Source organism: Paraliobacillus salinarum, from assembly GCF_014083865.1.
Lineage (GTDB): Bacteria > Bacillota > Bacilli > Bacillales > Amphibacillaceae > Paraliobacillus > Paraliobacillus salinarum.
Window position 1 is genome coordinate 230,686 of record NZ_JACEFA010000002.1, and the last position, 41,510, is coordinate 272,195.

Below are 41,510 nucleotides of genomic sequence, written 5' to 3' on the forward strand. Positions count from 1 at the left end.
CATCATACTTTCCTTCCTCCACACGCCCATGGGAATCATTGGTATGTAGAATAGTAATTGAAGTGCCTTCTGCAGCAGCTACTGATAATGGGGCTCCAACCGGTAAAATACCTAAACATAAAACAGCGATCATAAGTGAAACCGAAATTCTTTTCAACTTACTCATTGACCAACCTCCTAGTAATATTGTATTTTCATACAATATTAGTATATTATAGATTCTCTAAAAATGAAAGCGTTTACTAGATTTTTTTGAAATTTTTTTGCATATTATTTACAAAAAAACTAATCTCAAATTGTTTTATTAGTTTACGTCTCAACTGTAATTTAACAATTTGAAAATTAGTTTTTAATAAGCTATATGATAGACAGGTTTTGGAAATACGTATACTCTAATATTGTTATTTTAGAAAGCATAGAATAGACTCTACTATTATTCTTCAACATACAAGTGTTTAATTAAATTGTTGCTACTGTTACCTTTCGAATATTGATTCCATTCTAGAGCAAACTGATTAATCTTAGAGTAGTCATACTGATCATTCTCTAGAACATGAATTAAATCATTTGTATTAGTAACAACCGGGCCAGGAACTAACGAGACATAATCATCCCATAAGCCAGTTTCTTCTTGATATTGTTCTAAATCATACGCAAAAAACACCATTGGTTTTTTCAGTAAAGCAAACTCAAATGGCAATGAAGAGTAATCTGTAATTAATACATCTGTAATCACTAATAATTCGTTGATATGGTAATTTTTTGATACATCTACAAAAAATTCATCCTCGTTATAGGTTGTATTTAACGTAATAGCTGGATGCAACTTCAAGAAAAAAACGAATTCATCACCTAGCTTTTTCTTCATTTCTGCTATATCCAACTCGATGTTTGAGAGATGTAATTTATCTTTTCTAAACGTAGGTGCATACAATATAACTTTTTTATCTTGTATTACTGGAAACTTACGAATCATTTCTTTCTTTATTTCTTCTTGTGACGAAGAATCAAAGAAAAAATCAGTCCTTGGAATACCAGTACGTAATATACGGGAGTCATTCAATCCAAAGCTTTCTTTGAAAATAGTAACCATTTTTTCTGATCCTACCACAACGTAATTAAATTTCTCATAAACTTTATTAAATCTTTGTTGGGCTATTTTGCTTCTGCTAGGAACGGTTGAGTCTAACAAGCCGAACTTTTTAATTGCACCCGCCGCATGCCACAACTGCACACATTGAACGTTCGGTTTAAACTTAATATCAGCTAAAAAACCAAAGTAAGTATCAATGAAAATATGTTGGCATGTGGCAATATGATAGATTGACTTAACAAAAGATACTGGTCTTGTAAGCTTAAAATCTATTACAATAGCACCTGGAATAGACTTAAAATAATGCTTAGAGTTCTTTGTATCCAAAATAACTATTTGTTGATTTGTTGATTTCGAAAGTTCTTCCGCAACATAGAAAACATTATCTGCAAAGGAAGAAACAAAAGTAGTTTTTTTCCTTTGAGGAAAGTTTTTTAACGCATTGAATATCATTCGAAAAACAAATAGATAAAAGGATATTAAGTATTCCCTAACCATTTTCTAACTCTAATAAATCAGTCTTAATTTTTGTAGTAGAAATTCCGATTGTTCGAGGTAAGTATTTAACTTCGCAATAATCTTGAAGATAATCAAACTTCCCTTTCCAATCGTCTCCCATTACAAATAAGTCAACGTCATGTTTTTTTATGTCATCAATCTTTTGTTCCCAAGTATTCTCTGGAATAACTTCATCAACATAACGTATGGCCTCTAGAATTAGTTTTCTATTTTCATAGTTATGATAAGCTTTTTTGCTCTTTAATAGATTAAACTCATCTGTGGAAATAGCAACAATTAGATAATCACCTAATTCTTTTGCTCCCTTTAGTATGTTTATATGGCCCCAATGCAACAAATCAAATGTTCCATAAGTAATTACTTTCTTCATTTTATAGCCTCCGTTATTGTTTAAAAAAAATATTAAAAAAGTTTGTGCTATCTTCATATTTATTATACATTATATTTATAAATTATATAATTATCAAGTTATTACATTACTTTAAAGTATGAGATGCTTTAGATATTATATAAGCCATTATATCAAGTAATACGAGAAGGGATCGAGCTTTATTGAACCTTTTCAGTGATGTTGTGAAAATGAAAAATAGTTATCCACTTACTTAAATTGGTAATTTTTTTGATAAAAGACAACATTCCTACTTTAAAAATAGTTTAACTTGATTCAGAAAAAAAGTTTAAGACTAAAATGCTATGAGATTAAAATAATTGATTTAGGAAATATCAATACTTTTAGCCTACCATCGTGATTGGTCCATTTTTGTGAAATTACCCTATGCAGTTACTTCAATTCAATCAATACTAGAAATAGTAAGCTGGCTAAATCGCCACTTTCAAAAAATTCGATTTCTTAAATAAGTTTATGACCTATAATATACAATGTTTTTTTAAGGTTAAAATAATTGTTGATTATCTTCATCTATTATCAAATAATATCCTTTACCACGAATTACATTTATTAAACAAAACACGCCTTCAGACATTAATTTCATCTGAAGGCGTATTTGTGTGTTATTATGTTTTCATTTAATAAAAAATTATTTTTCTTTCCAATTATAATATGAAATAATTCCTTCACTTATTGCTTTAGCCAAAACTTGCTTTTTTTCTTTTAATATTTTGGCATCAGATTTATTGGTTAAAAAACCTAATTCTACCAAAGTTGATGGCAATGGATTTGTTTTTATTACTCGAAAACCTGCCTGTTTAACTCCACGATCTCTCATACCAGTAGCTTCAACTAATTCGTCTTGAATAAAAGCTGATAATACTCTACTTGCCTCTGTTCTAGAATCCATTCTAGCTCTGGAATGATAATAATACGTTGCAACACCACTAGCACTAGGGGTAGCAGAATTTGCATGAATACTTACAAATGTGTCTGCTTTGTTATTTACTGCAAAATCAACTCTTTCATCTAATGATAGATATTTATCTGTTTCTCTAGTCATTAACACTTGAATATCCTTTTTTTCTAAGTATATCTTTAAGTATTTAGACACTTCTAAATTAACATCTTTTTCTCTCAAATTATTTGCACTAGCACCTGAATCTTTACCACCGTGCCCAGGATCTATCACGATAAGTCTATCTAGTTCATCCACTAAATAATCTTGGTGGACATACCCTGATAGTTTTCCTTTAGTGATTTTAACCCATTGTCCTTCTGTACTATGAGCAGTTACCTTATCACCATTTCTTAAGCTTCCTACTCTTTCATAATTTGTACCAGGGCCTTTTCTAACATTTAATGTCGTATTTACACGAACAAATTTCACACTAGGCTTTACCGGTTTTGCAGCTGTTGTATCATCATTAGTTTCTTCAATAAAACTCGGATCTAAAGCTCTAGCAACCATAACCGAAAATTCTGCACGTGTAATGAAACTTTTTGGTTTGTATGTACCGTTAGGATAACCTTTCGTAATACCTGCAGTAAAAATCTTATCAATAGATTCGTAATTCGGATGATTTTTATCTACATCCTTGAAGTTGACATGACTTTTGTTGGTTATATTAAAAGCTTTAGAGATAACAATGGCCATCTCGCCTCTGGTAATGGATTGATGAGGTTTAAACGTACCATCTGGATAACCTCCAATAATTCCTTTTTTATAAGCTGATTCTATATAACCAGATGCGAATGATTCAAACTCTACGTCAGGAAATGTGGACTTAACTTTATTCCCATCAAGGTTTAAAGCTGTACCAACCATTTTCATCGCTTCAGCTCTTGTTACAGAATTGTCAGGTTTAAATTTGCCATCTGGATAACCATTAATTATTTTTTTTTCTATTAAATAATTAATCTCTTCAGTTGAATAATTATTCGGAATATCCTTTAAACCAGCTGCTGATAACGATTGCATTGAAAAACACAAAAAAAACACTGCGAAAACAAAGGTGACTATTAACTTTTTCCCCAATAAAATGAACCTCCTTATTAAATTTTTTATTAAAAAAATTGGGACTTAAATATAAAAATCTATCAAAAAAGCTCGAAACCTAATTGTACTATTATATTGTAATTGATATAATAGATTTATAAAAGGAAAAAATAGCTTCTTATAAAAAAAATATACATTATTTTTTTACTATTTCAATAGACTTTTAAAATACATAGGAGGAATTACTAGATGAAAAGAAAGATAGCAGTTGTTTTTTTAGGTGTTATCATGATCTCCAATCTGATTTTGCCAACTATTACGTTTGCAAAAGATGATATCACAGGTCACCAGTTTGAATATGACCTTAGAATCATGATAGAAGAAGGAATTATGGGAGGTTATCCAGACGGGCTTTTTAAGCCAGATAACTCAGTGACGCGGGCAGAATTCACTAAACTTTTAGTTGAATCACTTCAATTAACTGGAGAGTCTACTAGCCACAGTTTTACAGATGTGAAAGATTCGGTTTGGTATACAAAGCCAATAGCTATTGCGATCAATCATAACTTAATTAGCGGTTATCCTGATGGAACTTTTAAGCCAAACAACAAAATTTCTCGAGAACAAATGACCGGTATCATTCAACGCGCTTTACATCAACAAGGAGTAACTTCTAAAGAAAAAGAACTTACTTTTTCCGATACCTCCAAAATTCATAAAGACTTTCGTTCTTCAGTTGCAAAGCTTTACTATCATGGAATTATGAATGGTAAAGGTAATAATCTATTCGCACCTAAAGATTACACAACGAGAGGCGAAACTGCAGCTGTTTTGAATAGAATGTTAAAGACGATTAACAATCCTAAAACGGTGATTACTAATACACATTACGATAGAGACTTTAACAAAATGATAGATATACAAATGACCAAAACACCAAAAGTTGATGGAGCAGGTCAGTATATAGCAAGTCGTGAAATGGTTTCATATTATGCTAACCCTAAAAATTTCAGTAGCAATTCAAGTGACTTTTTGCAATTTCTTGATTTAGCTGAAAACACTGGTTTGAACACGAGTGAAGTGAATAATAAGATATTAACTAATAAATATAAATTATCAGGACAAGCAAAAGCATTTGTTGAAGCTGGTAAAGTTCATAATGTGAATGAAGTATATTTAATTGCACATACGTTACATGAAACAGGTAATGGAAAATCTACTTTAGCACAGGGTGTACCGGTTGATGGTAACGGAAAAGTCGTATCCGCGAATAATGCAAAACATACAGTTTATAACTTCTATGGTTATGGTGCGGTTGACAGCAATCCTTTAAACGGAGGCGCTAAATACGCATTTGATAATAAATGGTTTACTCCAGAAGCTGCCATTATTGGTGGTGCTGCTGATATTGCAGATAATTATATTAATGATGGACAAAACACGCTATATAAAATGAGATGGAATCCTGATAGTCCAGGTTATCCACAATACGCAACACATGTCATGTGGGCAGTATTACAAACAAAGAATATGAGTAAAATATATAATTTACTAGATTCATATGTTCAGAAGTTTGATGTACCTACTTTCAATAATCAACCAAAAGCAACTGCTAAGCCTACAGGTGTTGCACAGTATCATGTTGATACAACATTAGCCGGACGTAATGGAACAACAAATGCTACTAGTTTAAACTTTAGAACTGGCCCAACAACAGGCTTTGATGCTATAAGCGCAATTCCACATGGTTCACAAGTTACACTTATTGGAGAAAATGGTGGATGGTACAAGATCAAGTATAATGGTTCTATAGGCTGGGTAGCTGGTCAATATGTCGATTTAGAAACAAAAGCTAAAACATTTAGTATTAGCGGTTTTACAAAAGAAAATGATAATCAAGCAGAAGAAATAAAAGATATAACAGATAACATATTTGGTGAAACAAATGTAGAAACAATACCATTACTATCTTCTCCAAGCACAAATGATGATTCCACATTTGTTAGAGATCTAGAGCTTAGTACTACCGTGAAGATACTTGACCAAAATAAAGACTGGTATAAGGTAATTCTTGACCAAGAAGAAGGTTGGGTACAAAAAGAGTTTATCACTATTAAGTAAAGTGAAATTGACAGTAGATATTTAAAGATTCTTAGGAAGGAAACAACTATTTGTTTCCTTCCTTTTGTGTTATATTATTTAACGTATTGATCTAAATTGTAAAAAGGAGTTATTACGTAATGAATGATGTAACTATAATGGATATTCCATTTATAAATACAGATCAAGAAACTTTTGTATCTGTATTAGATCAACATATTCAACAGAAGCGAAAAACTTTTGTGATTACAGCTAATCCTGAAATAGTAATGAAAGCTTATGAAAATAAATCATTTAAGGAATACTTAAATCAAGCAACCTATATCACTGCAGATGGGATTGGAATAGTCAAAGCAGCACAACTCCTGAATAATCCATTACCTGGGCGAGTAACAGGTTACGACACAATGATGCAATTATTAACTAAGGCAAACGAACAAGCTTATAAAATCTTTTTGCTTGGTGCGCACCCAGATACATTACAAAAGACAGTTGCCAATATTGAGCGCGACTATCCTAACGTACAAATCGTTGGTACTCAAGACGGTTATTTTGATTGGGACAACAATGATATTGCCGATAGGATAGCTGATGTAAAACCAGATATTACTTTTGTTGCACTAGGTGTACCGAAACAAGAAAAATGGATTGCTGAAAATATTAGTAAATTTGATAGTGGTATTTTTATGGGGATTGGTGGTTCGTTTGATGTTATCGCTGGAACTGTAAAAAGAGCACCTGCTTTTTGGCAGAAATTAAATTTAGAATGGCTATATCGTTTACTTAAACAGCCTTCGCGTTGGAGACGTATGTTAGCATTACCTCGTTTTGCTATACATATTTTTATATTGAAAGTTAAAGGTAAAGGATTAAAATCATGAGTCAATCAACATTTGTAAAAAGTACTTTTATCTTAACAATAGCTACATTGCTTTCAAAAATATTAGGTAGTATATTCCGGATACCATTGCAAAATATTGCGGGTGACGAGGTGCTCGGAATTTTCAGCCTCGTCTATCCTGTATATATGGTTGCATTAATCCTATCTGTTGCAGGACTTCCACTTGCCATATCTAAATTGATTGCAGAGGCGAATACTAAAAAAGACAACTCTTCTGTTAGAGAAGTATTTACCACAGCTAGCTTGCTTGCAATTATGTTTGGATTCTTAAGCTTTACTCTTATTTTCAGCTTTTCAAATGAGATAGCAAACATGTTGGGAGGACCGACAACTAGATTAGCTTTAATCGTAGTAGCTGGTACTTTGTTAGTCGCGCCATACATGGCAGTTTATCGAGGTTTCTTTCAAGGTTTTGCTGATATGAAACCTACAGCGATTTCTCAAGTGCTTGAGCAATTGATACGTGTCAGTTTAATCCTTTTGATTGCCTATTTTCTTGTGAGTAAAGGGTATTCTGATGAAGTTATAGCTGGCGGAGTAATGGTTGGTTCAATAGTAGGAGCGCTTGCGTCATTAATTTATTTAAGAATAAAATATGACAAATCACCACTTAAATTGGTTTCATCAAATAACTATTCGTTTGTTATATTCAAGAAATGGACGAAGACAATTCTAAGCGTTTCTATACCAATTGCAATCGGCACACTCACAATGGCACTGTTTAATTTCGTCGATTCATTTACAGTTTCTTATGGATTACGTGCCGCTGGATCTTCAACAAATGAAATTAACTATTTATATGGTATATATGGGCGTGGCTTATCACTTGTTCAAATTGCGACTGTATTTGCAACATCCATTGTGCTTCCTCTTGTACCTTTAATTACAACAAAGTTAGCTAACAAAGATACGAATGGAACAAGGTCAATTATAGAAAGAACACATCGAATGACACATTTCATTTCATGGCCAGCAGCAATGGGATTACTTGCTTTAACACTTCCTTTAAATCTTGCATTATTCACAAATTTAGAAGGAAGCTCCATGTTGGCAATTATTAATTTCAGTTCTGTTTTTACTTCCTTTGCATTATTAGGCACGGGAATCTTACAGGGCATGAATTACGCGAGAACTAGTGCTCTTGTGATTATAGGTAGTGTTATTCTAAAAACATTTTCGAATATCTACTTCATACAGTGGTTTGGTCTAGACGGTGCTGCAATTTCTACTCTGTGCATATATATTATATTAGTATTTACTAACTCCATAATCATAATGAGACGTATTAAATTTAAACTTTTCAACACAGAGGTGTTTAAAATCATTGTATCTGCTTCAATAATGGGCGGGTTGGTTGGTATACCTACATTGTTTTTTTCACTTACAGATTGGTCAAGAATGCAAGCTGTCATTTATTTAGGCTTTTCCATTCTTTTAGGTGCACTAATATACTTTGCGCTTTTATTCTTATTAAAAGTGATTACCAAAGATGATATAAAAAATAGTCCCTTATTAGCTCGAATCAATATCAAAAAATGACGTTAGTGCGTTGAACGCACTAACGTCATTTTTATAACACAAAACAATACTCCATCTCTAGTTTTCTTTCTCTTGAGACTCATTTAGAAACGATTTATACGCTTCATTAAGATTATTTTCAATCAATATACTTGAGCTTTTCAGGATCTTTTTGCCCTCTTCTCCAATAGATTGGCAAGTAGATTCATCAACTTCTTCACCTGAAACTAAATTGATGCATGCACCACTCTCTAGGGACGCCTTGAATAGTACATCTCCCTTTATTGATGAACCATCTCGAAACGGTACTAAATGATCTTCAAAATTAAGCATCGATGACCCTAGATGCATATAATTCCCTTCTATTCCTAAAAGTTCTAAAATTGTTGGTGCAACATTGATCATTCCTACACTATTTTTTTGTTCACCAACTTTTTCATTTCCAGGAATATGCAAATAAAATGGAACATTCTTTAATGTCTTATAGGATGATAGTGTATCTAAATCTCCCTCAATCGCATCAGCGTATTCCTGATTCCAAGCAACTCCGTTATCATGATCTCCATAAATGGCAACTACGGTTTCTTCCCAAAGCCCTTCTTTTTTCATGGAGTCAACTAACGTACCAACAGCACGATCAACATAATTAACACTTTGCAAGTAATCACCGAATATGTCTTGTTCAAAAGGTGCTACATTAAGTGTTGATGCACTGTCTGGTATCGGTGTAAACGGGTGATGACTTGTTAATGCAACAATAAAATGATAAAACGGTTTTGTTGTATTCATATCTTCAAATGATTCCATAAACATTTGTTCATCCCCAACCGTTTCAAAACTACTATAAAGTTCTGTTGGGTTAATTCTTTCAAATAGATCATCTTTACCAACAAAATCATCAAAACCATAATTACGGTACATTCCATCTCTATTCCAGAATGTTTCATCATAAGAGTGGTATGCAGTTGTTTGATAATCTTGCTCTTTAAGTAATAGTGGCAAGGAATCATAATCATTGCTAGGATAACGTACATAAACAGAACCACCATTTAATGTATAAAGAGAAGATTGCGTTAAGAATTCTGCATCACTAGTTCTCCCTTGACCTGTTTGATGATAAAATTCACTAAAATAAAGTGTTTCTTCTATTAATGCATTTAAATTGGGAGTGATTTCTTGGCCATTAATTTTTTTGTTGATAACAAAATTCTCAAATGATTCTAACTGTATCATTAAAACATTTTTGCCTTCAGCTTTACCAAACCATTCAACATTTGGTTCCTGTTGCTGCCCTTCAACAACACGAAAAACATCCTGCTTTTCCTCTTCTGTAACAGTGGTTTTTCCGATAATATGTTCTTTCAAATACTTTGTAGTTTCGAACGCATGAAAGCCTAAGTGTCCAGTAGCATTGAATACAGATTCATTACTCCACATATTAACTAGAAAATTCTCTCCATACTTTTCCGTATAAGCATTCATTGGTATAGAAATACTCAAAACCCCAATTAAAACTGAAAGCACAAACATAACAGTTCTTTCAATTAGGTGAATACGTGGTGCAATATGTTTCTTAAAAAGGAAAAATACTATTATTGGTATAATTAAAAGGTCTATGATAAATTTCAAATCTGTAATACTTAATAATTCTGTAATACTTTCAGATATATCACTAGCCTGCCCTACCTGAAACAATACAGGTGTAGTAATAAAATCACCGAAGTATCGATAATAGACTAAATCAGCATAGATAATAAAACTTGCTAGTAATTGAATAACCCACAAAACAAGTAATCTACTTCTTCTATGAAATAACAATGATATTGAAAACAATAATAATAGGGTACCAAATGTAACAATTAATGTATGCTCATGAATCATTCTTAATCCTAGTTCATCTGCAAACCAATATAACTTACAAGTGAGAATGAACGCAATAATCGGTATCTCGATATGACGCATGAAAAACTTACCTATTGATTTAAGTATATGCATTAGCGCTCCTCCTCTTCTGAAGGAATCCATAATGATAGTGCTTTATATCCTTCACGATATGTAAAATCACCTTTAAATGTATAGATCCAATCAGTATCTAATTGATCAATTTCCGGAAATAACTTGAGTAAATCTATCATATGATCTGAGGTTAGATGTTCATCAAAATTATATTTTTGTTGCCACACATTAATTTTTTCAAGCATTTCGTTTCTTGTATCTTTATCCTGATAATAAACTTGTTTGACAGTGTTAAGCAATAAATTTCTAAAGCCTCCAACTGTTACATTTTTTTCTAATGGTAGTTCGTTTTTGTAACCTGCGGAAACCAATCCCAATGAATAAACTTCTCTAAACGCGGTATAGTCTTCATCACCCTGATAAGGATACGGTAAGTTCTTATCCTCAGCAAGTCGAGCTCCTTGAGATTTCAACGTAGTCTGGACGTTTTCAATCAGTTGATCTGATTTACTTAATTGGTGAAAGTTTACTTCTTCTTCAATTGATATATCAGCTGCAACGCCACCAGCTTCAGCTACAGACATTCCTGTTGGTACAACACGAATACTCCCTGCAGGAATGGAATCATAACCAGATGCTTTACTTGTAACAAGTAGGTTCGTTAAATTAACCGGAACTAAAGATCGGAAAGGAATACCATAATAATTAGGGCTAAAAACAATATATCCTTTTTCATCAGGTGAAACAGATTGAATATCAACAGGATAACCACCTAAAGCTATTGAATCAGCTGGTAATTGATTTTCCCACAAGTCACTGGCTGTTACTCGATACAAAGTGTTCATATGACGTGTTTCTCTGATATATAACTCTTCAGGATAAGAGGCAATCTTTGCATCTTCAAACCCAGGAAACGTTTCATTCAAATAAGATAAAATATGCTTTGTTTCTTTTTTACCTTTTTTTAGCGCTTCTTGTTTCGCTTGTTCATCAATACCGTCCACACCAAAAATTTGTAGTGCGTTAATGTATACCTCGCCGTTCGGAGATCTTCCAATATTCAACCCGCGTAAGTTAACTCCTTCTTGCTTCTCTTGATATCTGGCATCAATCTCTCCAAATCCCCAAGCTGCTTGATCAGTTGCTTCACTATTTTTAAAGGAGCCACTATTTGAAGCAGCTTTAACACCTTCCCAATCAACATTCTTAAGGTGAATCATCATTGTTGCAGCCATTAAGGAATCTTTTTTACCTATATCCTCTTGCCCCGTTGTGAATGGAACACCTGCCATGGCAGCAATTTCACCATCTGCTGTTGCATCAATATAACGTTCTGCTGTAAAAGTTCTTTTGCCATTTTCATCTTCAGTATCTAGATATTGTATTTCTTCCTCTGTAACACCTACTTTAGTTATTTCAGTAGTTAAAGATAAAGTTATGTTTTCTTCTTGTTGAATTAAATATAAAAATGCTTTTTTTGCTTTATCAATATCAAAGGTGGAAACATTATCTACTAACCCCCACCATTCTTCAAAAATACCAGCACTAGTTACCTCACCATTTTGGTCTGCAGGAATATCAAGATAGTTCAACTCTCCAAAGGTAAATAAACCGCCTAATGCATCTCTTTCTTCCAACATTAGAACTTCAGAACCATTTCGAGCTGCACTTACTGCGGCTGCTACACCTTCTGGTTCACCACCTATAACGATGACATCATAGTGATCTTCTGTCACATTTTTTTTGTATGGTTTAACACGTAATCCATCTTCGTTATCTGTCATGACATATATCAATATAGAAACTATCATCATTACTAAAATGATTATACCGACACGAAACATTGTTCTCTTTCTAAAAGTCATCTACTCTTCCTCTCTTCTCTATTAGCCAGTAAAATAATTACCTCTCATTTGAGCAACTAGTTTTCAAGAAAAAATCTTGCACCTGATATGGTACAAGATTTTTAATTATAATTGCTTTTTATGTTTAGAGCCTTCAAATAAGCTAAGGATTGGCCTATATTTCTCACTAACTAATCCTGTTACTTCCACAATAAGTTCTATTAATAGTATTAGAGATAGCAAAGTTAATGTTGATCCCCACATTGTCGATCTAGTAAAAATTACTGCGGCTAGACTAAACAAAGAGCTAAGTGCATAGATAACGATTACTGTTTGCTTATGTGAATAACCTAATCTAATTAAACAATGATGTAGATGAAGTTTATCAGGAGATAATAGTGGCTTTCTTTGTACAACTCGTCTAACAATAGCAAAAACAGTATCTAATATAGGCACCCCTAATATAATAATAGGAACCATTATAGAAAATAGTGTCACGTTCTTAGATAGACCCATTATTGCAAGGACACTAATCATATAGCCTAAGAACAAGGACCCAACGTCCCCCATAAATATTTTTGCCGGATTAAAATTATAGATTAGAAAACCTAAGGTACTACCTAGTAATAAAAAGGCTATTAATGCAACTAATGGATTACCCATAGTTATTGCTAAACCTGAAATTGTTATTAGAACAATCGCTGAAACACCAGCTGCCAATCCATCTAAACCATCAATTAAGTTAACAGCATTTGTAACACCTACGATCCAAATAACAGTTAACGGAATCGAAAAATACCCAAATTCAATTACATCACCGAATGGGACTGTAATAAATTCAATTTGTAATCCTCCAATAACTGTAATAGCAGCAGCTAAAATCTGACCAAGCAATTTAAGTTTAGCCGACAATTGAATCATATCATCTAAAAAGCCAACGATAGCAATTATTAAACCACCAGCTAAAATAGGCCATACCTCAGAGTAACCTGTATTGAATATCAAAAAGCCAGCATAAAAACTAATTATTATAGCAAGACCACCTAACCTTGGCATTACTTTTGTATGAACTTTTCGATCATTGGGTTGATCTACTGCACCAATTCTTATAGCCAACTTAATGACATATGGCGTAAGTATTACCGCTATTATAAAACATACAACCAAAGCTAAATACCCCATGTTATCCTCCTGATTTTAATGATCCTATCATTCTATTGTAATTATATATTATTGGACATAAATTTAAACACTTAGCATCAGTATATATAATGTCAATTTAAATATCAATAGTATTGTATTAATAGTATGTTAGATTCATGTTACACTCACAGTTTTAGACGTTTGTAAGTAGTAGAAAGTTTCACATTTATAAACTTTTTTTTATTTAGTATAGAATCATTTTTTAGCTTTGCTCACTATTTTCTTACTATAATTTAAAACTGACCTTTGACCTTTTCCAGCAAGACCCACTATCTCCGCAAAGATGTACAACATAAATATAAGAATGAAAGCAATCAATAATTTTAGACTTAATGATGCATCTGAAAAAAGAATGGCTAAAGCTCCAAATACAGTACTGAATCCATAAATAATTAATACCGTTTCTCTGTGACTATATCCAGCAGCTAATAACTGATAATGAATATGTTTTTTATCCGGCTGCATGATTTTCTCTTTATTTAATGCTCGTCTTATAATTGCAAACAATGTATCGAAAATTGGAACAGCTAATAATATTATTGGGATAATGAAGCTAAAAAGTGTCGCATTTTTAAAAAGTCCCAAAATTGCTATTACTGCAATAGAATACCCTAAAAACATTGAACCAGTATCACCCATATATATTTTTGCTGGGTGAAAATTATGATAAAGAAATCCTAAGTTACTTCCAATCAACACAACACATAAGTAAATTACAATCAATCTGTAATCCATTATTGCCAAGATGAGTATACTTATTAATGCAATAGTTGAAACACCAGATGCTAATCCATCCAACCCATCGATTAAATTGATTGCATTAGCTATTCCGACTACCCAAAGAATAGTTATCAATATGCTGAATTGTTGCAAATCAACTACACCATAAAATGGAATTGTGATTGTTTCAATAATCACACCACCAAATACTAACACACCTGCCGCCAATAATTGTCCTGCTAGCTTTATGATTGGTCTTAACTGATATTTATCATCGAGAATTCCAGTTATGATAATAATTAAAGCTCCTAGACTGATCTCTAATAGATGTTCATGTTTAGGATTTAAGTATATTAATCCAATACATGTTCCTAAAAAAATAGCTAAGCCACCAAGCCTTGGAGTTGGTGTAATATGGATTTTTCTATGATCCGGAATATCCATCACTTTATATTTTATAGCCAGCTTTTTAACTGGATAAAATAAAAGCCATGTGGAAACTAAGGATAATAAAAATGCGATTATAATATTGGTTACGTTTAACATGATGTATCCCTACTTTTTAAATTAAGTGTCAGTATTAATATTGTACAATATGTATTACTTATGATATAAAAAATATACCATTTACACCATTATGAAAATGTTATAATTATTGTAATAACATATATGCTATTTAATAGTAACATTTCATTGCATAAAAGAGTATCCCTTTGACAGGATACTCTTTTTCTTTATCATTTTACACTCATCATTCTTCCACTTTCCCAAACTTCTTCTTAATTTTTTCTGATAAATCATCAAAATACGTATAGACAACTGGAATCAGAAGTAAGGTGAATATACTTGAAACGGTTAATCCAAAGATAACGGTTATCGCCATTGGTTGTTGCATTTCAGCACCTTCTCCAATGCCTAATCCTAGTGGAATCATAGCTAGAATCGTTGTTAATGTTGTCATTAAAATCGGACGCATTCTAGTTGTTCCCGCTTCTAAGATTGCTTCATATCGATCCATACCACGTCTTCTGAGAATATTAATGTAATCAACGAGTACGATTGCGTTATTTACAACAATACCCGCGAGCATGATCACACCAATAAACGCAGTAATACTTAAAGGTGTATTTGTGATAAATAGGCCTCCTAATATCCCTACAATCGTTGCTGGCATGGAAAACATAATGACAAATGGATAAAGGAAGTTTTCAAATTGTACGGCCATGACTGCATAAACCAAGAAGATAGATAAAACGAGCGCCATTGCTAAATCAGCAAATGCTTCCATCATATCTTCTGCCTGTCCGCCGATGCTGTACGTATAATCTTCCGGTAGGTCCATATTGTCTAAGGTCGATTCAACTGCTGCTCGAACACTTCCAAGGTCACGGTCAACAATATCTGAAGTAATATTAACTTGCTGTTGTTGATTTTGACGCGTTAATGTTGCTGGTGCTTGCTTTTGTTTAAATGTCGCTATCGTTTCTAACGGCACTTGAGTTCCTTGTTGATTTTGAATTAATACATTTTTTAAATCATTGATCGAATTTCGTTCATCTTCTGGGAAGGTGATACGCACATCGATATCATCCCCATTTTCTCGATATTGCATTACGTTTTGTCCGGTAAAATGCATCTGTACTTGGGACATCACTTCGGCTTCTGTTAAACCATATTGTGCCGCTAAAGCTTTGTCTACATGAATATTCAATTGTGGTGTTGTTTCTTCCACTGATGTTGTTGGATTATATATGCCTTCTATCGTACTAATCTGATCAATGACATCTTCAGAAAGCTCTTGCAGTACCTCATGCTCTGGTCCGTTCAGTTGAATTTGAATCGGACTGCCGCCACTCATTGCCGCTCCAACTGCACTGACTGTAATTTCAGCACCTGGAATGCCTTGAACATCTTCATCGATCTGCTTCATAATGGCTTCTGTAGATAGGTCTCTTTCACTTGCATTTACTAATTGAATCGTATAAGAGGCTCTATTTGAGCTACCGCCACCCATCATCGCATTGCTTGCTGCATCACCGCTACCGATCGTTACGTAGCTTACTTTAATTTCCTCATTGTAGGCGGCTAGTGTTTTATTTACTTTTTGGGCAATTTCCAGTGTTTTTTCTTCTGTCGTTCCAACCGGGGTTTCTACTGTTACTTCTAATTGTCCCTGATCACCCTGTGGAATGAACTCTGTACCGAGAAATGGAATTAAGGCTAAGCTTCCCACAATAATTGCCAACGTCGTAAAAATAGTTGTTTTTCTAAAGCGAAGTACTTTTTCTAGTACTTTTTTATAGCTAGCAATAAATTTGGAGAATGCTCGGTCAAACCAATTTCTACGGCCATGATCTTGCATTTTCTCTGATAAAAGCTTAGACGAAAGCATTGGAATTAATGTGATTGCTACAACCAATGATGCAATTAAGGCAAAAGCAACCGTTAATGCTAATGGTGTGAATAATTCAGATGCAATCCCTTCTACAAACACGATCGGTAAAAATACAACCAATGTAGTTGTTGTAGATGCTATTACTGCTGGTGCTAGTTCTGATGCTCCTTTTTTCGCTGCTTCTATCATTGAATAGCCTTGCTGTCTGTAAGAAACGATATTTTCTAATATAACGATCGAGCTATCGACCATCATTCCTAATCCGAGTGCTAAACCACCCATTGTCAGTACATTTAGTGTTTCTCCTGTAAAATAGATCAGGGTAAATGTAGCGATAATCGCAATTGGTATCGCAAGTCCTACTACGAGGGTTGCACGGACGCTTTTTAGAAATAGAAGTAAGACTAATAAAGCGAATAGTCCGCCGAGTAACATATTTTGTATAACAGATGAAATCGATTGTTTAATAAAATCAGATGTATCGACAACTACTTCTAACTTGGTATCGTCTAGAAGGGTTGTGTTTAACTCATCCATTTTATCTAAAATTTGATTCGAAACATCTACTGTATTGCCATCTGACTGCTTCATCACAGTTAAGACGACTGCTTCTTTTCCATTGACTAATGTTGTACCTGCATCTATTAGTGTATCTTTTACTGTAGCGACGTCTTCTACTTGAATCGTTGCACCTTGTGGCGTTTGTAGTTGTTCCTGGCGAATATCATCGACTGAATCGTACGTGCCTTCGATTCGAATGCTTAAATTTTTATCACCTTTTGTTACTGTACCAGCTGATGCTGATTGATTTGTTTGACTAAGCGTTTGAAAAATCTGCTGTGGGTTTAAGCCATATTGCATTAATTTTGCCTGATCTAGTTCCAGTTCAATAACACGTTCTTGGCCACCTTCCACATTAACAGAGGCAACACCGCTTTGTCTTTCAAACTGGGGTACGATTTGATCTTCTGCAATGCTTTGTAACTGTGTTAAGTCATTCCCAGACAAACCAACCCACATAATTGGCAATTGATTTGGATTAAAGCGTAGAACACTTGGCTCGCCTGCTGTTTCTGGTAAAAATCCTTTCACTTGATCTACACTTTCTCTAACTTCTAATAGGGCATTATCTAAGTCCGCTCCCATATTGAATTGCATAAGTACGAGTGCTGAACCAGATTGTGATTGAGTTTGAATCGATTCGACACCTTCAATGGAACTGAGTGCAGATTCGATCGGCTGACTGACTTGCTTTTCTACTTCTTCTGGGGCTGCGTCAGGATAATTGACTGCAACTACGGCAACAGGTAAATCAATCTCTGGCATTAAATCAATAGCCAAGTTTCTAACCGAGACGATACCTAATGCGATAATTGCAAGGACAATCATAATGACCCCAACTGGTCGTTTGACGGATTGGTGTACTAACTTCACGATGCATTGTCCTCCCCATTATTGTTGCGTATTTTTGCACCATCAGATAAGGTTAACTGTCCGCTTGTGACAATTTGGTCGTCTGTAGATAATGATCCTTTAACCGCTGTTTGATCTGTTTGTACATCTAGAATATCAACTTCCACCTTTGAGGCGGTATTTTCTTTCGCAATATATACGTACGTTTTATCCTCTTCTTCAACTAGTGCGGATGTTGGAATAATCCACGCATCTTTAATTACATCTTCAGCGATGGTTACTTTTGCGACCGTTCCTGCTTGGGATTGGTTATCCTGATTATTTAAGGTTAATTTCACTGGATATAAGCCGGTTTGATCTGGCAAAGTACCTACATGATTGACTGTTGCAGTTAGTTCTTCTTTTTCATCAGATAATGTTGTTGTCGCCTCATCGTCTTCTTTGAATAGGTTTAAATTGTTTGCCGTTACAGTTAACTCAATGGTTAGTTCTGACAAATCAGCAACCGTTGCGACTGGCTCTTCTGTTGAGATCATATCCCCTTCCATTGCAGTGAATTGTGTGATTTGCCCATCTGCTGGTGCGGTGATCGTTATTTTTCTACCTGACTGTGCATCGATCATCGTAAATAATTTATCATCCTCTTCTACTTGATCGCCGTTTTTCACTTCTAAACTATCTATTTTTCCAACGACAGGCGCCATTACTGGTGTTGCTTGAACTGGGCTAGTACGTCCATAAAACGGTTTGTCGATAGTTAGATCACCTTTCTTCACTGCTTCTGTTTCAACAGTGGTAATTGCTTCTTTTGGTTGGTCTTGATCTGAAGTATCTTCTGAACATGCTACTAAGAAAATCAGTAAGCTTATTAGTAAATAGGTTATTTTTTTCATAATCATTCTCCTTCGCTCGTTTGTTTATCTGTCGATGAATTAGATGTGCGTATCAATGCATCAATCGATTTTTGTAAAGATGGAATTTCTTTTAATTGTAGGAAGATTCCTTCTAAAATAACGCGGTTAGGTATGCTTTTCTCATATTCGTTCTTTATCATCTGTACCGCTTCTTGTAATTGATTTTTTTGCTGATCGGATAGAGTTAATTCATTAATTGTCTTTATAATGTCATTTATCTGTTGATCTAGTTGCGATTGTGATGGATACAGTGCTGTATGGGTAAAGGATAATTGTTCGATTCGGATTTGTGGTTCATCCTTAGATTGGATCGTTCCGATAATGAGATTATCTAGACGATCGACAATGAATCGTGCTAATGATCGATTATTTGGATACAAGTCATGCATCACAATTGTTTTACTGTACCCTTGCAAAATACCATCTAAATGGATCGCGAAATCAACAATATTAGGCATGATTTTTTCACCATATATTTCAGTTAAAGCAGTTTGAATCCATTCAAACGCCCGCTGATTTAACTTGAACACTAAATCATTAATATCCTGTCCGATATGTATGTTGTCCCGCAAATGCATAATCATATATTCTTTATGATTGGTAATTAGTTCGAGAAAAATATGAATTTGATCGATTAATTTTTGCCTTGGGTCCTTTTGTTGTTGTTGAATGAAATCGAACTTATCCATAATTAGCGATGTATAGTAATCAAATATCTCAACAGTTAGTTCTTCTTTAGACGTAAAATATAAGTAAAATGCACCTTTGGATACTTCACTTTTACTAGCGATTTCTTGTATAGATGTAGCATGAAATCCTTTCTCAGCAAAGAGCTTCATACTCTCCTCCATAATACGTTGCTTTTTCTCGTTCACAGGTTAGGCGCACCCCTTTCTGTTAAGGTTTTGTGGATCGGTTTTGTTATTGAATAGGGCTATTGTATTTGATTGAGATGGAATGTGTTTGAATGCGTTCGAATGGAATGACCGGTCAGTCACTTTGTTTTATTACTATAGCATATGCGATGATTGGATAGCAATTCTGCGGATTGATGGGATGTTGTGAGTGTTGGGTGCTGAGGTTGGGGGATGGGGGCTTTGGCTGGTGAGCAAGTATGAGGAGTGAGAGGGGAGGGGCATGATCAAATTAACGAGTTATTTTTGATTTTTTGGTCATTGTCATGATATTACGACTAAAATATAGTGTCAATTTAAATATTTTAGCTATTTTGATAGTATTATGACTAAATAAAGGTCAGTTTTAAGTTATTTTGGTTGTTAAAGCTAGATTTTGATCAGATGCAGTGCTTTTTTCGCTTACTTTGTTCGAATTAACCACTATTTCGACCATAACGTGCGATTTGCGGCTTCACTTTGGTCGAATTAACCACTATTTCGATCATAACGAACGATTTCTGGACTCACTTTGTTCGAATTAACCATTATTTTAATCATAACCTGTGATTTCTGGACTCACTTTGTTCAAATCAGCACTCTATGCAGTTAAATACTCTATTCCTATTAAAAAAAGAACCCATCTACAAAATGGATTCTTTCTTCATTGAACTTAATCTCGTATTATTTATTCTCTTCGTCTTTCATTGTGTCTTCATTTCCGTCGTTATTTTTATCAGTATCAGTATCTTGATTCATGTCGTCTTTATTTTGGTCGTCACCATCCATCATATCTTCTGCATCTTCTTCCATCTGATCCATTTCTTGTTCCATCTCATCAGCTGGTGTATCCTCTTCTTGCATATCTTCTGCTGGCTGATCTTCATCCACTGGATCTTCATCATCCTGTGCACATCCAAATAATAGACCTACTGCAAAAATAGAAGTAAGTAATGTCCAAAGTGTTTTTTTCATTCTTGTTTCCTCCTTTTAATTTTCCATTTCAAAAGTAGTTTTCCCATATTCCAAAAAAAATTCCGTTATTTTTTAAAAAAGTCAAAGTCAATATAACCAATTTAAAAAAACCCAATCTTCAACCAAAAATAACTTGACTAAAAACTGGGTAATTTTCACAGCAATTAAATACATCTATTATATTATTTTATCGCAAACATGATCTCTGCTTCACACGCTAATTCTCCATCAACGGTTGCTGTCGCTTTTCCTTTACCAATTGGTCCTTTTAAACGAGTGATCTCCACTTCTAAGCGTAATTGGTCACCTGGTTTTACTTGTCTTTTAAATCGACATTTATCAATTCCAGCTAAGAATCCAATTTTCCCTTTGTTTTCTTCCTTACTTAAAATAGCTACCGCACCAGTTTGTGCTAATGCTTCAACAATTAACACGCCTGGCATGACTGGGTAATCTGGAAAATGCCCTTGGAAAAACGGTTCATTAATCGTGACGTTTTTCTTTGCGACAACGCGTTTCTCACCGTCCAATTCTACGATCTCATCCACCAATAAGAAAGGGTAGCGATGTGGGATTGTTTCTTTAATCTGTTGAATATCTAACATTTCATACACTCCAATCTATTTTTGCACATTATTTTTTCAAAATAAAAATAGAAAAAGTTAATCAAATGATTAACTTCCTCCTGTTATGATATCAATGATGTGTCGCCATGTATCGAGCTCAAGCACTTCCATCGGCGAACCATCACCAAGTACACTGTAACCAACGACAAGCCCAATGATTAATGCTAAAAAGCTAAGAATCAAGACAACAACGATACGCAGCCAGATTGGAAAAATGCGTCGTACAGGTTTTGCTTGCTTCTTTTCCGCTTTTTGCTGCTTCTTCTCGTTTTTCATTTTATTCTTTTGTGCTTTTTCTTGTTTTTGTTCTGCCTCGTTTTTTTCATTTGGTTCATTCGATTGTGTTGGTTCCATAACTTGGTAACTCCTTAACCTTAATTTCATTATAGTATCTTAGCGTAATTGATTAACTAGGCCTCGCATCTGGTCATGCATAGAGATTGTTCGTGCGTTAAACTGATAGGCGCGTTGTGTCTCCATCATTTCTGTCATTTGAGTAGCCATATTAACATTTGATGATTCTAATGCTCCTGTTTGCAATGCGACATCACCAAAAGCTACATCTTGGATAATGTCACCTGCATTATAGGCAGCTGCTGTTACATCTGGTAGGCGGAATTGATTATTTCCGGCCGCTTCGAGAAACTGTGGTCGAATGGCTTGAACAATACTCAATTGCCCTTCGACTGTTGTTTGTCCATTTCTCGTCACTTGAATTGAACCGTTAGAGCTGATTGACACATCTTCCATACCAGTGTCTAAGATTATCGGGCCATTTTGTCCGACGATTGGGTGACCTTGTCCGTTCGATAACATGACTTGACCATTGCCCATCTCATTTAAATACAATGTTCCATCACGTGTGAATCGGCGTTCTGTGACTCCATTATTAGTTACGTCAACTTGGAGTAAATGATTATCTTCCAATAAAGCAAGATCAAGTCCTCTTCCTGTTTGTTTTACAGTACCGAGAGATAGGTTCATATTAACTTGACCGAGTTTAGCTCCTGAACCTAAACGAATGCCATTTGGAGTAATCCGTCCCAACGCATTTGCCTCTTCATCACTAAAGTTATTAATTTGTTGTGTTAACAAAGAGGTGAACTGAGCATTACGTGACTTATAGCCAGTAGTCTCTAGATTTGCCATATTGTGACTGACGACATCTAATTTATTTTGTAATTGCTTCATGGTTACTGCCGCTTGCACTGCCATACGGTTCATATCGTTACAATTCTCCTTCCGTTAACACTATGTTAAACGTCCAATTTGATTCACTGCTTTATCCATACTTTTATCATAGGCCTGTAATACCTTTTGATTTGTTTCGAACATACGATACGCTTGCATCATATCAGTCATCGTTTGGATGGTGTCCACATTAGATGTTTCTAAAAATTTCTGTTGAACATTGAAAGTAACATTCTGATTTTCACGAGCATTGCCTATTGCTTGTCCCGCTTCATCTAATGCAAACAATCCCTCTCCATCTTTCACTAAATCGTTGACGTTCGGACTATAAGCCACCCCAATTGGAATCGCTTGACCGCCTACCTGAATGACACCATCATCGGTAACATTAAATGTTTGTCCATCTGTTTCGATTGGATTCCCTGCTTCATCTAATACATAAAGTCCATTGCTTGTCGTTAAAAAACCTTCTCCATCCACGGTGAAATTACCATTACGTGTATATCTGACATCCCCATCATTATTTTGCACGGTGAAAAATAATCCACCTGTCTCATCTGGTATTGTCCCATTGATAAGCGCCATGTCTGTTGTTAGACCAGTTTCTCTTAACGAACCCTGTTCAAAATCAGCAATGGTTTCTTGGACATACACCCCTGTATTAATGGAGCCGATTGTTTGATGATTTGGAACATTGAATCCCCCAGTTACTGTTGGTATCTTCTTGCTTTCCATACGTTGGATTAATAGTTCAGGAAATGCACGAACTGCTGCCTGATCCTGTTTATATCCTGGAGTTTGAGCATTTGCAATATTATTTGACAATGTGTCTTGTCTACGTTGCTGTGTCATCATACCACTAGCTGCCGTATAGTATCCTCTAAGCACGGGTGAATTCCTCCTTTCCTTCTAGATGTTAGTCAGTTAATTTTTTATAAAACAACAAACGTGTCCAATATGTATCAGAATGAAAACTTCTACATTTTTCGCAGTTTATACATATGTTTGGTTATGTTAGCTATTAAATGATTTTTCTTTTTTCTATTTTATCAATATTTTCTAGCATAATGCCTGTTCCTTTTGCTACACAATTAAGTGGCTCTTCTGCTAAAAGTACTGGAACTTTCAATTCTTCTGCAAGTAATTGATCCATCCCATGCACAAGTGCTCCTCCACCTGTTAAAATGACACCGCGGTCGATAATATCCGCTGATAATTCTGGTGGTGTTTGCTCTAGTACTGTTTTTGCTGCTTGAACGATCATTCCAACAGGCTCACGTAATGCCTCTTCAATTTCTGCAGAATGGATCGTTATTGTGCGTGGTAAACCTGTTACCATATCACGCCCGCGAATATCAATGGATTCTTCTCTAGAACCTTTAAAAACGGTCCCAACATGGACTTTAATATCCTCAGCTGTTCGTTCACCGATAAGCAATTTATATTTACGTTTTACAAAATTCAAAATCTCAATGTCAAACTTGTCACCAGCCATTTTAATTGACTGAGCCGTTACAATGTCACCCATTGATAATACCGCAACATCTGTTGTTCCACCGCCGATGTCTACTACCATATTACCGCTCGGCTGAAAAATATCCATCCCAGCACCAATTGCTGCTACTTTTGGTTCTTCTTCAAGGTAAACTTTTTTACCGCCAGACTTCTCAGCTGCTTCTTTAATCGCTTTTTGTTCGACTTTCGTAATGTTCGTTGGGCAACAAATTAGCATTCGAGGTTTAGAAAAATATCCGCGCACATTAATTTTGTTAATAAAATGCTTTAGCATCGCTTCTGTTACATCAAAATCTGCAATAACTCCATCCTTCAATGGACGAATTGCTTCAATGTTTCCTGGTGTTCTCCCCACCATTTTTCTGGCTGCTTCTCCTACTTCGAGTACACGTCCAGTTGTACGATCCATCGCTACTACAGATGGCTCATCTAAGACAATTCCTTTTCCTTTAACATGGATTAACACGTTAGCTGTTCCAAGGTCAATTCCAATATCCCTAGAAAACATGATTAAGATCCTCCCTGCTTCATTGTTCACGTTTATTGTATTGTTTTTTACATAATTGTACAGATTACTTCTAATTATATATCATATCACAAATGCTAACATTTCGATAATCATTTTTTGAAGAAACATACAATTTTATTCGATTATTTGCCGTTTTTGTGATTTTTATAAATAGTTATTGAATTAGAGGATGTTTTTAATTATAGAGAGGATCTTTTTTTTGTTAATTTAGAGATTGAAGGGACGTATTTGTTTTTTTGGACGATTGAATATACTTTAACTTTGTTGCTTCGCCTCCTCGTAAATGTCGAATTGCTTTATGATGGTCTAAAATAGCTTTTACTTGAATCGCTAATTCTGGGTTTATTATTGGAAGTCGCTCTGTTAAATCCTTGTGAACGGTACTTTTTGACACACCAAATTCTTTCGCTATGACTCTAACGGTTTTCTTCGTTTCTAAAATATAATTACCGATACGAATGGTTCGCTCTTTAATATAATCATGCACATCACTAGCCTCCTCGTGTTGTTTGTCCAAGGTGTTATGAGACAGGAGAGTTCGTTGTATGTAGTTAACATGTTATTGAGCTAGTCTAATTAGAGAAAAAGAAAGGAGATGTACCTCAGACTTCTTGATTGGTTTGTAACAGTTTATTATTGTAAGCCAAGGAATATGAACAGAAAACAGAAAATACCCGCAAGCCAGGGTTCAGGGTGGGACATTGGGGTCAGTCCCCAATGTCCCATTTTGCGCAAAAAAAAGCTCCCCATTGGTGGGGAGGTAGGATCATGAGCCAGTATGTCCTTGACCTGGATCATATAATAAGACAGGAGTATTGTCGTCTGCTTTTTCAAGATCAGTTGGCAGTTCATCACTCAAAGCGAGTGGCGTTACTACAGTAAAGACAAACGATAAAATGAATCCAATATACTTTTTTCGCAATCTCCTCACCTCCTAATACAACAAAATTATTTTAACTAAGGTTAAAGATCTTTCATAGCTAGTAAGGGAAGACGAGCAAAAAAATGATCACTTTGTTTTTCTATAAAATCATTATACGATTCATTTAAGTACTTTCTATCTTGGTGTGCTCGTCCTAAATAATATTTTGTATATGGGGTAACCTCAGTTATTCCTGCCAAAATTTTTTGTGCGTTTTCCAAATTACCTCGGACAATTTCCAAATGGGCTTGTTCACTAGCATCCTTCGCTACAACACCCTCTGTACGGTTAAATTGTGCACAAATAAATGGATAGGCTTGATGATCTATCATTTTAAGCAACCAATCTTCTTTATGTCCTATCGCTAGTTGTCTAGCTTCTCTTAAATGGTACATACTTGATTCATAGTCTTCATAAATATAAGTTAAACTTAGATTAAAATGGATATGCGCTTTCATCGCTTTGTTAAAAGTTTTATTTAATGTCCGGAACCCATATTTACGCGCTAAAATCAGTTCATTTCTTTTCCAATAGAACACAAATAATAGAGATTCCAAGCAATATTGGTATAATTCATTTAATAGTGGATCTTTGACATCATAAATTCGGCATTGCAAATGATCGATATCATCGCGTGAATCACCATAGGCAAATATATTAAAAAGTACATTGATCTTGTTGATAAGGATCAAGCAAATAGTATCATTATCTTCTGATTTGATTTCATTTAATTGATTTAAAAGCTCATAATGCGGAACTTCTCTATTAATACGCTTTAGCGACAGTTTAAAAATAGCTGCCCATACCCTATTTAGTGAATGAGTGCTTTTTTTATTTTTATTTATCAAAATCTCTAGCTCATTATAGTATCCATGTAGATACAAAAATTTCATACCTATCCGTAAATCTTCTTCGTTTGTCAAATCCAGACAGAAATCCTTCGTTAATCCAACAACAGTTTTATCATCGTAATCGACAGACATCATTTGAACAAATTGATATAACCGTAAGTTTTGACAGTTTCTCATGTGTAGTTGTGGGAAAGAGTTATCTCTATTCACAATTCTCATCCTTCCAAAATATGCACATTCTTATTATGTCATTTATTACAATTATATCAAGTGATATCTACCACTTTTCGTTCGACAAATCCAGACAAAAATGGGACATTGGGGTCTGACCCCAATGTCCCACGCATTTCTCATGTATTGGTTGTTGCTCTTGATGATTGACGTTCTTGGTTGTTTGGTTCTTCTGTTTCTACCGAGGACTCTTCTGTTGTTTCTTCAGGTTTTTCTTCAGATTTTTCCTGAGATTCGTCAGTGTCGGTAATACGAATATCTGCTACTGTTTGGTTGAAGAACTGTTGTGGATCAACGGCTTCCCCATCTTTACGTATTTCAAAATGTACATGGGTACCACTTGCTTGACCGAAATTATTTTTTCCTGCCACTCCAAGTTCTTCACCTTGCTTTACTTTCTCACCGGATTCTACTTGAATATCTGTTAAACTTGCATAGTGCGTTGTTACACCATCCGCATGTTCCATCTCTACTACGTAACCTAGCATTGGATCCTGTCTAACATCAGTGACTTCACCACTTAACGATGCAACAACTGAAAATGTCTTGTCTGTTGTTGAAGCAATATCTATACCTTTGCTTTGATAGTATTTATTGTTGTATAGAACGAGTGCTTGTGCTTGCTCTTCTGGTGTTTTATCGTAATCATAAAAGTTGGTTACAATTTCAGTCTGCGCATCAGCTGATACAGGCATCTTCACTATTTCTGATGGGTTCACAACTGGATTTGAGTCTTGATTATAATCCAATGGATGCTCCACCTGGTCACTCAATCCTTCTTCTGATTGATCTGTCGCTTCAGGGATTTGGTTATTTAAATTCTGATACCATAACACCCCAGCCAACAATAGTGCTGCAACAGATAAATATACTGCAGGGAAAAACCATTTTTTCTCTAGGACACGTTTCCATTTTAATTTTGAAACGTTACGATTATCTTCTTTCATTTTTACATCACCTCAGCAACCATTCTGATCAAATGTGCTGATATATATACATGAAATGAAAAAAATATTATATTTATTTTCGACAAATTATTTATGGACTAGTAGTTTAGGAGTAGTATCTTCAATTGTTTGAATCGATGTCCCCTGATAGTAGTAACTTACAATCTCTTTATATGATTTTCCTTCTTTGGCCATACCATTCGCGCCATATTGGCTCATTCCAACACCATGTCCGTATCCTTTTGTAGTAAAAATCAAATAGTCATCCTTTTTGGCAATCTTAAAATCTGTCGATCGAAGCTTTAACTTTTCCCTTACTTCTCTTCCTGTGAACGTTTTCCCGCCAATTTCAATAGTTTCTACTCGGTTGCTTTTTGTTCTAGTAGTCGGGAAAGCTATATCATTGCCTGGAAGCGTGACTGCTAGAATTTGTTCCAATTCATCTATCGCAATTGTCTTTTGATCTAAAAATTTTGGTGATTCCTTATCCCAAGGACTAGCTACACTTTTTAAGTAAGGTAATGCATTTTCCCAAAAATCCTCTGAGTTTTCAGTGTATCCATTACTTGTAGAAAAAAATGTTGGTGTAATTGGTTGACCTTCATAGGTAAGTACTTCTCCTACAGTGGAAGCAACTGCTTGTTTAATTTTCTTCATTTTCCACTGATAATCATTTCCCCATATTTGTTGCAATTCTTTATCGTTTTTATATACTTGATGTTTCACAGTATCAGTAACTTGTTGATCACTCCCGGTATTTGATAAAAAATTAACGATGTACGTACGTGCCGCTAAAGCTTGAGCTTTTAATGCTTCTAGTTCAAAGTCAGCTGGCATTTCAGATGCAACTACTCTTGTTACATAATCTTCCAATAGAACAGACTCACTTTTTTCAGACGCTGTTCGCATCACTTCAACTGAAAAAGCCGAATCTTCTGCTTTTAATGCCACTGTTGCTTCACTCTCTCCTTCATTTGCTTGCTCAACCTCTACCTGATCCCCTCTTGTATACAACGTTTTTGGTACAACGATTAGTGCCGGTATGACTAAAATAACGGTTATTAATATCGAAAAGCTGACAATCAATCCTTTTTTCCAACGGCTATTTGCTTTTCGCTTGTAATAGGGATGCATAAGGTTCCTCCTTCATTCAAATACAAATACGCTCTACTAGATAATTTATACAAAATAAAAGAATAGTAGAACTAAAAATATAATCTGTTTGGAGTTTTTTATCCTTTAGTACTTAGCTAATTTTATAAATCGTACATATTTTTATAGTATGCTCATTACTTGCAGCTGGTGAGCAAGGTGTTCAAGAACACAAAAAGCATGCCCTCCTTTACGAAGACATGCTTTTCCCATTCATTGATACTATAAAGCAGATAGTTTTGGTTCTTCTTGTTGCTCTGCATTTAAAATTATTTCTTCTATATCATTTACACGTTCGATATCTGCACCTAGCTTAGCTAACTTTCCGGTAATATCAACATATCCACGATCAATATGCTTCAGTTCTGTCACTCGTGTATAGCCTTCTGCATTTAGACCAGCCAAAATTAACGCTGCTCCTGCGCGCAGATCAGTAGATGCTACCTCAGCTCCTTGTAGAGAGACTGGTCCCTCAACAATAACACTACGTCCTTCAATTTTTACTTTAGCATTCATACGACGAAACTCTTCCACGTGCATAAAACGATTTTCAAAAACAGTTTCGGTAATGACACTCGTTCCATTAGCGTTTAACATTAATGCCATCATTTGTGATTGCATATCAGTTGGAAAGCCTGGATGTGGTAAAGTTTTCAAATCAATTGCTTTTAATTTTTTCGGACCAATAACACGAAGCCCCTCTTGCTCTTCTTCGATTTGAACACCCATCTCTTCCATTTTCGATACTAAAGAACGCAAATGTTCTTTCTCTGCACCTTTCACTAGCACATTTCCGCCAGTAATTGCCGCTGCAACCATAAATGTTCCGGCTTCAATTCGATCCGGGATAATCGTATGTTCTACGCCATGTAATTGTGGTGCACCATCAATTTTAATAATTTCTGTCCCGGCACCAACTACTTTTGCTCCCATTTTATTTAGGAAGTTTGCCAAGTCTACAATTTCAGGCTCTTTTGCACTGTTTTCTATAATCGTTCTTCCTTCAGCTAAAGCCGCTGCCATCATAATATTTTCTGTTGCACCTACACTTGGAACATCAAGGTAGATTTTACCACCTTTAAGTCTTCCTTCTGAAAAAACTTCTACATAACCATTTCCGACGTGTACTTTTGCTCCCATCGCTTCAAATCCTTTAAGATGTAAATCAATTGGTCTTGAGCCAATTGCGCATCCACCAGGCATTGCTACTTTTGCATGACCGAAACGAGCAAGCATTGGACCTAAAACAAGTACAGAGGCACGCATTTTCCTTACATATTCGAACGGCGCTTCTGTATTTAAAGGTTTTACTGCATCAATTTGTAATGTTCGATTCTCCATTTGCACAGTTGCATTTATATTGCTCAATACTTCTTTCATTGTTACCACATCTGCTAAAGCTGGAACATCATGAAGTACACTTTTCCCCTCACTTGCCATTATACTTGCTGCGATAACAGGTAAGACTGCATTCTTCGCACCTTCAACTTTCACGGTACCTTGCAGTTTCCTGCCACCGCGTACGATGATTTTTTCCAAGGCTCATTCTCCTCTAAAGTCCAGTTTCTATATTATTAATATTCAGTCGTTAGGATAGGTGTTCCTATTGTAATAATTGTTTTATCACCCGCCACCTGACGAGCTGCCATTTGAATGTTCATTTGATTGTCAATAGACGGTATAGAAGTATCCCATTGTTCTGTATAACCTGAAAATACCGTAAAATCTTTTTCGTTCATTGTATGTACCTCTTGAACTTGTAAGACTTCTTTTATTTTATCAAAAAAACAAACACTCTCTATCATATCATCTACTATGATTTTTGTCCAAGCAAATTTTTTAACTTCATTCGTAAAAATGGTTTCAGCTAGATGATAGATTTGACTCTTCTGAATAAATTCATCCACTGTTGTTTTTTCGTTTACTTCTATCACATAGATGATATCTGTTGAAGAAGTATTCTTTCCCTCAACAATCATAATTGTTTCGTTAAAGGTAGGAGATTTCTGTCCGTCCCACGTAAATTTTTTTGCGTGATTGGTTTCTTCTATTTGCACCGTGGCATTGGAGAAAATTTGATTGATCTGCTTCACTTTTTGATTTAGATCGTTTGTGTTAATAGTTTCCCTTAGTTGTATCTGCCAGTGCGTTGCCTCTTGGTCGTTGGATTGAAAAATTGTTTCTAATTGCTTTAACTCTTCTATCAATCTATTATTCTCTGACATGGCATGAATTTGACTTGTTATAATTATTAATCCTATACATACTAGCAACCACACTTTTTGTTTCATACGAATCTCTCCCGGCTTTTTTATCAACAGTATGTACGTTGATCATCTGAGATATACGCAGAGAGATTCGTCAAAATACTACATCGATAGATTAAAATAGAAAAGTAATTTGATTCGTCCAGTTTAAGAAATCTAATACAAAGTTACTGACAGTAGTTCCAATAGCAATGGTTACAAAAATAATTAATAGCTTGGCTTCAAAGGTTCTACTTTTCTTGAAGATCGGATCAAGCCGAATAGATTGAATGACTTGCCAAGTGATAATAATAAAAATAATATGTGAAATCATGCTGAGTAGTGCTTGTTTCGCTAATTCTTGCATAGGTACCTCTCCTTTAACTAACTATTTGCTATTTCCCGGGAAATAGTGACATAAAACCTGAAATTTTTTGGGACATTGGGGTCTGACCCCTTTGCCCCGGATTTTGGGACAATCGGGTCTGACCCCAATGTCCCAGCCAAAGCTCATTGTCCCACCATCTCAACCATAAAAAAAGACTTTAATTCCGTATGGGATTAAAGTCTTTTTTTGGAATGTCTAGTATTGTTAGCGTGTTTCTACAACATCTAGACGGTTGATTGCACGTCTTAATGCATATTCTGCCCTTCTGAAGTCAATATCATCTTGTTTAGCTTTCAGGCGTCGTTCTGCGCGCTCTTTTGCTTTTCGTGCACGTTGAACGTCAATATCGCCTGGTTTTTCAGCTGATTGGGCTAAAATGGTTACTTTATTTTCATTAACTTCAATAAAGCCTCCACTAATTGCTACTCGAATTGTCTCGCCTGCGCGCTTTAAACGAACAGCACTAATCAGTAACGGAGCAACTAAAGGAATGTGATTAGGTAAAATACCTAATTCTCCATCTTCAGCCTTACAGCTCACCATTTCAAATGTATCTTCCAGAATAGGACCATCAGGAGTGACAACACTCACCGTTAGTGTTTTCAATGAAACCCCTCCTCGGCTTTTCTCTTACGCCATTTGTTTTGCTTTTTCTACAACTTCTTCAATTGTTCCAACCAAACGGAACGCATCTTCTGGAAGATCATCGTATTTACCATCTAAAATTTCTTTGAAGCCACGAACAGTTTCTTTAACAGGCACATAAGAACCTTCTTGTCCTGTAAATTGTTCTGCTACGTGGAAGTTTTGAGATAAGAAGAATTGAATACGACGAGCACGTGCTACCGTTAATTTATCATCATCTGATAGCTCATCCATTCCAAGGATAGCAATGATGTCTTGTAATTCTTTATAGCGTTGTAATGTTTGTTGTACATTACGAGCCACGTTGTAATGTTCATCTCCTACAACTTCTGGATCAAGCGCACGTGAAGTAGATGCCAATGGATCTACCGCAGGATAAATACCTTGCTCAGAAAGTTTACGATCAAGGTTAGTTGTAGCATCTAAGTGAGCAAATGTTGTTGCTGGTGCAGGGTCAGTATAGTCATCCGCTGGCACATAAATTGCTTGAATAGATGTAACAGAACCTTTATCTGTAGAAGTAATACGCTCTTGCAATTGACCCATTTCTGTTGCCAATGTAGGTTGATAACCAACCGCAGATGGCATACGTCCAAGCAAGGCAGAAATTTCTTGACCTGCTTGTGTGAAACGGAAAATATTATCAATAAACAGAAGCACGTCTTGGCCTTGTTCATCACGGAAATATTCCGCCATAGTAAGACCAGTTAATGCTACACGCATACGCGCTCCAGGTGGTTCGTTCATCTGACCGAATACCATCGCTGTTTTTGTAATAACACCTGAATCTTTCATTTCATAGTAAAGGTCATTTCCTTCACGAGTACGTTCTCCAACACCTGCAAATACAGAAATACCACCATGTTCTTGCGCAATGTTGTTAATTAATTCTTGAATTAATACGGTTTTACCAACACCCGCACCACCGAACAAGCCGATTTTACCACCTTTAATATAAGGAGCAAGTAAATCAACTACTTTAATTCCAGTTTCAAGAATCTCTGTTTCTGTTGCTAAGTGTTCAAAATCTGGTGATTGACGGTGAATTGGATCACGTCGAACACCTTCATTTATTTTTTCGTCTAGATCAATTTCTTGTCCTAAAACGTTGAATACACGTCCTAGTGTTTCGTTACCAACTGGCACTGAAATTGGTGCGCCAGTGTTTTCAACTTCTGCACCACGTCTAATTCCTTCTGTGGATGACATCGCAATGGTACGAACTGTATCATCGCCTAAATGCAATGCCACTTCAAGGGTAAGTGCAGCTGCATTATCCGCTTCTGGATAAACTAACAATGCACTATATAACTCTGGGAGATTATCATCGAACTTAACGTCGATTACAGGCCCCATTATCTGTGTTACGCGCCCTTTACTCATCCTTTTCCCTCCTAACACACGGTTTTCATTATTCTTGCGCTGCTGCTCCACCAACAATTTCCGAAATTTCTTGCGTAATAGCAGCTTGTCTAGCTCTGTTATATTGTAATGATAGATCATCAATTAAGTCATTTGCATTATCTGTTGCACTGCGCATCGCTGTCATACGTGAAGCATGCTCACTAGCTTTACTATCTAGTAGTGCACCGTAAATTAAGCTTTCTGCATATTGTGGTAATAAGGTTTGTAAAATCTTTTCCTCACTTGGTTCAAATTCATAAATACTTTCCATATCATCCGGATAATCATTATTTTCATGAACATCTGTTAATGGGAGTATCTTTTTTGAAACAACTTCTTGTGAAATAGCATTGATAAAATGATTATAAACAATGTGCAGTTCATCAATTTCTTCATCAATGAATAGCTGAACTGTTTCATTTGTTAAATCTTGAATATCAGAGAATACTGGTTGGTCTGACAAACCAATAATCTCATTTGCTATCGGCATCTTGCGTTGTTTGAAGAAATCTCTACCGATTCGTCCAACGACAACAATCGTATATTCATCTGGTGATTGATGCTTTTCTTGAATCGCGCGATAGACTTTACGTAATATTCCACTATTAAAAGGGCCAGCTAAACCACGGTCAGAAGTGATAACAAAGTAAGCCGTTTTCTTTACTTCTCGATGCTTAAGCATTGGATGTGCATCTTCTCCTGTTCCTGAAGCAATGTGTTGTACAATTTCTTGTAGTTTATCGCTATAAGGCACAAAAGATGTCGCATTCTGTTCCGCTTTATTTAACTTAGAAGCAGATACCATGTGCATTGCATTTGTAATTTGCTTTGTCTTTTTTGTTGATGTAATACGTGTTTGAATATCTCTTAATGACGCCACAACAAGTCAGCCTCCTTTCATGGAAGGTTTCTGGTCAATATATCTAATCATTCTTTGTGTTTAAACTTATTGTGTAACAACGAATTGCTTGATAAATGTTTCAACCGCTGCATCCATTGTTTCTTTTTCTGCTAATTTACCTGTTTCACGAATGGTTGTTAGCATATCTGCATGATGAAGGTCTAAAAAGTCAAATAGTTCTGCTTCAAAACGCGTAATGTCTTCTACAGGAATATCATCTAAGTAACCATTAATTAATGAATAGATGATCATTACTTGTTTTTCAACAACCAGTGGCTTATGTAACCCCTGTTTTAGCACTTCAACTGTACGAGCTCCACGGTTAAGTTTCGCTTGTGTTGCTTTATCTAAATCAGAACCGAATTGCGCGAATGATTCTAATTCACGATATGAAGCTAGATCTAGACGTAATGTACCTGCAACTTTTTTCATTGCTTTAATTTGTGCAGAACCACCTACACGAGATACAGAAAGACCTGGATTGATCGCTGGTCTTACCCCAGAGAAGAATAAATCTGATTGTAAGAAAATTTGACCATCTGTGATTGAAATTACGTTTGTTGGAATATAAGCAGAAATATCCCCTGCTTGTGTTTCAACAAATGGAAGTGCAGTTAATGAACCGCCACCTTTTTCATCACTTAACTTCGCTGCACGCTCTAATAGACGAGAGTGTAAGTAGAACACATCACCTGGGAACGCTTCACGGCCTGGTGGACGCTTTAATAGCAATGATAATTCACGATAAGCTGTTGCTTGTTTCGTTAAGTCATCATATACAACAAGCACATGCTTGCCATTGTACATAAATTCTTCACCCATTGTTACACCAGCATAAGGAGCTAGGTATTGCAATGGTGCTGGTTCTGATGCACCGGCACTAACAACAATTGTGTAGTCTAATGCACCATAACGACGGAATACTTCTGTTGTAGCACGAACAGTTGAATCCTTTTGTCCGATTGCAACATAAATACAGATCATATCTTGGTCTTTTTGGTTTAATATTGTATCAACAGCAACTGTTGTTTTCCCTGTTTGACGGTCACCAATAATTAATTCACGCTGTCCTCTACCAATTGGTACAAGTGCGTCAATCGCTTTAATTCCAGTTTGTAATGGTTCATGAACTGACTTACGATCCATTACACCTGGTGCTGGCGCCTCGATTGGGCGAGTTTTTGTTGTTTCTACTGGTCCTTTACCATCGATTGGCTGACCTAGTGGATTAACAACGCGTCCTAATAATTCTTCACCTACTGGCACTTCCATAATTCTGCCTGTACGTTTAACTTGGTCTCCTTCACGAATGTCCGCGTAAGGGCCTAGAATTACAATACCAACGTTACTTTCTTCAAGGTTCTGGGCTAATCCCATCACTCCATTTGAAAATTCAACAAGCTCACCAGACATAATATTGTCTAAGCCATGTGCTCTTGCAATACCATCACCAATTTCAATGACAGTACCAATATCACTAACTTCAATGTCTGCTTGATAATTTTCAATCTGCTGTTTAATCAGTGCACTGATTTCTTCAGCTTTTATGCTCATGCCAATTCACCCCTATCCTGTCACTAATTAGTTATCGTTATATTCTTTTCCATTCTTTCGAGTTTCCCTTTGACTGAACCATCATACACGGTATTTCCAATGCGAAGCTTCACACCACCAAGTACTTCTGGATCAATGACATTATCGATTTTCAATTTAGCAATATGTAATTTCTCTTGGAATACATTCGCTAATTGTTGTTTTTCTTCTTCAGAGAGTTCACGTACAGAATAAGCAATCGCTTGCTTGATGCCACGAGACTCCTCAGCCAATTGAACAAATTGATCAACGATATCAACAACCAAACCTTCTGATTGGTGGTCAACGATCAGTTTCAATGTACTTTTAACTTCCGAAGAAAAATCATGAAAAGCGTTGTCGATCATTTGTTTCTTATTATTTTTATTGAATCCTGGATTTTCTAAAAATTGGACGAATTCGTGATTTTGTTGAAAAACTTCTTTCACGATCATCCATTCAGATTCCAACGATTCTAAGATATTTTTTTCTTTTGCTAGTTGAAAAAGAGCTTCTGCGTAGCGCTTCGAAATCATTGCTTTACTCATTACTCTTCTCCTATCTGTTTCATATAGTCAGAAATTAAGCGTTCTTGATCTTCTACGTTAATTTCTTTCTCAATTACTTTCGTTGCAATTTGAACAGAAAGACTTGCAACCTGCTCTTGCAGGGCTTCAATCGCTCTGTCTTTTTCTTGCTTAATTTCTTCTCTTGCTGCTTCTTTGATCTTCTCAGCAGCTATTTCAGCAGATTGAATAATTGCTTCCTCTTGTTTCACACCTGCTTTTTTCGCTTCATCAATAATAGATTGCGCTTCTTGACGTGTTCTATTTAAGTTTTCATTTGCTTCAAGTGTAGCTTTTTCAGCTTCTACTCGGTTCTTTTCGGCAACATCTAACTCATTTGCTATATAATTTTCGCGTTCTTCCATTTTGCCTAACATTGGCGCCCAAGCATACTTTTTCAAAAGTCCAAGTAAAATAGCAAAACTGACAATCGCAAATACAATATCACCTACGTGAAAGCCTCCGACACTTAAGCCGATTAATGAATGACTTAACAATTCCACACCATTCACTCCCTTCGAATGCTTCTCTCAAAAATTGGCATTATCCTTATTCACTGTTCTTTTCGTTTAGGAAGAAAAAACTTGGCTACTCGCCAAGTTTTATGGTGAAAGCCCTATTTTCCATGATCATATGCTAATAAACTTTAAGGCGAAGTTAAACTAAAATAAAACTTCGCCTTTTGTATTTTTTAAGTAAATAAGATCATAAAAGCTACCACTACGGCAAAGATCGGAATCGCCTCAACTAGTGCGATACCAATTAACATTACTTGTTGTAATGGACCTTTAAGTTCCGGTTGACGAGAAATCCCATCAATTGTACGAGATACGATCTTTCCGTTGGCGAAACTGGCACCTAATGCCGCTACACCTACTGCTATTGCTGCTGCTAATGCTTCCATGTAAATACTCCTCCTTTAGAATGTATGTAAAACCAATATTGTTTTTACATTAATTTATTTAATGGTCATCTGCCACTTTATGCGACATATAAACCATTGTTAACATAGTAAAAATAAATGCTTGTATTGCACCAATAAACAAACTAAATCCTTGCCATACCATCATCGGTAGGACTGCAAAAAAGGTGAATGGAACAAGCAAGAATGCTAACTGTGTAATTAAAGATAGCAAAACTTCTCCTGCGAATATATTACCAAACAAACGGAAACCTAATGTCATTGTATTGGTAAATTCTTCGACCAATTTAAATGGTAACATGAATGGTACGGGGTCCATGAGGCCTTTTGCGTATTTCTTAGGTCCTTTGAGCTTCATTCCGTAATAGTTTGTTAGAACAATAATGAAACCAGCTAAACCTAGTGTAATACCGGCATCTGAGGTTGGTGATTTCCACCATAGATCGTTCCCATGTACGATCATAACAATAACACCTAGTATGTTACTGATGAAAATAAAAGTAATTAGTGTAAGTCCGAGCGGTAGAAAAGTTTTTCCTGTTCGCCAGTCCATCGAGTCACTAATAATCCCTTTTACAAAATCAATTAGCATCTCCATCGCATTTTGTGCACCGGTTGGACGCATCTTAAGGTTCCTACTTGTTACGATACCAATGATAAACACAATTACACATGCAATAGCCGTCATTAGGACAGTAGATGCATTAAAGCTTAACCAGGAGATACCAAAGACATTTTCATATATTGGTGCTCCATGATCCATTTTCTTTCACCTCTTTTCTAACTGTCACTTTGTTTAATATAAAGTGCAAAATCTATGATTACGACAAAGAACATTGTCGTTAACCCCAATATAATTCCAGCCATGTGGAAATACACCTCTAGTTCAAAACCAATTAATAAAGCTAAGCCAACAGTAGCGAACCGAGAGAATGTCCCTAAACGATGCATCTTGGGTCTGTTATGTACCTCAAAGCTGAAATTTCTAACCTTTCGTTGTAGCAACGATAGATTGTACAAGCTAACTGCAGTTCCTAATAGTAAGCCTGTGAGAAAATGATGATAGGATGTAAAAAATACAGCCAATACAAGGATAGCTAAATAAGTTAACATCCATTTTTTTTGGCGACTCATCACTTGCTGATAAGACATTTCTGACATGACTTTTTTATCCCCCAATATTTTTGTTAAAACGGAAGGTGCATTCGATAAACACGATTCATTAATGTCATAATTCTCCCCTTACCGTTTCAAATAAAAGGAATTCCAGCGTGATTTTATGAAAGCCTAATCATTCTACAAAGGATAGCTTACAATAGGGAAGCTTGACTGTCAATTGTTTTATAAACCAAAATACAAAAAATATATATAAAGTCGTAATCACACAAAATTTAAAACGACTATTTTCTATTATAATAAAAATTGAGCAAGATGTGTAGTGAAATTTTGTGATTTTTTTTACATACTTTATTTTATCATATCAGTTAACTTATTTAGCTACAATCATTTTTTACTTCTTTTCTTTTTTGGAAAATGGTTCCATCACCTAATATGAATTACTGTTTCTTCATAATAACTCTTGTTTTCTTTTGATAAAACAGTCATTGCTGCAATATAATCTCCTGAGCTTGGTAGGTGTTTTTTTTCGATGATTCCTTCCAGCACTCCATTAGATTGGTCTTTTTCTTCAATAAAAGTTTGGACAAACATTAGCGTGTCCGGATCATATAGATCTATTTTGACTTCCGCCACAGCTTCTGGGAGATAAAGTTGATAGGTGTATTCCTTAGAATTAAATGGATCAATATTTAATTCTAGACCCATTGCTTTTGGATAATCAGCCGTTTGATTAATAAATATGTAAGGAATTTGGTAGCGTTCCTTCCTATTAAATAGTTGTATCCATCCTTGATGTATTCCAGTAGCTAAACGATTAGAGTCAATCGTTAGTTTAATTGGGATTGAACGCTTTTCTCCTGGACCAATGGAAATGGTTTGTGGCAATAGCCAGCGTAGTCCTGCTTGTTGCTTCGGGATAGCAAAACTAAATTGATTCGTTTGGTTTGATACATTCTCAATCTCTATGTTGGTAGTCATCCTTTTCTTCCCATCATCAACTTTACCAAAAGAAAGTAACGCATCATGTAAAATCGTTTTTGTTTCGATAGATTGATCTAGTTGTACCCGTCCCATCCCTTGCTCAATCGGATCATATAAAATGCCCTCTTTTTGTAGAGGTTTCGCTTGTGTTAATAACGCACCTTTTAACTGAGCAGGTGTCCAATTGGGATGTGCTTCTTTTAATAAGGCTAACGCTCCAGCTATGTGTGGAGCTGCCATACTTGTTCCTTGAAGTGTTTGATACTGACTACCTGGTATTGTACTAGTTATATTGGCACCAGGTGCTACAATCTCTGGCTTGATTGACCAGTTTGCTGTTACAGGACCGCGTGAGCTGAAATCCGTCATTTGATCTTGTTGTTGGTGATACTCTGTTTCAATCCAGTAACTAGATTGTTTCAGTTGTTTTTTCAACCATTCGCCATCTTTTTTCGAGATGGTTACAGCAGGTATTTTGCTTTTTTCTTGAATAGCTGCTTGAAAAGGTCCTTTTTCATTGTTATAAATAATCACTCCTACAGCACCAGCCGCTTCTGCTTGTTTCACCTTTTCAGTAAAGGTAAGTTTTCCACGTTTAATTAATGCAATTTTACCTGATAAACTTGGGCTGTTTTCTGCACCAGTATCACCATCGACCAAAGGATATTTTCGCTGAAGTGTCCAGTCTTGTGACCCGCTAATAGGTATTAAGTCGATTTGTTTGTTCTCAAAACGGTCAATAATAGTAGCCGTTTGTAACAGTGGCGTCGATGCTCCTACAGCGATTGCTTTCGTTGCTGTTGCTGGTGAACCAACCGTCCAATTAGCAGGACCTGAATTACCATTTGCTATAACTACAGAAACACCTTTTTCAACCGCACGGTTTACCGCAACACTTGTTGGCCAATCCGGACCGTTGACGGCGTTGCCTAATGACATATTTATAATATCCATTCCATCATTTACTGCTTTCTCTAATGCTGCAATCACTTGAATCGATGTACCTGATCCACCCGGCCCCAATGCTCGATAGCCATAGAGTGAAACATTTGGAGCGATCCCCTTCATTTTTCCATTGGCTCCAATAATTCCAGCAACATGTGTACCATGAATCGTTGGCATGCCTTGACTAATCATTGTTTCCATCGGATCATCATCAAGATCAACTAAGTCAAACCCTCCTTGATAATTACCTTGTAAATCAGGATGATTGTAGTCAATCCCTGTATCGATTACCCCTATTTTAACTCCTTCTCCTGTATACGTTACAACTGATTGATTCGTTTCATTTTTTAATAAAAAAGGGACACTTTGATTAATTTGCGTTTGATAGGTTTTAACTGGGTAGCTATTTTTAACAAACGATTCTTTCACTAATTGTCTAAGTTGATGCTCTTTCGCTTGAATAGCAAGTCCTTGAAATAGGGTGTGGAATACTTCAACCACTTTAACGGTTGGATGATATGTTTCTATGTATTGCTTATGTTGGTGTGGATCACCATCTACTTCGATAATTAATTTTGTTTGTTCTATTGCTGGTTTTGCATATGTAAGGATTGGTGAAGTCATGATAATGAGGAATATAGAACAAAGAAGGATTAAAAAGCGCATCATGTTAAACTCCTTTAAGATTAGGTTAAAAATATAAAAAGCTTTTTTCGTTTAGTATGATGGTTTGAAGTGTATCTTATGCAATGTAACGTTGGTGAGTAAAAAAATCACTAACGTCATTTTTAAAATTCATGTTTTAAGTAATAATGTAATTTTGATTTGAACGTCTATAAAAGAAGAGGAATAATCTTTGTTCCACTGCGGAAATAGACTTGCTTTCCGCGGGCACGGCCCATAGCCGTCAAGTTAAGCAAACATTGAAAGTCAAGATTATCATATAAAACATTATTTTCCAGTTAAATAGGTATCCTTATATGGTTTGTTATTAGCCTTTCTTACATTTTCTTACTTATTGCTTAG

Annotated in this window: 38 protein-coding genes (1 of these 38 running past the window's edge); 3 read left to right on the forward strand and 35 right to left on the reverse strand. The window is 35.5% G+C overall.

The genetic code is table 11. From position 1 onward, the window contains the following. The 4 genes from HP569_RS03850 to HP569_RS03865 form a co-directional block, all read right to left on the reverse strand. Positions 1–166, reverse strand: the 5' portion of a protein-coding gene (locus HP569_RS03850; RefSeq protein ID WP_182199826.1) for a 5'-nucleotidase C-terminal domain-containing protein. It extends 1,916 nt beyond the left edge of the window; 166 of the gene's 2,082 nt are visible here — the first part of the coding sequence; it begins with the start codon at positions 164–166; its stop codon lies beyond the left edge, outside the window. A 267-nt stretch (positions 167–433) separates the two neighbouring features. Continuing rightward, a complete protein-coding gene (locus HP569_RS03855) occupies positions 434–1,546 on the reverse strand; it encodes a CDP-glycerol glycerophosphotransferase family protein (protein ID WP_182199827.1) in 1,113 nt (370 codons plus the stop codon). 37 nt (positions 1,547–1,583) lie between these two features. Then, the gene (gene tagD, locus HP569_RS03860; RefSeq protein ID WP_182199828.1) at positions 1,584–1,982 is read right to left on the reverse strand and encodes a glycerol-3-phosphate cytidylyltransferase; all 399 of its coding nucleotides are present in this window, start codon (positions 1,980–1,982) and stop codon (positions 1,584–1,586) included. Positions 1,983–2,649: 667 nt separating this feature from the next. Then, positions 2,650–3,981, reverse strand: a complete 1,332-nt coding sequence (locus HP569_RS03865; RefSeq protein WP_182199829.1) for an N-acetylmuramoyl-L-alanine amidase — start codon at positions 3,979–3,981, stop codon at positions 2,650–2,652. A 267-nt stretch (positions 3,982–4,248) separates the two neighbouring features. On the opposite strand from HP569_RS03865, the gene HP569_RS03870 reads away from it, so the two are divergent. The 3 genes from HP569_RS03870 to HP569_RS03880 all read left to right on the forward strand — a co-directional run bounded on the left by HP569_RS03870 (position 4,249) and on the right by HP569_RS03880 (position 8,539). Further along, complete coding sequence (locus HP569_RS03870) at positions 4,249–6,120, forward strand: S-layer homology domain-containing protein (RefSeq protein ID WP_182199830.1); 1,872 nt, start codon at positions 4,249–4,251, stop codon at positions 6,118–6,120. 119 nt (positions 6,121–6,239) lie between these two features. Continuing rightward, on the forward strand, positions 6,240–6,980 hold the full coding sequence (locus tag HP569_RS03875) for a WecB/TagA/CpsF family glycosyltransferase (RefSeq protein WP_182199831.1): 741 nt from the start codon (positions 6,240–6,242) through the stop codon (positions 6,978–6,980). Continuing rightward, a complete protein-coding gene (locus tag HP569_RS03880) occupies positions 6,977–8,539 on the forward strand; it encodes a putative polysaccharide biosynthesis protein (protein WP_182199832.1) in 1,563 nt (520 codons plus the stop codon). The genes HP569_RS03875 and HP569_RS03880 overlap by 4 nt, the downstream gene beginning before the upstream one ends. Positions 8,540–8,596: 57 nt before the next feature. On the opposite strand, the gene HP569_RS03885 is transcribed toward HP569_RS03880, so the two are convergent. The 31 genes from HP569_RS03885 to HP569_RS04035 form a co-directional block, all read right to left on the reverse strand. Further along, positions 8,597–10,513, reverse strand: a complete 1,917-nt coding sequence (locus HP569_RS03885; protein ID WP_182199833.1) for an LTA synthase family protein — start codon at positions 10,511–10,513, stop codon at positions 8,597–8,599. Continuing rightward, positions 10,513–12,339, reverse strand: a complete 1,827-nt coding sequence (locus HP569_RS03890) for an FAD-dependent oxidoreductase (RefSeq protein ID WP_182199834.1) — start codon at positions 12,337–12,339, stop codon at positions 10,513–10,515. The genes HP569_RS03885 and HP569_RS03890 overlap by 1 nt, the downstream gene beginning before the upstream one ends. A gap of 105 nt (positions 12,340–12,444) precedes the next feature. Next, positions 12,445–13,500, reverse strand: a complete 1,056-nt coding sequence (locus tag HP569_RS03895) for a glycosyltransferase family 4 protein (RefSeq protein ID WP_182199835.1) — start codon at positions 13,498–13,500, stop codon at positions 12,445–12,447. Between the two features lie 216 nt (positions 13,501–13,716). After that, positions 13,717–14,787, reverse strand: a complete 1,071-nt coding sequence (locus HP569_RS03900; RefSeq protein WP_182199836.1) for a glycosyltransferase family 4 protein — start codon at positions 14,785–14,787, stop codon at positions 13,717–13,719. A 205-nt stretch (positions 14,788–14,992) separates the two neighbouring features. Then, positions 14,993–18,070, reverse strand: a complete 3,078-nt coding sequence (locus HP569_RS03905) for an efflux RND transporter permease subunit (protein WP_182199837.1) — start codon at positions 18,068–18,070, stop codon at positions 14,993–14,995. Next, on the reverse strand, positions 18,067–18,942 hold the full coding sequence (locus HP569_RS03910; protein ID WP_182199838.1) for an efflux RND transporter periplasmic adaptor subunit: 876 nt from the start codon (positions 18,940–18,942) through the stop codon (positions 18,067–18,069). The genes HP569_RS03905 and HP569_RS03910 overlap by 4 nt, the downstream gene beginning before the upstream one ends. A gap of 2 nt (positions 18,943–18,944) precedes the next feature. Then, positions 18,945–19,838, reverse strand: coding sequence for a TetR/AcrR family transcriptional regulator (locus HP569_RS03915; RefSeq protein WP_182199839.1), 894 nt, complete (start codon positions 19,836–19,838; stop codon positions 18,945–18,947). A gap of 702 nt (positions 19,839–20,540) precedes the next feature. Then, positions 20,541–20,831, reverse strand: a complete 291-nt coding sequence (locus HP569_RS03920; RefSeq protein ID WP_182199840.1) for a hypothetical protein — start codon at positions 20,829–20,831, stop codon at positions 20,541–20,543. A 182-nt stretch (positions 20,832–21,013) separates the two neighbouring features. Beyond that, positions 21,014–21,436, reverse strand: a complete 423-nt coding sequence (gene fabZ, locus HP569_RS03925) for a 3-hydroxyacyl-ACP dehydratase FabZ (protein ID WP_182199841.1) — start codon at positions 21,434–21,436, stop codon at positions 21,014–21,016. A 69-nt stretch (positions 21,437–21,505) separates the two neighbouring features. Further along, positions 21,506–21,811: a DNA-directed RNA polymerase subunit beta gene (locus HP569_RS03930; RefSeq protein WP_182199842.1), complete on the reverse strand. Its 306-nt coding sequence runs from the start codon at positions 21,809–21,811 to the stop codon at positions 21,506–21,508. A gap of 39 nt (positions 21,812–21,850) precedes the next feature. After that, complete coding sequence (locus tag HP569_RS03935) at positions 21,851–22,681, reverse strand: flagellar hook-basal body protein (RefSeq protein ID WP_182199843.1); 831 nt, start codon at positions 22,679–22,681, stop codon at positions 21,851–21,853. Positions 22,682–22,708: 27 nt separating this feature from the next. Continuing rightward, the gene (locus HP569_RS03940; protein WP_182199844.1) at positions 22,709–23,536 is read right to left on the reverse strand and encodes a flagellar hook-basal body protein; all 828 of its coding nucleotides are present in this window, start codon (positions 23,534–23,536) and stop codon (positions 22,709–22,711) included. 133 nt (positions 23,537–23,669) lie between these two features. Then, on the reverse strand, positions 23,670–24,671 hold the full coding sequence (gene mreB, locus HP569_RS03945) for a rod shape-determining protein (RefSeq protein WP_182199845.1): 1,002 nt from the start codon (positions 24,669–24,671) through the stop codon (positions 23,670–23,672). A 223-nt stretch (positions 24,672–24,894) separates the two neighbouring features. Next, positions 24,895–25,179, reverse strand: coding sequence for a sporulation transcriptional regulator SpoIIID (gene spoIIID / locus HP569_RS03950; RefSeq protein WP_182199846.1), 285 nt, complete (start codon positions 25,177–25,179; stop codon positions 24,895–24,897). Between the two features lie 279 nt (positions 25,180–25,458). Beyond that, positions 25,459–25,614 (reverse strand): hypothetical protein, encoded by a 156-nt coding sequence (locus HP569_RS03955; protein WP_182199847.1) that lies wholly within the window; start codon positions 25,612–25,614, stop codon positions 25,459–25,461. Between the two features lie 41 nt (positions 25,615–25,655). Further along, positions 25,656–26,675 carry an AimR family lysis-lysogeny pheromone receptor gene (locus tag HP569_RS03960; protein ID WP_182199848.1) on the reverse strand — a complete coding sequence of 340 codons (1,020 nt, stop codon included), beginning with the start codon at positions 26,673–26,675 and terminating at the stop codon, positions 25,656–25,658. A 140-nt stretch (positions 26,676–26,815) separates the two neighbouring features. Continuing rightward, positions 26,816–27,643 (reverse strand): stage II sporulation protein SpoIIQ, encoded by an 828-nt coding sequence (spoIIQ, locus tag HP569_RS03965; RefSeq protein ID WP_182199849.1) that lies wholly within the window; start codon positions 27,641–27,643, stop codon positions 26,816–26,818. A gap of 87 nt (positions 27,644–27,730) precedes the next feature. Further along, a complete protein-coding gene (spoIID, locus tag HP569_RS03970; RefSeq protein ID WP_182199850.1) occupies positions 27,731–28,777 on the reverse strand; it encodes a stage II sporulation protein D in 1,047 nt (348 codons plus the stop codon). 240 nt (positions 28,778–29,017) lie between these two features. Then, the gene (murA, locus tag HP569_RS03975; RefSeq protein ID WP_182199851.1) at positions 29,018–30,334 is read right to left on the reverse strand and encodes a UDP-N-acetylglucosamine 1-carboxyvinyltransferase; all 1,317 of its coding nucleotides are present in this window, start codon (positions 30,332–30,334) and stop codon (positions 29,018–29,020) included. Between the two features lie 35 nt (positions 30,335–30,369). Continuing rightward, on the reverse strand, positions 30,370–31,086 hold the full coding sequence (locus HP569_RS03980) for a YwmB family TATA-box binding protein (RefSeq protein ID WP_182199852.1): 717 nt from the start codon (positions 31,084–31,086) through the stop codon (positions 30,370–30,372). Between the two features lie 91 nt (positions 31,087–31,177). Further along, positions 31,178–31,408 (reverse strand): DUF1146 family protein, encoded by a 231-nt coding sequence (locus HP569_RS03985; RefSeq protein ID WP_182199853.1) that lies wholly within the window; start codon positions 31,406–31,408, stop codon positions 31,178–31,180. Positions 31,409–31,633: 225 nt separating this feature from the next. Continuing rightward, positions 31,634–32,035, reverse strand: coding sequence for a F0F1 ATP synthase subunit epsilon (locus HP569_RS03990; RefSeq protein WP_182199854.1), 402 nt, complete (start codon positions 32,033–32,035; stop codon positions 31,634–31,636). Positions 32,036–32,059: 24 nt separating this feature from the next. Then, the gene (atpD, locus tag HP569_RS03995; protein WP_182199855.1) at positions 32,060–33,457 is read right to left on the reverse strand and encodes a F0F1 ATP synthase subunit beta; all 1,398 of its coding nucleotides are present in this window, start codon (positions 33,455–33,457) and stop codon (positions 32,060–32,062) included. Between the two features lie 28 nt (positions 33,458–33,485). Continuing rightward, complete coding sequence (atpG, locus tag HP569_RS04000; protein ID WP_182199856.1) at positions 33,486–34,358, reverse strand: ATP synthase F1 subunit gamma; 873 nt, start codon at positions 34,356–34,358, stop codon at positions 33,486–33,488. Between the two features lie 66 nt (positions 34,359–34,424). After that, positions 34,425–35,933, reverse strand: coding sequence for a F0F1 ATP synthase subunit alpha (gene atpA / locus HP569_RS04005; protein WP_182199857.1), 1,509 nt, complete (start codon positions 35,931–35,933; stop codon positions 34,425–34,427). 23 nt (positions 35,934–35,956) lie between these two features. Continuing rightward, complete coding sequence (locus HP569_RS04010) at positions 35,957–36,499, reverse strand: F0F1 ATP synthase subunit delta (protein ID WP_182199858.1); 543 nt, start codon at positions 36,497–36,499, stop codon at positions 35,957–35,959. Then, positions 36,499–37,020 carry a F0F1 ATP synthase subunit B gene (atpF, locus tag HP569_RS04015; protein ID WP_182199859.1) on the reverse strand — a complete coding sequence of 174 codons (522 nt, stop codon included), beginning with the start codon at positions 37,018–37,020 and terminating at the stop codon, positions 36,499–36,501. Before atpF ends, HP569_RS04010 begins: the two co-directional genes overlap by 1 nt. Before the next feature lie 188 nt (positions 37,021–37,208). Continuing rightward, positions 37,209–37,421 carry a F0F1 ATP synthase subunit C gene (gene atpE, locus HP569_RS04020; RefSeq protein ID WP_182199860.1) on the reverse strand — a complete coding sequence of 71 codons (213 nt, stop codon included), beginning with the start codon at positions 37,419–37,421 and terminating at the stop codon, positions 37,209–37,211. A 58-nt stretch (positions 37,422–37,479) separates the two neighbouring features. Continuing rightward, positions 37,480–38,202: a F0F1 ATP synthase subunit A gene (atpB, locus tag HP569_RS04025; RefSeq protein ID WP_182199861.1), complete on the reverse strand. Its 723-nt coding sequence runs from the start codon at positions 38,200–38,202 to the stop codon at positions 37,480–37,482. 17 nt (positions 38,203–38,219) lie between these two features. Further along, on the reverse strand, positions 38,220–38,600 hold the full coding sequence (locus tag HP569_RS04030; RefSeq protein ID WP_182199862.1) for an ATP synthase subunit I: 381 nt from the start codon (positions 38,598–38,600) through the stop codon (positions 38,220–38,222). A 381-nt stretch (positions 38,601–38,981) separates the two neighbouring features. Next, positions 38,982–41,150, reverse strand: a complete 2,169-nt coding sequence (locus HP569_RS04035) for a S8 family serine peptidase (protein ID WP_182199863.1) — start codon at positions 41,148–41,150, stop codon at positions 38,982–38,984. Between the last annotated feature and the right edge of the window lie 360 nt (positions 41,151–41,510).

Bases quoted from the DNA above. Each gene is read 5' to 3' on its own strand.
- HP569_RS03935 (WP_182199843.1), bottom strand. From the start codon at position 22,681: ATGAACCGTATGGCAGTGCAAGCGGCAGTAACCATGAAGCAATTACAA.
- spoIID (WP_182199850.1), bottom strand. From the start codon at position 28,777: ATGCATCCCTATTACAAGCGAAAAGCAAATAGCCGTTGGAAAAAAGGA.
- HP569_RS03865 (WP_182199829.1), bottom strand. From the start codon at position 3,981: ATGCAATCGTTATCAGCAGCTGGTTTAAAGGATATTCCGAATAATTAT.
- mreB (WP_182199845.1), bottom strand. From the start codon at position 24,671: ATGTTTTCTAGGGATATTGGAATTGACCTTGGAACAGCTAACGTGTTA.
- fabZ (WP_182199841.1), bottom strand. From the start codon at position 21,436: ATGTTAGATATTCAACAGATTAAAGAAACAATCCCACATCGCTACCCT.
- atpE (WP_182199860.1), bottom strand. From the start codon at position 37,421: ATGGAAGCATTAGCAGCAGCAATAGCAGTAGGTGTAGCGGCATTAGGT.
- HP569_RS03900 (WP_182199836.1), bottom strand. From the start codon at position 14,787: ATGTTAAACGTAACCAATATTATAATCGCATTTTTATTATCCTTAGTT.
- HP569_RS03930 (WP_182199842.1), bottom strand. From the start codon at position 21,811: ATGGAACCAACACAATCGAATGAACCAAATGAAAAAAACGAGGCAGAA.
- HP569_RS03875 (WP_182199831.1), top strand. From the start codon at position 6,240: ATGAATGATGTAACTATAATGGATATTCCATTTATAAATACAGATCAA.
- HP569_RS04030 (WP_182199862.1), bottom strand. From the start codon at position 38,600: ATGTCAGAAATGTCTTATCAGCAAGTGATGAGTCGCCAAAAAAAATGG.
- tagD (WP_182199828.1), bottom strand. From the start codon at position 1,982: ATGAAGAAAGTAATTACTTATGGAACATTTGATTTGTTGCATTGGGGC.
- HP569_RS03920 (WP_182199840.1), bottom strand. From the start codon at position 20,831: ATGAAAAAAACACTTTGGACATTACTTACTTCTATTTTTGCAGTAGGT.
- atpD (WP_182199855.1), bottom strand. From the start codon at position 33,457: ATGAGTAAAGGGCGCGTAACACAGATAATGGGGCCTGTAATCGACGTT.
- HP569_RS03910 (WP_182199838.1), bottom strand. From the start codon at position 18,942: ATGAAAAAAATAACCTATTTACTAATAAGCTTACTGATTTTCTTAGTA.
- HP569_RS04010 (WP_182199858.1), bottom strand. From the start codon at position 36,499: ATGAGTAAAGCAATGATTTCGAAGCGCTACGCAGAAGCTCTTTTTCAA.
- spoIIQ (WP_182199849.1), bottom strand. From the start codon at position 27,643: ATGAAAGAAGATAATCGTAACGTTTCAAAATTAAAATGGAAACGTGTC.
- HP569_RS03880 (WP_182199832.1), top strand. From the start codon at position 6,977: ATGAGTCAATCAACATTTGTAAAAAGTACTTTTATCTTAACAATAGCT.
- HP569_RS03885 (WP_182199833.1), bottom strand. From the start codon at position 10,513: ATGCATATACTTAAATCAATAGGTAAGTTTTTCATGCGTCATATCGAG.
- HP569_RS03895 (WP_182199835.1), bottom strand. From the start codon at position 13,500: ATGGGGTATTTAGCTTTGGTTGTATGTTTTATAATAGCGGTAATACTT.
- HP569_RS04035 (WP_182199863.1), bottom strand. From the start codon at position 41,150: ATGCGCTTTTTAATCCTTCTTTGTTCTATATTCCTCATTATCATGACT.
- HP569_RS03870 (WP_182199830.1), top strand. From the start codon at position 4,249: ATGAAAAGAAAGATAGCAGTTGTTTTTTTAGGTGTTATCATGATCTCC.
- HP569_RS03985 (WP_182199853.1), bottom strand. From the start codon at position 31,408: ATGCAAGAATTAGCGAAACAAGCACTACTCAGCATGATTTCACATATT.
- atpA (WP_182199857.1), bottom strand. From the start codon at position 35,933: ATGAGCATAAAAGCTGAAGAAATCAGTGCACTGATTAAACAGCAGATT.
- HP569_RS03855 (WP_182199827.1), bottom strand. From the start codon at position 1,546: ATGATATTCAATGCGTTAAAAAACTTTCCTCAAAGGAAAAAAACTACT.
- HP569_RS03980 (WP_182199852.1), bottom strand. From the start codon at position 31,086: ATGAAACAAAAAGTGTGGTTGCTAGTATGTATAGGATTAATAATTATA.
- HP569_RS03890 (WP_182199834.1), bottom strand. From the start codon at position 12,339: ATGACTTTTAGAAAGAGAACAATGTTTCGTGTCGGTATAATCATTTTA.
- atpB (WP_182199861.1), bottom strand. From the start codon at position 38,202: ATGGATCATGGAGCACCAATATATGAAAATGTCTTTGGTATCTCCTGG.